This is a genomic window from Pseudomonas sp. 3JA (assembly GCF_036961705.1).
In the GTDB taxonomy this organism is placed as follows: Bacteria; Pseudomonadota; Gammaproteobacteria; order Pseudomonadales; family Pseudomonadaceae; genus Aquipseudomonas; species Aquipseudomonas fluorescens_Q.
Genome location: NZ_JBAMDJ010000043.1, coordinates 1 through 50,576, shown reverse-complemented (window position 1 = coordinate 50,576; position 50,576 = coordinate 1). Strand labels below are relative to the sequence as shown.

Below are 50,576 nucleotides of genomic sequence, written 5' to 3'. Positions count from 1 at the left end.
TACCTTGGATTTCATGATGCGGTGCCAATCCCCTGTGGGAGCGAGCTTGCTCGCGATTACGGTGTGTCAGCTCATATATCCGGCACTGACCCACCGCTATCGCGAGCAAGCTCGCTCCCACATTGGGATGTGGTTCAGTTCAGGCATTGGCGGGACTGGTTACAGCTACGCGATCAGCCGTGGCGGCCGGTCGGTACAGGATGTAGGAGTAACACCCCAGGCAGATCAGCCAACAGAACACCGCCGTCCACACGTTGTGGGAAAAGAAATGCGCCCCTTGCATCATCCGCCCCAGGGAAAACACCGTTCCCAACGTAAAGGCGAGTACCAGGGCCTGGCGGGCCAGGCGTGGACGGCGGTCGCGTAGCACAAAAAACAGCGCAAACAACGTGAACCCAGTGGCGGCGTGACCGCCGGGCCAGCATCGACCGGGTTTGTCCGTGGCCGGGCGTGGGCTGAGCAGTTCGCTATAGGTTTCCTTGCCACCGAATTCCTTCAGGCTCCAGGGGCATTGCACTGCTGTCACCGCTTTCATCGGCGTGACGAATGACGTCGCCAGTGCCAGGGACAGCACCAGGCAACCGAGCTCGCGCTTGAGCGGTTTGAGCCGGGCGATGAAGAACGAGCTGATGAATCCCAGGACCGCCAGCATGGAAAATACGATCACCACCTCTTTGGCCCGGTCGTGCAGAATGTCCTCCAGGAAAAAGCTGTGTCGACCGATAAATCCACCCGCCATCGGGTCGTAAAACAGCTTGGCCAGGTCCATGTCCAGCGTGGTCAGTTCCAGTAACACCAGAATCGCTGCGACAACGGCAGGCAGGCCGAGGGCAATCCAGAAATTCAGGGGCCTGGAAGCGGGGCGGATGGCGGTGGAAACCATGGCAGTACCTTTGGTGGTGGGGGACGTAAGCAGCGCGATGCGCAGTCTGGTCTGTGTTGCGTCGGGACGGTGTGAATGTTGGGTGAAAAACTCGTCAATGCCTTGCAGTCTGGCTGTGGGTCCAGGCTGCCACAGCCGATACAATCCTAGCCGTCAGCCAAACTTGGCCGTAAGCTGCGCGGGCCAAGATGGCCGTTAATTGCGTACGCTGAGGTGCTCATGCGAATTCTATTGGTCGAAGACAACCGCGATATCCTGGCCAATCTGGCCGATTACCTGGGGCTCAAGGGCTATACCGTCGATTGTGCCCAGGACGGTTTGTCGGGGTTGCACCTGGCCGCGACCGAACACTACGACCTGATCGTGCTCGACATCATGCTGCCGGGCATCGACGGCTACACCTTGTGCAAGCGCCTGCGCGAAGACGCCCGGCGCGATACGCCGGTGATCATGCTCACCGCCCGGGATCAGTTGGACGATCGTTTGCAGGGCTTCAAGTCCGGCGCCGATGACTACCTGATCAAGCCGTTTGCCTTGTCGGAACTGGCGGCGCGGATCGAAGCCGTCATGCGTCGATCCCAGGGCGGTGGCCGGCGGGCTTTGCAGGTCGGCGACCTGAGCTATGACCTCGATACCCTTGAAGTGACGCGCGAAGGAAAGCTGCTCAAGCTCAACCCCGTAGGCCTCAAGCTGCTGGCGGTACTGATGCAGAAAAGCCCCCACGTGCTGCGCCGCGAAATCCTCGAAGAAGCCTTGTGGGGCGATGACTGCCCGGACAGCGACAGCCTGCGCAGCCACGTTCATCAACTGCGCCAAGTGATCGACAAACCGTTCGACAAACCGTTGTTGCACACCGTACATGGCGTCGGCTATCGCTTGGCCGAGGGCCGCGATGGAGTTTAAGCAGAGCCTCGCCCAACGGATCATCATCGCCTTTGCGCTGATGAGCGCACTGGTGGCAGGCGCTTTCGCCATGGGCATCGTGGCGACGGTCCACCTGGTGGAAGAGAAGCTGATTTCCGCCGGGCTTGGCGGTGATTTGCAACGCCTGCTGTTGATGGACAGTGTCTCGGACTGGAACCATCGGCCGGAACCCGACCAGTTGTTTTATTTCAGCGGCGGCCCGGGGGACTTCGAGTTGCCCAAGGATCTGCGCCATCTGGAGCGCGGTTTCCACGAGGTGTTTCGCGAGCAGTTGTCCTATCACGCCATGGTAGAGATCGTTGATGGACGGCACTACGTGTTGCTGCAGGATCAGAGCGATTTCGAAGAGCGCGAACGGGTGCTGTTCGCCGTGGTGCTGGTGGGTTTCGTGCTCAGCCTGGCACTGGCGGTATTTCTGGGCTGGGTCCTGGCACGCCGGGTAATGGCGCCGGTGGTTCGCCTGGCCCGGCAAGTGCGTCATCGCGATCAGCTGCTGGGGCTCGCGCCGCCGCTGGCCCCGGATTATGCCGCCGATGAGGTGGGTGAACTGGCGGTGGCGTTCGACGCCACACTGGGGCGCTTGCGCCAGGCCTTGACCCGCGAGCGGTTGTTCACCAGCGACGTGAGCCACGAGTTGCGCACACCGTTGATGGTCCTGGCGACCTCTTGTGAGTTGCTGTTGGAAAACCCGGCGCTGGACCCGCGCGGTCGAACCCAGGTCGAGCGCATCAATCGGGCCAGTGAAGAGATGCGCGAGCTGGTGCAGACCTTCCTGATGCTCGCCAGGGCCGAGCGTGAAGACAACGGCATGTCGCCTCGACTGACCTTGGGGCAGGTGGCCGAGAACCTCCTTGGCGTGTGGCGTGCCCCCATCGAATCCAAAGGTCTGACGCTGATCTTCGAACCTGGGCAACCCGTCGACACCCTGTATAACGCCACGTTCCTGACGGCCGTGATGGGCAATCTATTGCGTAACGCCCTGCACTACACTGACCAGGGTTTTATCCGCCTGTCGCTGACCACCACCGGATTCGTGGTCGAGGACAGCGGCGTGGGGATTCCAGAGGAGAAGCGCGAGGCGATGTTCGAGCCGTTCGTGCGCGGAAACGAAAAACGCGGTGAGGGATTGGGATTGGGCTTGTCTCTGGTGCAGCGCATCTGCGAGAACCAGGCTTGGACAGTCAGCCTCAGTACGATGGAGCCCAATGGTTGCCACTTCGAGGTGGAATTGAATCCAGAGGGCTAAACCTCCATGCCGAAAAGTCTTGTAAACATTGGAGCGTTTACCTGACTTTATTTTCACAAAGGCATGACATTCCGATCCATAAGGTGGGGCCGATCAGTCATTGAGGCCCGCCTAATGTCCAAGCCCATCAAGCTGGAATTTTCTGAAAAATACGACGAGCAGCACGCCAGGGAATATTTTCATAAGCACCGCCGTGGCTTGAGTCGCCGTCTTTCCAATCAGCGAGATCAACAACTGGCCCGGCGTGCATTGGCCCTCGTCGGAGACCCCGGCCTGGTCCTGGACCTGCCCTGCGGTGCCGGGCGCTTCTGGTCTTTGTTAGCCGAAAAGCCGAATCGAGTCATCATCGGCGCGGACAATTCCGAGGCCATGCTCAAGACCGCAATGGAGGCTCAACCGACCGATGTGGTGAAACGGGTACAACCCTTGCACACTTCTGCGTTCGACATCGCGTTGCCTGATAACGCCGTCGATAGCATTTTTTGCATGCGTCTGTTGCACCACATCGGTGAACCCGTGCACCGACTGGCGATTCTGAAGGAATTCGAGCGTGTCAGCCGCGACAGTGTGATCGTTTCATTGTGGGTTGATGGCAATTTCAAGGCCTGGAAACGCAAGCGTCTGGAGCGCACTCGTGGGCAGAAAGACTACCAGAATCGATTTGTGTTACCGACAGATACAGTAGAAGAAGAGTTTCGGCAGTCTGGGTTTCGCATTCAGGAACGGCTGGATTTCCTACCGCTCTATGCCATGTGGCGAGTTTATGTATTGCGCAAGAGGTAAGGGCATGGGTGTACAGGCAGCAGAACCATCAATGTTTCTTCTCGACGACTTTGAACATTTCTGGAGTCAGCAGGGTGATTGGGTGGAAGAACCTAATGTACGTCGCGGTGGTGAAAGCGGCGTGCAGCGGATCAAGAGCAAGGATGGCAAGCTGCTTTATGCCAAGCGTCAGACCGGACATATTTATCGCAGCTGGCTGCACCCATTTGGTAGACCGACCGTGCTGCGCGAGCAAGACGCACTCCTGGCGTTGACCCGACTGGATGTTCGCGTCCCCCAGCTCATTTTCTGTGGCGCCCAATGGGACCCGGTTCACCAGTGGCGTGCGCTGCTGGTAACCGAGGCGCTGGAAGGTTTTGAAGAGATCGAGCACTGGTATGCCGGGGGGGGCCGCGAGCGCCATGGCGAAGCCGTGCATGATCAAATCCTCCTGGCACTGGCTGAAAACCTGGCCCGCATGCACAAGGGCCGTTGGCAACATGGCTGTATCTACATCAAGCACGTCTTTGTGCGCGTGACCGGGGAGGGCGAGGCGGCCAAGGCCGAAGTGGCTTTGCTCGATTTTGAAAAGTGTCGCCAGCGTCTGACCGCCCAACGTGCGGCATCCCATGACCTGAAGCAGCTGCGGCGCCACTCGTCGTTCAGCGAGGCTGACTGGAAAAAACTGGTCTATTTTTACGAGGCGGCGTTTGGCAGCGCTATCAAAGGTTTATAGCGATGAAACTAGAAATTGCTAGAGGTTTGTTTTTAGTCGGAGCTCTGGCAGTTGCGTCGATGGCGGTGGCTGTCTGGGAACAGCCTCGTTCGCAGATCCTCAGTGCGTCCAGTGCGGGTGCGTATTGTCCGCTGCCGCGTGTGGCAAAGACCAGTGAGGCGATCCGACCGGACGATGATCTGTTGCTGTTCATGTTCAGCCTGTCCCAAGGAATGAGGCCGCAGAGTTGAACATCACGAAGCCCAAAAGGCCTCGCTTGTGCGAGGCCTTTTTTTTTCCTGCCGCAATCTCCAGTCGAGCACTGAAACCTGTGGCGAGGGAGCTTGCTCCCGCTGGACCGCGAAGCGGTCCCAATCGATTGCTCAGGTAGCCTTGGTGCATTGACGACTGCTTTGCAGCCGAGCGGGAGCAAGCTCCCTCGCCACAAAAAACCTCCTGTTCCCTTCTGGCCGCCGTCAGGGTTTATCGGGCTTGGCCAGCAGCGTGTAGACGCAAGGCAACACGAACAGCGTGAACAAGGTGCCAATCGACATCCCGGTGGCGATCACCGTGCCAATGTCGAAGCGGCTCACCGCCCCGGCGCCTGTGGCGAAGATGAGCGGCACCATGCCGAACACCATCGCAGCGGTGGTCATCAGCACCGGCCGCAGACGAATCGACGCGGCTTGTTCCACGGCTTCCCGCGGTGTCAGGTTCTGTTCCCTGCGCAGCTGGTTGGCGAATTCGACAATCAGGATCCCATGCTTGCTGATCAGGCCAATCAACGTCACCAGCCCCACCTGGGTATAGATGTTCATGCTCGACCAGCCGAGGAACAACGGAATCAAGGCGCCGCAAATCGACAACGGCACGGTCACCAGGATCACCAGCGGGTCCCGGAAGCTTTCGAACTGCGCGGCCAGCACCAGGAAGATAATTGCCAAGGCCAGGGCAAAGGTCACCCACAACGCGCTGCCTTCCTGTACGAATTGGCGTGAAGCCCCGGCGTAATCGAAGGCGAACCCCGCTGGGGCTTCCTCCCGGGCGATCTGGCGGACGGTCTCGATCGCCTCGCCCATGCTTACGACGGGAAAGCCCGAAATGGTCACCGCATTGAGCTGCTGGAACTGGTTCAGCTGTCGCGGTCGCGCCCGGTCGCTGACCTTGATCAGGGTCGACAGCGGGAGTGATTCACCCTTGGCATTTTTCACGTAGTAGTTGTTCAACCAGTCCGGGTTGTCCCGGAAGGGGCGTTCGACCTGGGCAATGACCTTATAGCTGCGCCCCTCGAGGGTGAAGCGGTTGATCTCGGCTTCACCCAGCAGTGTCGCCAGGGTACCGCCCAGATCCTGCATCGAGACGCCCATCTGGGCGGCCTTGGCGCGATCGATATCCACCACGACTTCGGGTTTGTCGAACGCCAGGTCAATGTCCATGAAGGCGAACTTGCCGGATTCCAATGCGCGCTTTTTGACACGCTCGGCAATCTCCAGCAGCGTCGCATAATCCTTCGGCGAGTTGATGACGAACGCAAATGGCAAGCCTTCGCCAGTGCCCGGCAGTGAGGGCAGGTTGAAACCGAAGATCTGCAAACCAGGCACGCTTTCGAGCTTGGCCTGGACCTCTGGCAGGATTTCCATCTGGGTGCGGCTGCGTTCGTTCCAGGGCTTGAGCAGGAAGCCGCCGATGCCCGACTGTACGCCGTTGTAGCCGTTGATCTGGAACGAGGAGTAGTACTCCGGGAACTCCTTGAAGATGGTAATGAAGTGATCGGTGTAGGTGTTCAGGTAGTCGAGGTTGGTTGGCTGCGGGGCGTTGGCCATCATGAAGATGATGCCCTGGTCCTCGTCGGGGGCCAGTTCGGACTTGGTGAACATGATCAGCACCGGGATCAGCAGCAGTACGATCACGGCGAACACCAGTACCACCGGCCGGGTGTTGAGCGTGCCGTGAAGCATGCGCTGGTAACGGCTCTTCAAACGCTCGAAAACCATGTCCAGCCGATGGGCCAGCCCCGAGGGGTTCTCATCGTGGCGCAGGAGCATGGCGCACATCATCGGTGACAAGGTCAGGGCGACGATGCCGGAGATCACCACCGCCCCGGCCAGGGTCAATGCGAACTCCTTGAACAAAGCGCCCGTCAGGCCCTGGAGCAGGCCGATCGGCGCGTACACCGCCGCCAGGGTGATGGTCATCGAGACCACCGGCATGGCGATTTCTCGAGCACCTTCTATCGCGGCGTCGAATGGTGTCTTGCCTTCCTCGATATGCCGGTGAATGTTCTCCACCACCACGATGGCGTCGTCCACTACCAGGCCGATGGCGAGCACCATGGCCAGCAGGGTCAGGAGGTTCATCGAGTAGCCCATCAACTGCATGAAGAACATCACGCCGATCATCGACAGCGGGATGGTCACCACCGGGATGACCACCGAACGCAGGGCACCGAGGAACAGGAACACGACGACGATGACGATCAGCACCGCCTCGAACAGGGTTTTCACCACTTCGTCGATCGAGGCCTGGATGAACAGGGTGGCGTCGTAGGCAATCTCGGCCTTGAGGTTGGCCGGGAGCTGGGCCTCCATGTCCGGCATGATCTTGCGTACTTCCTTGATCACATCCAGCGGGTTCGCACCGGGTGTGGCCTTGATCCCTATGTACACCGAGGGTGTGCCACCAAAGGAACTGATGGTGTCGTAGTTCTCGGCGCCCATTTCCACGCGGGCGACGTCTCGCAGCAACACCCGGCTGTCGCCGTCGGTCTTGAGCGGGATCGCGGCGAAGGCCTCGGCGGACTTGAGTTCGGTGTTGGCGTTGATGCTGGTGACGATGTATTCGCCTTTCACTTCACCGGCGGCGGAGAGGAAGTTGTGCTGGCGCACGGCATTGGTTACGTCGGCGGCAGTCAGGCCGAAGCCGGCGAGCTTGACCGGGTCCAGCCACAGGCGCATGGCGAAGACCTGGTTGCCGAGGATCTCCGCCTCGGCCATGCCGGGCAATGTCGCCAGCTTGGGCTGGATCACCCGTGACAGGTAGTCGGTGATCTGCGGGTTGTTCAGTTCCTTGCTGAAGAAGCTGATGTACATCAGTGCCGAGGCATCGGCGGCCTCGCGGCTGAGGACCGGGTCTTCGGCATCCTGGGGCAACTGGTTCTTGACCTCGTTGGCCTTGGCCAGCAGTTCGGTAAAGAGCCGGTCGCTGTTGGAGCCGATGCGGGCATAGACCGAAATCACCGAGAAGTTCTGGCGACTGACCGAGGTCATGTAGTCGATGCCCTCGGCACTGGCCAGGCTCTGTTGCATCGGTTGGGTGATGTAGCCCTGGATGGTCTCGGCGTTGGCCCCGGGGTAGGCGGTGGTCACCGTGATCAGGGCGTTTTCCATTTGTGGATACTGACGCAGGGGCAGCTTGCTCCAGGCCTGGAAACCCAGGAGCACGATCAACAGGCTGACCACGGTGGCGAGCACCGGACGGCGGATGAACGGATCGGTAAAAGCCATGGGGGTTCCTTGATCAGTCCGCGCGCGGCGGGCTGTTCTGTTCGGTCAGGGTCTTGTCGTCGCTGACGGCGATCGGCGTACCGTTATCGAGCTTGATCTGGCCGGCGATCACGACTTGGTCGCCGCTCTGCACACCTTTGGTAACCAGCACCTGCCCGTCGCGTCGCTCGCCGGTTTCAACGAAACGCCGTTCAGCGATCAGGACCGGCTGGCCCTTGTCGTCTTTCTCGACTGTGCCGTCGGCGGCTTTCTTTTGCGCCACCACGTACATGGAGTTGCCGTAGAGGGTGTAGGTCACGGCGCTTTCCGGCACGACGATTCCGGCGGCCACGTCCGGCAGGATCACCTGCAGGTTGGTGAACATGCCGGGCAGCAGCTTGCCGTCGGGGTTGGCCAGGGTGGCACGCACCAGGACGTTGCGGGTGCTGTCCTCGACCTTGGGGTTGATCGCGCTGATGGTGCCGACGAAGGTCTGCCCGGGATAGGCCGAGACGCTGACGTTGACCGGTTGGGCGACCGCGAGCCTGGGCACGGTTTGCTCAGGTACGTAGAAGTCCACATAAAGGCTGCTGAGATCCTGCAGGGTAGCGATCACCGTGCCGCTGGCCAGGTAGTCGCCGACGTCCACCTGGCGAATGCCGATGGTGCCGCTGAATGGCGCCAGAATCTGTTTTTTGGCCAGCGAAGCCTTGAGCTGGTTGACCGTGGCCTGGTTCTTCTTCAGTTGTGCCGAGAGCCGGTCGAATTCGCCCTTGGAGATCGCCTGGCTGCCCACCAGCTGTCGGCCGCGACCGAAATCCAGTTGCGCCAGGCCAAGGTCGGCCTCGGCGGTTTCCAGCAGGGCGCTTTCGACTTCACTATCCAGTTGCAGGAGCGGCTGGCCCGCCTTGACCTTCTGCCCGGACTGGAACTGCACCTTCTGCACGGTCCCGGCGATTTCCAGGCTCAGGTCCACGCCTTGCAGGGCCTTGAGGCTACCGACGGTGGGCAGGCGTGCCTGCCAGGGCTGCTCGATGGCCTTGGCCACGGCCACGCTGACCGGTGGTTTCGGTGCAGAAAACATCTGGATCTGCTGGTAAATGGAGAAGGCCTTGTAGCCGGCGAGCAACAGCACCACCAGCAGGACAACACCCAACATGATCAGCATGCGGCGTCGCAGCATGTTCCACTTCCTTGGAAAAGAGCTGAGAGAAAATACAGATAGGCGGGCACATTACCCTGAGTGTGCGGGCTATTCCAGATGCTGGCGGGCTGGAGGTGCGTGGGATTTTTCCGAAAAATCAGGGAGCTCGGCGCCGATGGGCTTCGCTCCCTGGCTCAGGCCAGATGCAAATGGTTGTCCCAGAGCCCTGCCGGCAGATCCAGCGGCTTTGCAACCAGTTGTGTCTGCCGGCAATCGTAATAACGGCAACGCCCTTGTCCCGACGTCACGACGAAACCGTCGGCCACCGCACCCACACCGGCACAGTCCGGTAAAGGTGCATCCAGGCGCACTTCACCGCTGTCCAGGTCCCAGATGAAAAAGCGGTTGCCACGGGGAGCGGTCAGGGCCACCAGGCGCAGGTCGCTGTGCACGGCGACGCTGGCGGTGTAGTGCCCCATGGCCTGCAATTGTTCCTCAGGCAGGGGAAACGCCTGGAACGGCTGGCCCGGCCGCTTGATCGCGAGCAGTTCCGACGACTCGTGGGCTGCGCCCATGAACTGCTGGCCGGAGACGATGGTGCCGTCACTGGCGATGCCGAGGTGGCGTACGCTGTTCATCGATTGGGCGAGGGTTTCCTTGCTCAGCAGGGTGCCATCGCGTTGCATCAGCACCAGGCTCGGCTCCATGGCGTCGAGGTTCATTTCGACCCGGCTTTCGGCCTCGGTGCGAATGCCGCCATTGGCCACCACCAGGGTTTCGCCGTCAGGCATCCATGAGACCTGGTGCGGACCGATGCCATGGGTGGAGATCTCGCCGCTGTGCACTAGCCGCTCGCCTTCGAAACGGTAAACGCCCAACAGGCCGCGTCCCGGGTCGGTGGTGTCGTTCTCGGTGGCGTACAGCCATTCGCCGCTGTTATGGATGACCGCGTGGCCGTAGAAATGTCGGTTCGGCAACGAGGCGATGGTTTGCAGCAGCGCCCCGTCGCGCAGGTCGATCAAGTAGCTTTCGGTGCCTGGACGACGGGCGACGAACAGCGCAATCGGCTGTGTCGGATGATTGATGATGTCATGGCAGCGTTGGCCGACTTGGGTGGCGAACACCCGGGTGCCGTCCAGTCGATAGCCGACGGCGTAGTGTTTGCCGTCGCCATCATCCCGTGCCGAAAGCAAGAGTGGGTGCTTGTCCTTTTGCTTGAACAGCGTCCAGCCGCCCAGGGTGACGGCGCCGAGCAGCAAGCTGCCCAGTGCCAGAACCTGACGTCGAAACATGATCAGTCACCGTCGTTGGCATTGAAGCCCAGTTGAATGCCCAGCGCCTTGGCCAGTTCGCCTTCGTGCAGGCGATGGACGACGTTGAGGCTGTCATACAAATCGTTGAGTTGCTGGCGCCCGGCATCGTCGTTGAGCATTTCGGTCAACGAGCGCTGGCTGCTGGCGAACAACTTCAAGGAGGCATCGTAGGCGGCGTCGATCTTGTCCGCCAACGGTTTCTGGTCGCTGGGCAGCAGGCCGCGCAGGCCCTTGTTGTCCACGCCGGCCCAGACGGTCCTGGCCGCGCTCAGGCTGGCCTCCAGGCCTTGCAGCGACGACTGGCTGCGCCAGGCATCGGCCTGGAACGGCTGTGGCACGCCCTTGCTCTGGCGGCCCATCGGCGTGCCGAGTTTTTTCTTCAGCGTGTCCAGGGCGGTGACCTGGACCCGCAGCAGGTCAGCGATGGCTTCGTGGGAATCGGCGTAGCGCTGGTTGGGGAATTTGCTCATCTGGGCGAGCATGCCGTCGTTGGTGTTCCAGCGCGACAGGATCTCTTCGGCCAGTTGTTTCTGGCGTTCACCAATGGCGGTGAGCAGCGGGCAATACTTGGCTTTTTGCGCACTGTCGGCCATGTCGATCTTGGCGTCGAACAGCAGGTATTCATAGGCCGAGAGGCCCTGGACCACGACGCTGGACTTGGCCAGGCCGGCGGCGTCGATCTGTGGCTCGCTGTTGACCAATTGCTCGACCTGACGGCCCACCAGGTTTTTCTTGTCCGGCCAGAACTGCACCTGCCAGGCGCGGTTGCCCTCGGCCAGCGGACCGATCAACAGCGGTTGCAATTCGGCCCAGGCTTTTTGTGCCTTGAGGAAATCGGCGCGGGCGGTTTCCAGGTTTTCCTTGCCTTGGCAGAACGCCAGGGCGCTGGTCGCCAGTTGCCGGTCGGCGTCGACCCAGCGGCTATAGGTCGGCAGGATCACTTGCTTGGCGATGGCGGCCGAGGTTACGGCTTGTGGATCCTGGGGCGAGCAGGCACCGAGGGCGATGGCGGCGAGGCTGGTGAACAACAGCTTGGGACGGAACATGTCGTGCTCCCACTTCTGGAAAAGGCATTTAAAGGGAATTCAGGAAGGCCAGCAACGCAGTGCGCTGCTCGGCATTGAACGCTAAAACCTGACGCTGCGCCGCTTGTGCTTCGCCGCCATGCCACAGCACGGCTTCGAGCAGGTTGCGGGCCCGGCCGTCATGCAGGAACTGGGTGTGGCCGTTGACGGTTTCGGTCAGGCCGATGCCCCACAGCGGCGGGGTTCGCCAGTCACGGCCGCTGGCCTTGAATTCGCTGCGGTTGTCCGCCAGGCCTTCGCCCATGTCGTGCAACAGCAGGTCGGTGTAAGGGCGGATGAACTGGTTCGCCAACTCCGGTTCGGCGGCGTTGGCGGAGGTGGTGTATTTCGGGGTGTGGCAGGACTGGCAACCGGCCTGGAAGAACAGATTCTTGCCCGCCAGCACCTGGGGTGAATTCACCTCGCGCCGGGCCGGTACGGCGAGGTTGCGGCTATAGAACAGCACCAGTCGCAGGATGTTGTCGCTGACTTCCGGTTCGCCATCGGAGCCGTTGCCGCTGGGCGCACGCTTGCAGTCGGCCTGGGTCTGGGTGCAGTCGTCGAAGGGTCGCAGGCTTGTCGTCAGGCCCATGTCGCCGGAGAACGCGTGGACATTCTGCTGGTTGAGGTTGGGCTGTCCGGCCTTCCAGCCGAACCTTCCCAGGACGGTTTTTTGCTGGGCATCGTCCCAGACCTCGTTGGGACGCCCGGCGATGCCGTTTTTCTCCCGGGCCTGTGCTTCGGCGTTTGCGAGGATGGCTTCGTCGGGGATCGCCTCGAGCAGTCCCAGGCCGATCATCGGCGGGGCGACGCGGGCGGAAAAACGCGTGTCCGGGTGCATCGGCCCATAGGCCAGTTGGGTAATCTGCAGGTCTGGCTTGCGTAGTTCCACCACGGTGCCGTCCTTGAAACGCACCGGGACCGGCGTGTAATCGACCCGCACCTTGCCTTCGGGGGCGACGCCGGGCACGGACATGTCCTGTAATTGCCCGCCGTAAACCGGTTCCGGCACGACGCCCAATTGTTCGATGACCTTGGCGTAGGGCGGTGTGTCGGGGATCGACAGGCGTACCAGCATCGATACCGCGGTGGTCGCGTCCGGCGCAGGTGGGTGGCCGCGGCCGTCCTTGATGTGGCAGTTCTGGCAGGCGTTGGTGTTGAACAAGGGCCCGAGGCCGTCGCGAGCGGTGGTGGTCGAGGGGGCGATCACCCAGGGGCTGCGGAAGAAACTGTTGCCGACGCTGAAATCCACGCGCCGTGAGGGCGGCAGGTTGGCCGAGGGCAGGGAAAAGGCGTTCTGGTCCGTCTTGCGTACTGTCGCGGCGCCACCGGAACGGGCTTCACCCGGTTCGGCCTGGGTAAAGCGCGGGGCATCATCGCAGGCGCTCAGGCCCAGGGCCATGAACAGCGCACATAAACGAAGAGGCAACGACGGCATCGGGCGTCCTGGGAGATGAGTGAAAACGAGGGCGCAAAGTCTAACAGGGCGGGGCTGTTTGAATAAGAGGAATTATCGTTTGGTTGAGGGGGGCGCGCTTGCCTGGCGGCAACACTGCTCACTCAGGCTTGCTCGATTCCCTGTGGCGAGGGAGCTTGCTCCCGCTCGGTTGCGCAGCAACCGCAAAATCTTGGGGCCGCTTCGCAGCCCAGCGGGAGCAAGCTCCCTCGCCACAGGGTGCAGCGTTGCCCTGGAGTCAACAGATCAACTGTTCATTTGCAGGTTACGGCTGGACGACCGCCCCCGGCACCAACGGTAACTCCAGCGTCGCGATGAACCCGCCGCCAGGATGATTGCCCAGCACCAGCGTGCCGCCGTGGCGTTCGGCGGCACGGCGCGCGATGGCCAGGCCCAGGCCATGGCCGGCGGCGGTCTGGCCGGGCGCGCGATAGAACGGCTCGCCCAATTGTCCCAGGTGTTCGGCATCCACGCCTGGCCCGTGGTCGCGCACGCTGATCAGGATCCGTTCACCCTGGCGCATCGCGTGCATCTCGATCGATTGCCCGGCCGGATTGAAGCGCTGGGCGTTGCGCAGCAGGTTGTCCACTGCTCGCTCGATCATGGTCGGCCAGCCCTTGAGGGTCAGGTCCGCCTCAGTTTCGAGCTGCACGGTTTGTTCCGGTGAGGCCAGTTGCGCATCTTTTTGCAGGGTGACGAGCAAACCGTTGAGTTCCACCTCTTCGGCGCTGGCGTTGTCGGCATCGACTCGGGCCAACACCAGGATTTCACTGATCAGCGCTTCCAGGCGATCGCATTCGCGGGTCAGGCGTGGCCAGAGCCTTTCACGCTCCTCGGGGCTGGCTCGTTCAGCCAAGGCCAAGGCAATGCGCAGCCGGGCCAGGGGCGAGCGCAGTTCGTGGGACACGTCGCGCAGCAGTTGTCGCTGGCTGGTGATCAAGCTTTGCAGGCGCGCGCCCATGCGGTTGAAGTCAGTGGCCAGTACGCCGAACTCATCTCGCCGGTTGGCCAGCTTGGCGAGGCTGTTCTGCTGATAGGCGGCCTGGCCCAAGTCATGCACCGCGCCACGCAGGCGACTCAGCGGGCGAGTGATGGAAAGCGTCACCAACAGGCTGAACAAGGTCAGCACCACCAGCGCGATCCCCAGCGCACTGAGGGGCCAGAGCAGGCTGTCGCGGTGCCAGGCGTCCAGTTCGGGATGGGGGATGCGGTAGATGAACAGATACGTGTCGCCGGTTTTGGCGCTGGTGAATTCGTCGGTCAGTCGCCGCCAGGGCAGGCGTCGCTCGTTGTTGTTCTGCCGAGCCTCGAAGGCCGCGGCGCGATGTGGGAAGGTGCCGCGCACCACCGGGTCGCCGCTTTCATTGAACACTTGGACGTCGATGTGATACTGACGCTTGCGCTGTTGCAGGATGTCCTGCGCGGCGTCCTCGCCCTGGCTTTCGTAGGTTTGTGTCCACTCTTCGGGCAGGGTGTTGAGACCCGGATGGCGGCTGAGGATCCAGGCGTCCTGATTGAGCATGTGGCCCATCAGGAGCGAAAGTCCTGCAACCAGAGCGATGGCCAGCCAGAAACTGGCCAGGATGCGCCAGAACAATGAACGCACGGTAAATCCTCGAAAACAAAGAAAGCCCAACGGCGACTTGCCGTTGGGCTGGGGGCTTCAGTGCATTATTGCGCTTTTTGCGGCTGTTGCGCTTTCCAGGCCTTGAACTCAGCCCACTCGGCGCGACGCTCGGCCTGTTTCTTCTGGATTGCGTCGAACTCTTTCTGCTGCTCAGGCTTCAACAGCGCGCGGATCTGGGCATCGATCTTCTGATGCCGGGCGTCCATTTCGTCTTGCATGGCTTTCTGGTCGGCTGGCGACAGCTTGGCCAGGTACTTGTCTACCAGTTCGCGTTGTTCGTGGCGCTGTTCGCCCATGATCCGGCGAATCTGCTGGCGCTGTTCGCGGCTCAGGTCCAGATCGCTGAAGGGACCTTTGTCATGCATCATGCCGCCGTGGCGCGGGCCATCCATCGGACCCATCGGGCCGGCGTCTCCAGGCATGGCCATGGCGACGGTCGGCAGGGCAGCAGCGAACATCAGAGCGATAAGGGTCTTGCGCATGGTGTGTCTCCTTGTCTCATTCCCGGTCAGTTCCGGATGAGTGCAGATTACGGAGATCAAGGTCAGCGGCGGTCAGGGGTGGGTAAAGCTTGGGTAAAGAGGTTTTGGTGCGGGCCTGACAAACAGCCTGCACAAAACCCCGTGGGGCATGCAATGGGAAGGAGGGGGGCTCTTGGTTCATTGTGGCGAGGGAGCTTGCTCCCGCTGGGCTGCGAAGCGGCCCCAATATTTTGCGGTTGCTGCGCAACCGAGCGGGAGCAAGCTCCCTCGCCACAAAAGCCTCCAAGGGCCGTAATAGCAGCCACAACCTTTAAAGGCTGTAGTAATAGCCACGGCTACGCAGCGCTACGATGCGCGGGCGGCCGTCGGGGTGGGGACCGATCTTCTTGCGCAGGTTGCTCACGTGCATATCGAGGCTGCGGTCGTACAGGGTCAGCTTGCGGCCCAGGGCGATCTGCGCCAGTTCCTGCTTGTCCAGCGGCTCGCCCGGCTGCTTGAGCAGCGCTTCGAGCAGGCGGCTTTCGGAAATGGTGAGGGCCTGTTCCTGTTCATCGATGCTGACCACGCCACGCACCGGGCTGAAAGTCAGGTCACCCAGTTCGATCTGGGTGGACACGGCCGTCGGGTGGCTGCGCCGTAGCACGGCGCGCAGGCGGGCGGTCAGTTCGCGTGGGTCGCAGGGCTTGGCCAGGTAATCATCGGCGCCCAGTTCCAGGCCGAGGATACGGTCCAGCGGTTCACCCCGGGCCGACAGCATCAGCACCGGCAGCTCCGGGTGATCGCTGCGCAATTGCTTGAGCAGTTCCAGGCCACTGCCGTCGGGCAGCATCACGTCCAGTACCACGGCTGCCGGGGCGGTTTCGGCCAGGGCCTTGCGGGCACTTTGGCCATCGTGACAGGCCCGGACCTGAAATCCTTCCTGGCTCAACCAGCTTACGAGGAGCTCGCACAGCTCCTGGTCATCGTCTATCAGTAACAGCTCGCTCATGACTCACTCAATTTAGCCATTGCCGACGTTGTCTACGTCCACCGCTGGCAAAGATACCGCACAGCAGGGCCAATAGCGCTACCCCGGCACCGATGACAAACCATTGCTGTTGATCGGTCAACAGGCGTGGCAGGGGGCTGGCCTGGGCTTCCTTGAGTTGCAGCTTCAGGCGCTGGTTCTCCTGGCGCAACCGGGCCAGCAATGCGCTCTCGCGTTCGCTGTCAGCGTTTTGCAACTGCTTGCTCAGTTCTTCGCGCTGGCGTTCGCTGTCTTTCAAGCGTTGCTGCAGTTCGGCGATCTGGCTGCCGGCACTCAGGGACAAAGGCGTCGAATGACTGCCCTCGGTGTTCTCCTCGCCATGGGCGGGTGCCCCGATCGCCAACGTGACCAATAACAGGCACAACGGACCTTTGCGCATTGCAACTCCTGAATTCCAATCGAGATTAGACAGGTTGTCGGCAGGCAAACGAGAACAATGAGCAATTGAAAGCAATGAGCCGCGAAGGCTCATCGCGCCAGGGGCATTTACGGCATGACTTGCTTGAATGGCTTGACCACGACATTGGCATAGACGCCGGCCGCAACGAACGGATCGGCCTCGGCCCATTGCTGCGCAGCGGACAGCGAGTCGAATTCGACCACCATCAGGCTGCCACTGAAGCCCGCGGCGCCCGGGTCATTGCTGTCCACCGCCGGATGCGGTCCAGCCAGCACTACGCGGCCTTCGTCCTGGAGTTTTTGCAGGCGCTCCAGGTGCGCGGGACGAGCGGCCTGGCGTTTTTCCAGGGAGTTGGCGACGTCGGTAGCAATGATTGCGTAGAGCATGTCAGTCCTCGGTTTTTGGCGTAGTGGGGTCGGCATCATGCAGATGACGGGACAGGTAGATACCCTGGCCAATCAGGAACAACAGCGTCAAGCCCAGGCTACCGAAGACCTTGAAGTCGACCCAGTAGTCCTGGAACGTGAACGCAACGAACAGGTTGGCGGCGCCGCAGAACAGGAAGAACGCGATCCAGGCGATGTTCAGCCGGGTCCAGATCAGTTCTGGCAGGTTGATGGCATGGCCCATGATGCGCTTGATCAGCAAGCGGTCACCGACAAAGTGGCTGCCGATGAAGGCGAGGGCGAACAACCAGTTGACCACCGGGGCCTTCCATTTGAGAAAGGTTTCGCTGTGGAACGCCAGGGTCAGGCTGCCGAACACGAGGCAGGCGATCAGGGTCAGCCACTGGCTCTTCTCCAGCTTGCGCTGGGACACGAACAATGCGCCGTAGACCACCAGGGAACTGATGATCAGCACTGCGGTGGCGCTGTAAATACCGCCTACAGTCAAGGAATGACCGGCGAAGTCGACGGCCCGGGGATCAAGTTTGTAAACGAGGAAAAACAGCAGGAGCGGGATGAAGTCGATGAATTGTTTCACAGTGGCAGCCAGAAGCAGGATGTGGCGGCATAATAACAAACATCCTTGGCCGCGATAGGGCCAGCTGATTTGAGGTAACAAACTCTCGTGAATGTTGATTTGCACTGCCATAGCACGGCCTCCGATGGCGCCCTGGCGCCTGCGGTTCTGGTGGCGCGGGCGTTCGAGCACGGCGTGCGAGTCCTGGCCCTGACCGATCACGACACCCTCGAAGGCCTCGACGAGGCCCGCAGCGCCGCCACGGCACTGGGCATGCAACTGGTCAATGGGGTCGAGTTGTCCTGTACCTGGGGCGGGGCGACCATCCATGTGCTGGGCTATGGTTTCGATGTAAATGCGCCCGCGTTGGTCCAGGCCATCGCGCAGTTGCGCGACGGGCGCTGGCTGCGTTCCGAAGAGATCAGCCGCAAACTGGCCCTCAAGGGCATGCCCGGTGCGCTGGACGGCGCCCGGCAGATCCAGCAGGAACTGGGCGACAGCGGCAACGCACCGGCCCGGCCACACTTTGCCGACTGGATGGTGCGCGAGGGGTTCGTCAAGGACCGCGCCGAAGCGTTCCGCAAATGGCTGGGGGCCGGCAAGCTGGGGGATGTCAAGCAGCACTGGCCGACGCTGGAAGAAACCGTCCAGACCCTGCGGGCCGCTGGCGCCTGGGTCAGCCTGGCGCATCCATGGCATTATGATTTCACTCGCAGCAAGCGCCGTCGCCTGGTCGCCGACTATATTCAAGCGGGGGGCCATGCCATTGAGGTGGTCAACGGCCATCAGCCTGCCGAGCAGGTCGGCAGCCTGGCGATCCTGGCCCGTGAGTTCGGCCTGCTGGTCACCGCCGGCAGTGATTTCCATGGCCCTGGGGGCTGGTCCGAGATTGGCGAGTACCGCCCGTTGCCGGAAGATCTGCCACCACTATGGTGTAGATTCAAACATGATCCCGTTACCGCCGCCGTCTGAACAGGTAGAACACGTGAGTCAATTTTTCCAGATTCATCCGGAAAACCCGCAAGCGCGCCTGATCAAACAGGCCGTGGAGATTATTCGTAGCGGTGGCGTGGTGGTCTATCCCACCGACTCGTCCTATGCCATCGGTTGCCAGATCGGCGACAAGAATGCCGTGGAGCGTGTCAGACGCCTGCGTCAACTGGACGACAAGCACAACTTCGCGCTCATCTGCAGTGACCTGTCGCAGTTGGGCCTGTTCGCCAAGATCGACACCGGCACCTTCCGCCTGCTCAAGGCGCATTTGCCGGGGCCATACACCTTTATTCTCAATGCCACGCGGGAAGTCCCGCGGCTGTTGCTGCACCCGAAAAAGCGCACCATCGGCCTGCGGGTGCCAAGCCATCCCATTGCCCTGGCGCTGCTGGCGGAACTGGGTGAGCCGCTGATGAGCGTGACGCTGATCATGCCCGGCGAGACCGATCCATTGACCGATCCCTATGAGATGCGCCAGATCCTCGAGCATCAGGTGGACCTGATCATCGACGGCGGTTTCGGCGGCATGTCGGCGTCCACGGTGATCAACCTGGCCGATGGCGAGCCCCAGGTGGTGCGTGTCGGTTGTGGCGATCCGACGCCGTTCATGGTCGAGGCCTGAATGTCCGCCGTGGAAACCGCCGTGGAGCGTACAGACAGCCAGGCCGGCGCGCAGCAGGAGCTGCCGTTCGCCATGGTCTATGGCCAGGCGGTCATGGAAATGCCCCTGGACCTGTACATTCCGCCGGATGCGCTGGAAGTATTCCTCGAAGCCTTCGAGGGCCCGCTTGACCTGCTGCTGTACCTGATTCGCAAACAGAACATCAACATCCTCGACATCCCCGTGGCGGAAATCACCCGCCAGTACATGGGCTACGTCGAGTTGATGCAGTCGGTGCGCCTGGAACTGGCGGCCGAGTACCTGGTGATGGCGGCCATGCTGGCCGAGATCAAGTCGCGGATGCTGCTGCCGCGCTCGGCTGAGGTCGAAGCGGAAGAAGACGACCCGCGGGCCGAACTGATCCGTCGTTTGCAGGAGTACGAACGCTTCAAGGTCGCAGCCGAAGGCCTCGATGGTTTGAACCGGGTCGGGCGCGATGTAGTGGTGCCCAAGCTCGATGCCCCCGAGGCGCGGGCGCGCAAGTTGCTCCCGGATGTGAGCCTGGAAGAGTTGCTGATGTCCATGGCTGAGGTCCTGCGCCGGGGCGATATGTTTGAAAGTCATCAGGTCAGCCGCGAAGCGCTGTCCACCCGCGAACGCATGAGCGATGTGCTGGAGCGGCTCAAGGGCGGCGGTTTCGTGCCGTTCGTCGAGCTGTTCACCTCCGAGGAAGGGCGCCTGGGGGTCGTTGTGACGTTTATGGCGGTCTTGGAATTGGTCAAGGAATCCTTGGTCGAGCTGGTACAGAATGAGCCGTTCGCAGCGATCCATGTGCGGGCACGAGCCGAATAACGAGCAAATCAATGAATCTGACTGAACCCCGCGAGCTGGCCCCCTTGCTTGAAGCTTTCCTGTTGGCCTCGGGAAAGCCGCAATCGATGGAGCGCCTGTTCGAACTCTTCGAAGAAGGCGAGCGACCTGAGCCGGCCGTGTTCAAGAAAGCCCTGACGCTGTTGGGCAAATCCTGCGAGGGGCGGGCCTTCGAGCTCAAGGAAGTGGCGTCCGGTTATCGCCTGCAGATCCGCGAGAAGTTCGCGCCATGGGTCGGGCGCCTGTGGGAGGAGCGGCCGCAGCGCTACTCCCGCGCCATGCTCGAAACCATGGCATTGATTGCCTATCGCCAACCGATCACCCGGGGCGAGATCGAAGATGTGCGCGGCGTGGCGGTCAACAGCCATATCGTCAAGACGCTGTTGGAGCGCGAGTGGATCCGCGTCGTCGGCTATCGCGATGTGCCCGGCAAACCGGCGATGTTCGCCACCACCAAGGCCTTTCTCGATCACTTCAACCTGAAGAACCTGGATGACCTGCCGCCGCTGGCCGAACTGCGGGAGCTGGAACCCGAACCGATGCTGGAGTTCGACGACGCCCCGGTGCCCCAAGGCCTGCAGGAATTGGCCGACGCCAGTGCCGAGCCTGAGGAGCCGAAGGAAGAGACCAGTTTCCACTCGTTGTTGCTGGAGCTGGACACCATGGAGGAGGGCTTGAAGACCGATTTCGACGACCTGCTGCGTGAGGGGCCGGGGCCTGAAGGCGAGACGGATGAGTTGCCGGAGCCTGACAGCGAGTCGGAGCCTGAACCTGAACCTGAACCTGAGCCGGAAGAAGACATCCTCGGCGTTGCCGAAGCCCGGGAAAAACTGCTGGCCGCCGTCGCCGCCCTCCAACCGCCGGAACCCGAACTGAGCGACGAGGAAGCCGAAGCCCGCGCCCTGGCCGAAGCGATCGAAAACGAACGGCGCCAGTTCGACGATTGATTCAACTGGTTTGGAACGCGGTCGCCTGTGGGAGCCGAGCTTGCTCGCGATGACAGAGGAACATTCAGCATCAATGCAAGCTGACCCACCGCTATCGCGAGCAAGCTCGGCTCCCACAGGGGGCCTTCAGCCACCGGTCGGCGGAAAAAGCGCTGAGCCTGGGTTGATCAGCTAGTCTCTGATGCGCAATCGCCTCAACGAGCGTATGATTCGCGACCCTTTGGCGATCCCTTCGTCGAAGACCCGTTTTCAAAGCGTCAGGCCAAGCCTGGCTCGACCACACCGGGAGGTGCCCAGAATGAAAGACCAAGACCAGAACGACAGCCAGGAAATCGGCCCAGCAGGCGAGAAGCTGCAAAAAGTCCTCGCCCGTATCGGCGTCGGTTCGCGCCGTGACGTGGAAGCCTGGATCACCCAGGGCCGGATCAAGGTCAATGGCAAAGATGCCACCTTGGGCCTGCGTGTAGACATGCATGACGCCATCACCATCGATGGCAAGGTGATCAAGCGCGAAGAGGCCGCCGAAACGGTGCGTCGCGTGATCATGTACAACAAACCCGACGGCGAGATCTGCACCCGTGACGACCCGGAAGGCCGTCCGACCGTGTTCGACAAGATGCCGCGTCCGAAAGAAGGCCGCTGGATCAACATCGGTCGCCTGGACATCAACACCACCGGTTTACTGATGTTCACCACCGACGGTGAGTTGGCCAACCGCTTGATGCACCCGTCCTACGAGATGGACCGCGAATACGCCGTGCGCGTACGTGGTGAAGTCGACGACGAGATGATCGAGCGCCTGAAGGCCGGCGTCGTGCTGGAAGACGGCCCGGCGCGTTTCACCGACATCAAGCAGGCGCCCGGCGGTGAAGGCTTCAACCACTGGTACCACTGCGTGGTGATGGAAGGCCGCAACCGTGAAGTGCGGCGTCTGTGGGAATCCCAGGGGTTGGTGGTCAGCCGCCTCAAGCGTGTGCGCTTCGGTCCGGTGTTCCTCAATTCCGACCTGCCGATGGGCCGCTGGCGCGAAATGAGCCAGTACGAAGTCGACATCCTGGCGGCCGAAGTAGGCCTCAAGCCGGTGGCGATGCCGCAGATGACCGCCAAGAGCAAGGACAAGCTGGAGCGGATGCAGCGCAAGTCCTCGCGTCCGATGGGCAAGACCGAGCGCGTGCGTACCCTGCGTCCGGCTGCTGAAGGTGTGGCGACCGGCCCGCGTCCTTCCCGCGAGCCGCAGATCGAAGGTGAGCGCCCGGCCCGCAAGCCTGCACCTCGCCAGGACGGCGAGCGTGGTCCACGCACGCCGCGTCCGGCCAATGGTCGGACTGAACGTGGTGAGGGGCGCGGTGCTCCGGCTGGCCGCGGTACGCCAGTCGCCGATCGCCCGGCCGACACCAAGCGTCCGGCCAAGCCCGCGCCGAAAAAGCGCCCGGGTATCGTCCTGGCCGATCGCGATGCGCCATCGGGCAAGCGCCGTGGTGCACCGGCAGGTTCGGGACAGCGTCCGGGGTTCGGGCGTCGTAAGCCGGAGTGAGGCAGCCATGAGCTTCTAGCTGCAAGCTGCAAGAAAAAACGGCAACCACTAGGTTGCCGTTTTTGTGTCTGGCGTTATTGATACGCTGCCGGTGCGGCCGTCTTCGCGAGCAGCTCCACACCACGATCCAGAGGCTGCTCGCTCTTTCTTGCCGCTTGAAGCTCGCCGCTTGCAACTGCCCCTAAAGCACAAACCGCCCATCAAACATCGGCTCGTTATCCAGCGCCAATACGCCGCTCTCGAAAATCAGGTCCAGGTGATGGCTGCCCTTGGCCCCGCCACCGAGTCCCAGGTGCAGGCCGCAATGGCGCTCCTCGAAACCCGCGTTGCGTGCATAAAGACTCTTGACCCCTTCATTGGTGCCGATTCCCAGTTCCTCGATGCGGCGATTGGACGGGTTGGCGTCCAGGTACTTGTTGAAGTCGTGCTCCAGGCCCGGTACGTCGGTGGCGATTTTCTGGATGGTGGAGTCTTCGATCCACAGCTCCAGCGGCGATTGCAGCACGCCGTATTTACGTGCGAACGGGATGGTGCTCAGGAAGGTGCCGACGAAATTCACCCGACCATTGATGGTGTCGCTGTGAGTGGCGATTTCGCCGGGCGCCAGGTCGTAGTTGCCGAGGCCGTTGATATCGGTCCACTTCTTCACGCCGCCCAGGACTGTGTCGAAATATGAACCGTGGTCATCCTGGAAACTCAGGGTCGCCGCCTGGGACATGCGTCGGATCAGGTGACTGTTGAGCCCGGCGATACGCTGGGGAATCACGCTGAAGGTGTCGTAGAAGTAGTCGCCGTAGTCCTTGAACAGCAGCGATTTCTTCCAGTTGTCGGCCATCACGCCTTGCAGTGCGCGGACAAAGTCCGGGCCGTCGGGACGAGGGTTGGGCAGGGTCGAGGAGTCGTAGAAGAAAATATACAGATCGCAGTCGGCAATGGCCTTGGACAGGCGCTCCGTGGGTTCGAGGTCCAGGCGCATGGCACTGAACCGGAAGGGCGAGCCGCTGCCCGCCTGTTCGGCGATGGCGCCGGTCAGCGCTTCGTAGTCAGCGGTATGGCCGAGCAACACCTTGGCGGGCTGGATGCCGGCCAGGGCGGGATGGTGTTCGAGGTAGTAAAGGAAATGTGAGATGGCTCGTTGCGTGTCCATGCTTATTCTTCCCTGACAAGTTCATTAAACGTCCCTGACAACCGGCAAAAGTGGCGGAGTCGACCGGCCGGATCGCCTCCGCCGGGCGGTGCCTACAGAGGCCACATCGCCGTGCCGAATGGAACGACGGCATCGGCCTGCATCATTTCAACGGCGGCTTCATGGGTTGGGGCTTCAAACCATTCGTCCAGTTGCAGTTCGGTTTCCAAGTCTTTGTCCAGTGCTTGCATAGTGAATCTCCTAGATGACTTTTACGCAAATCAGCGGACCGATTCGGCGAGTGGAAACAGGCCGGCGACGGCACCGCAGAACTTGTCGGCACGATGCCTTGGCAAGTCGCTGAAAACCTAGTCGAGGGTTTTTTGTATTGCAAAAAAATAATTTATTTTTTTTCGTTTGAACTTTTTGTTCCATTTTTAACGACAACATTACTCATTCAAAAACAGCCGCCTGGGTGTTTTTTTAAATAGGTAGCTACCTACCGTCAATTTGCAGTCAGCCTACGGAAATTTCCTACTTGGAAAGTTTGCGTGACGGGTTGTAAAGAAATGTTGACGAAAACGGCCTGCCGAGAGGGGCTGAAACGTCGTTTTCCCAAAGCGTAAGAAAAAACTTCCGTAAGCCCCGCCCTGCAGGGGTTTGCGAGGCTCTGGCCCGCTTGTTTCGAATCGATGGGCAGGGTGAGATGCGCCCCATGCCTGTCGTGCAGGTGAATAACAAGAAGGAGGCGCAATGAACGCCACAGCTCAAGTGCATTTCTCCCGTCGTGGCGTTTTTAGCGCTACACCCTTCAGGGGCTCGCAAGGGCCTGGACACTTTTTTGCAGCCGCCCGGCCTGTTCGGGGCGGCCCCATGCAATCCCGGCAAACGACACGCTGATCCGGTGGTGTCTGGCAGCAGGGGGTCAGCGGTGTACAATGCGCCGCGTTTTACTGTGACCCTTCGCGTACCCACGCACTTTCAAGGTTATCCACCTTGTTCACTCCGCCACGCCACAAGCGTGTCGGGTTCGATTTCGTCACAGATAAAAACAAACAGGTGACGCATGACCGTTGTAAAAACGCTGAATTCCTGGTGCCTGCGCTGGGGTTTGATCGGCGCTGCTTGAGATCCGATTCGAGCGGCAACGTCTAACGAACATCATCAAACCTTGCGTGAGACCCTTTTCATGAGTGGACAAAACTCGCATTCGGGCGAGCTGAAACGCGGCCTGAAAAATCGCCACATTCAACTGATCGCCCTCGGTGGCGCGATCGGCACTGGCCTGTTCCTCGGCTCGGCGGGGGTGCTGAAATCAGCCGGCCCGTCGATGATCCTTGGCTACGCCATCTGCGGCTTCATCGCCTTCATGATCATGCGCCAGTTGGGCGAAATGATCGTCGAAGAGCCAGTCGCCGGGTCCTTCAGCCACTTCGCCCACAAGTATTGGGGCGGTTTCGCCGGGTTCCTGTCGGGTTGGAACTGCTGGATTCTCTACATCCTGGTGGGCATGTCCGAACTGACTGCTGTCGGCAAGTACATCCATTACTGGGCGCCGGATATCCCAACCTGGGTGTCGGCGGCGGCGTTTTTCATCCTGATCAACGTCATCAACCTGGCTAACGTCAAAGTCTTCGGCGAGGCCGAGTTCTGGTTCGCGATCATCAAGGTCGTGGCGATTGTCGGCATGATTGCCCTGGGCAGCTATTTGCTGGTCAGTGGCCACGGCGGCCCGCAAGCGTCGGTGACCAACCTGTGGTCCCATGGTGGGTTTTTCCCCAACGGCGTCAGCGGCCTGGTGATGGCCATGGCGATCATCATGTTCTCTTTTGGTGGCCTGGAAATGCTCGGTTTCACCGCAGCTGAGGCGGACAAACCGAAAACCGTGATTCCCAAGGCCATTAACCAGGTGATCTACCGGATCCTGATTTTCTACATCGGCGCCCTCGTGGTGCTGCTGTCCCTGACGCCTTGGGACAGCCTGCTGAGCACGCTCAACGCTTCCGGCGATGCCTACAGCGGCAGCCCGTTCGTGCAGGTGTTCTCGATGCTGGGCAGCAACACCGCGGCGCATATCCTCAACTTCGTGGTGCTGACCGCCGCGCTGTCGGTGTACAACAGCGGCACCTATTGCAACAGCCGTATGTTGCTGGGCATGGCCGAGCAGGGCGATGCGCCCAAGGTCTTGTCCAAGATCGACAAGCGCGGCGTGCCGGTGCGTTCGATCCTCGCGTCGGCGGCGGTCACGCTGGTGGCGGTGCTGTTGAATTACCTGATCCCGCAACATGCGCTGGAGTTGCTGATGTCGCTGGTGGTCGCGACCCTGGTGATCAACTGGGCGATGATCAGCTACTCGCACTTCAAGTTCCGCCAGCACATGAACCAGACCCATCAGACGCCGCTGTTCAAGGCGCTGTGGTACCCGTACGGCAACTACATCTGCCTGGCGTTCGTGGTGTTCATCCTGGGCGTGATGTTGTTGATCCCGGGCATCCAGGTATCGGTCTATGCGATTCCGGTGTGGGTGGTGTTCATGGCCGTGTGCTATTGGATCAAGAACAAGCGCAGTGCGCGGCAGGAACTGGCTGTGGCGGCAGCAGCCAAGTAACCCATCCTGAAAAAACAACAAACCGGCGAAGTGCCGTAATGCTGTTCACTCAAGGCAATCGACAAACCCGTGGCGAGGGAGCTTGCTCCCGCTGGGCCGCGAAGCGGCCCCAAAACCTGCCAGATGCGGAACATCAGACGCACCGCACCCGCCGGTTTACGACTGCTTTGCAGCCGAACGGGAGCAAGCTCCCTCGCCACAGGTCCATCTTTTTTCTTGAATGAACCGCATTAGGCCAAGTGCCGGGTTTGTCGTTTCCGGCTCACACCTCCCACAGGGTTAGGCGTTGTCGGGGGGATTCGCGGTATCCTGTGGGGCCTGATACCGGACACTTTCCATGCTGGCGATTTCCAACACCGTGCACATCCCGGATGCCGAGATCGAGCTGACGGCCATCCGCGCCCAGGGGGCAGGAGGGCAGAACGTCAACAAGGTCTCCAGTGCCGTGCATTTACGCTTCGACATTCCGGCCTCGTCGCTGCCCGAGTTCTACAAGGAGCGGCTGCTGGCCCTGCGTGACAGTCGCATTACCAGCGACGGTGTGTTGATCATCAAGGCCCAGCAGTACCGCACCCAGGAACAGAACCGGGCCGATGCCCTGGAGCGCCTGCTCGAGCTGATCCTCAGCGCCACCAAGGTCGAGAAGAAGCGCCGTCCGACCAAACCGACCCTGGGTTCGAAAAAGCGTCGCCTGGAATCCAAGACCAAGCGCGGCTCGATCAAGGCCGGCCGCGGCAAGGTGGACTTCTAGCTTTTCTCCCGTTCCTGGCGATGCCTCGGCGCCTGTCGGTACAGATAGACGCTCAATGCCAACCCGCCCAGGGCCGCGAATGCGGCGAACAGAAAGATCGAGGCAAAGCCGAAGCCCGCAGCAATCGCACCGGCCAGCGGTCCGGTGATCCCCAGCGACAAATCAATGAACAGTGAATAAGCCCCCACCGCCGCCCCACGGCTGGAGGCCGGCACCAGGTTGACCGCTTCCACTCCCAGCGCCGGAAACACCAGGGAGAAGCCGAAACCGCTCAACGCCGCGCCCGCCAGGGCCCAGTGGGCATCCGGTGCGAGCCACAACAGCAACAGGCCCAGGGTTTCCACCGACAGGCAGGCAATGGCGACGCGGAAGCCGCCCATTCGGTTGATCAGGTTGCCAAAGAGCAAGCGCGCGCCGATGAAGCTGGCGCCGAACAGGCTCAGGCACAACACCGCGTTGTCCCAATGCTGGGTGGCGTAATACAGGGTGATGAACGTGGCGATGGTGCCAAACCCGATGGAACCCAGGGCCAGGCCGCAGCCGTGCGGCAGGACGCGCCCCAGCACGTGCATGAACGGCAGGCGTTCGCCAGTGACGATGGGCGCGGCGGTTTTGCGCCAGGCCAATGCCAACCCCAGCAAACCGAGCAAGATAATGCTCACGCCCATGCTCCACAGCCCCAGTGCATTGACCAGCCACACCCCCAGAGGTGCGCCGATCGCCAGCGCGCCGTAACTGGCGATACCGTTCCAGGAAATCACCTTGGCGGTATTCGCCGCGCCGACCCGGCCGATGCCCCAGCCAATCGAACCGGAGCCCACCAGGCTTTCCGCGCTGCCGAGCACCAGACGACCGATCAGCAGGCTGATCAGGCTGAACGTGGGCAGGTGGGGCGTCCAGGCAGAGACCAGCATGAACACGCCGCTCAGCCCGCAGCCGGCGAGGCCGAACATCACCGCGCGCTTGCTCCCCAGGTTATCGATGATTCGCCCGGCGTAAGGACGACTGAGCAGGGTGGCCAGGTATTGCACGCTGATCACCAACCCGGCGATCACTGCGCCGAAGCCCAGTTCGCCGTGGACGAACCCGGGCAGCACGGCCAGGGGAATGCCGATATTCAGGTAGCCGATGAAGGTGAACAGGACGATGGAGACGACTTGCAGCGTGACCGCCAGGGGGCGCTGGGAATCTGACATGGGGTAAAGGTCCACGGAGCAGCAGGATAGATAGGCTGCTTATGATAACGGCGACCGTGGGGTCAGGGCGCAGAAAAGTAAAACTATTTGCCGAGTGGTGGTTCAGTTGCCGTTCTCACCGCTGAGCAGGCGTGTGGTGACCAGTGCGGCGATGGCGTTTTCTTCGCTGCCAAAGCGCGCCAGCAGGGCCGCTTGTTTCTCGGCAGGAAGGCGGGTCCAGATCTCGACCATTTTTTCGGCAGTGCCGATCAGCACGCTGGCCTGGGCTTCGCTGAATGGAGGGGTGTCATCGGTCATGGAGGGCTCGGGGTTCAGGCGGTGTGGAAAGCGCATCTTAGCGCTTTCCACACGGTCTGGTGGTGCGGGTCAATCAGTCTTCGCTGTCGGCCTGGCGGCGTTCAGTGGCTTCTTTTGGCTCGGGTTGCTGGGCATCTGCTTGCCCCCCGGCTTGTAGCGTGGTCGTCTGCTCAGTGTCGTGCAGGCTTGGGAAGGGGAGATTAGGGATCTCGTGCATATCGCGCTCCTCGCAAGGTCTGTGGATAGATCTGGTAGATCCGCGCTTTTACAAAGCCTGGGCAGGATACAGCAGGAGAAATGACAAAAAGACTTTTAAATCCCGTCGGGCCGACAAAAGGGATTGTCTAGACACGTCATGTTCAATAGTCACCTCGCTTGCGAAATGCCCAGCGGCCGGCAATCAGCGTGAAGGTTGCCACCAGTGCCACCAGGATCCAGAAGCCTTCGGGATCGCTGGCAAGCGGCACGCCACCGACGTTCATGCCAAAGAAGCCGGCAATGATGTTGATGGGCAACGCCAATACCGTGACCACCGTCAGGGTGAACAGGGTGCGGTTGCTTTGTTCGTTGAGATTGGCGGCGATTTCTTCCTGGAGCAGCTTGATCCGTTCACTCAACGCGGTGAGGTCGTTGATGATCAGGGCGAACTCCTCGGTGGATTTGCGCAGCTCCTTGACGTCTTCTTTCTGCAACCATTGCGGCGGGCGGTTGAGCAGACGTAGCAATGAACCCGGCTCCAGGGCCAGCAAGCGCTGCAAGCGCACCAGCACCCGGCGGTTGCTGCCCAGCTCGGCGCGGTTAGTGGACAGCCGCGAGGACAGCAATTGATCTTCGACCTGGTCGACGCTCAGGCTGGTCTTGCGCACGATCTGGGTCAGCACTTCGCCCTGGTCGCGCAGCAAGTGCACGAGTAATTCCACTGGCGAGCGAAAGCACTCGCCGGCCTTCACCGACGAGCGCAGCTTGTCGACCGAGTGCAAGGGTTGCAGGCGCGCGCTGACGATCAATCGGCTGTGCACGCAAACCCACAATGTGGAGACATCCGAGGACACCATATTGCTGAGGTTGAACACGACATCGTTCACCACGGCCAGCAACGCCGAGTCGACATGCTCGATGCGGGTCGAGCGCGAGCCTTCGTGCAAGGCTTCGAAAAATTCCTGGGGCAGGGCCAGGTGACCTTTCATCCAGCGCTCGCACGCAGCGTGGGCCAGGTTCAGGTGCAGCCAGAGGAACTCATCCGAGTCTTGCGGGTGTTGCAGGCTCCGTAAGGCCTGGGCCGAATCGATTTCCTGCCCGCGTTCGCCGGGGCGGAAACGGAACCCGTAAAGCAGGCCGAACAGGTCCGGATCACGGTGGCTTTGATCAAGGCTGTGGTTCATGAGGTCTCGCTGGCGGGAAGTGCCTGTCGCGGCTACAGGTTCACTTGAACGCCATCTTCGCAAGCTTTCTTGATGGTTCTGTGACAGTTCCATCCGCACCGCCAAGCTGGCGCTACCGGCAGTCGCCAAGTTTCAAGAATGCCCCGGGCAGGCCGATGTCGTGTACATATCCCCCGTATTCGCTGTGTTGCGGACATGGGGGCGGGACATCGTTCCTGTTCCTCTTGCCTAGAGATTGCGCCCCATGATTCTACAAAAATCCCTTCGAGCCCAGATTCTCGCCCTGTTGAGCGGCAGCCTGCTGGCGATGTTGCTGATCGCCCTGGCGTCCTTTCATTTCCTTTCCAATGGTGTCCAGAACTATCGCAACCTGATCGATGGACCGTTGCGTGCCTCGCAATTGATCGACGAGGCCAACCTGCAGTTCAAGGTGCAGGTGCAGGAATGGAAAAACGTCCTGCTGCGCGGCAAGCAGCCGGCGGACCTGGATAAATACTGGAAGCAGTTCGAGGAACGTCAGCGTGAGGTCCAAGACATCCTGGGCCAATTGAGCGGGCATGAAGGTGTGCCGGCGCCAATCAAGACCCGCATCGTGGCCCTGCGCGATGAACATCGTCAGTTGGGTGCTGCCTACCAAAAGGGCCGTGACGCATTTGTCGCCTCCGGTGGCGATTCGGCGGCGGGCGATGCGGCGGTCAAGGGCGTGGACCGTGCGGCCAGTGAGCAAATGAGTGCGCTGGTGGTGGAGCTGCGCAAGCTGGGCACCGAGCAATCGACGCTGATCAGTGCCGGCGCCGATCGCACGATTATGCTGGGCACCGTGATCATGCTGGTGTCGGGTGTGCTGATTGGGCTGTTCAGCCTGTGGCTGGTCAATCGCAACCTGGTTCAACCGATCCGTAACCTGATCGACTACGTGACCCGACTCAGCCATGGGCGTTTCGCCGAGCGTGTGACGAGCAACCGTCAGGACGAGTTGGGCAATCTGGCGGTAGCGGCCAACACATTGCGCGATTTCCTTGCCGAAACCTTTACCCGCCTGCAACGCAGTGCCACGGAACTGGACAGTGCCAGCGGTGAGCTCAATGCCATCGCCAGCCTGATGAGCCAGGGCACCAGCGAGCAATTCGAACGCACCGATCAGGTGGCGACGGCGATGAACGAAATGTCCGCCACGGCCCAGGAAGTGGCCCGCCATGCGGCTGACGCTGCAAGGGCGGCCGATGATGCCGATCAATCGGCGCAGCAGGGCGAGAAGGTCATGCAAGGGACCATTCACACCATCACCCGGATGCGCGGCGAGATCGCCAACACGGCCACGGTCATCCGTCAGTTGGAAACCGACAGCGGGCGCATCGGCAAGGTGCTGGAGGTGATCCGCGGGATCGCCGAACAGACCAACCTGCTGGCCCTCAATGCTGCCATCGAAGCCGCGCGAGCCGGGGAGGCGGGGCGCGGTTTCGCGGTGGTCGCCGATGAGGTCCGCAGCCTGGCCCAGCGTACGGCTTCGTCAATCATCGAGATCAACCAGATTATCCAGACTGTACAAACGGGAGCGGTGGACGCGGCCCACGCCATTGAGAGTGGGCAATCGCGCAGCGAAGAAAGTGTGGAGCAAGTGACCCAGGCCGGTGTGATGCTCGAACGCATCACCCAGGCTGTCGAAGCGATTCGCGACATGAACCGCCAGATCGCCACCGCAGCCGAAGAGCAGACTTCCGTGGCCGAAGACATTTCCCGCAACCTGACGGAAATCACCTGCATTGCCAGCACTAACCTGGACAATGTGCAGCGCACCGAAGCCGCCAGTCGGGATTTGCACGGTTTGTCAGGACAGTTGAATGAAGTGACGGCGCGGTTGAGTGCCTGACGGTCGTTCGCCACAGGTATTGATAAACGCAAAAGAGCCGCGCAACCCCAAGGTTGCGCGGCTCTTTTTTTGCAGATGGATCAAGTGTCTTGCTTGTTGCTCAAGACTTTGCCGGTCGTGGCATCGAAATCAACATCAAACTCTTTGCCGTCGGCTGTTTTCAATTCGACTTCATATTCATAACCGTTGAAGTGGTTATCCAGGTCGGTGTCGGTGATGGTCGCGCCCGGGTGCAACTTCAGGGCTTCGTCGTTCATCGACTCAAGGGACTTGATCTTGCCTTCCTTGACCAGTTGAGGAATCTGATCGACGCGAACATCTGCCTGGGCCAGGCCAGCAGTCAGGGTCAGGGCAGCGGCGGTAAACAGGGCAGTCAATGTTTTCATGAGTTCTTTCCTTGGTGTCGTTAAGGGTGAGTCGTTTAAGTGGGCTCAGATTAACTGTGGCAACTTAATTCACCCTTAATTCGAAAAAACCTGAAGCAAGTTGCCTGGCAACCGTCTTGCGACTCAGTAGCCATTCTTTTCCAATAGTTGCACCACGCTGCCTGTCTCGGGACGCTGGAAGTACTTGAGCAACTCATTGGCACGGTTGGTGAATATGCCATCGACACCGGCATCCATCACTTTCTTGAAGTCCACCGCTTCATCCACGGTGTAGACATGCACCAGCAGACCCTGGTCATGGGTGTACTGGTTCATCCACGGTTGCACCAGGTCCGCGTAACTCTGGCTGCCGCCATGGGTCAACGCCGCGGATGGCCCGGTACCAACGGCGCCCTGGGCCTTGGCGTACTGAATCCATTTTTCGAATTCAGCCTTGTCCTTGGGTTCCTGTTTGGCGTAATAGGCGGCCTTGTCCGTTTCGCCGGACTCGGCAAAAGGCACCTTGGATTTGGGCTCGATGTTGCCTTCGCCCACCCACAACAGCAGGATCTTCGGCACCTTCGGCATTTCTTTGTGCAGCAGTTCGAGACTGCTCTTTTCAAAGGTCTGCAAGACGACCTTGCCCTTGCCCTGGCCGACCCCCGTGGCCCGCTTGGCCAGTTTCGACCCGGCCGGGCTCAGCCAACCGCGGTCCTGCAATTTGTCCTTCAGGTCGCGCTCAATGCCGGGGAACAGTTTCGGCTCCTTGGTTTCGATGTACAGCCCGGGTTTTTGCTGCGGATTGCCCTCGGCGATATTGATCACTTCATCGAGGGTCAGGATCTTCAGGCCGGCGAACGAAGTGCGCGCGCGGTCCGGGTAAGCGGTGTTGAACCAACTGCCGGCATCGAGCGTCTTGAGCTCCGCCATGGTGAATTCGTTGGCGGTGCTGTCCTTACGCTCGGGGAATTTGACCGCGACATCCGTGGTGCGCAGCAGGCTGTCGTCATGCAGGACGAACAACACGCCGTCCTTGCTGCGTTGCAGGTCCAGTTCCAGGTAATCGGCGCCCAGGTCGCGGGCCAGCTTGTAGGCGGCAGCGGTAGATTCCGGCGCGTCGAACGAGGCCCCGCGGTGGGCGATCACGGCGGGGTGCGGAATGCCCTGGAGGGTTGCCAGGGCCTTGGGGCTCGGGGCCTCGGACGCTTGGGGCTGGCCGAAGCCGAGCAACAGGCTCAGCATCAAGGCGGTGCGGGTGAAGGTGACAGGCATGCTCGAAATCCTTTCGTCGGTGTGCAAAAAACTATCTTTTAACAACTGAACGCGGTCGGCGCTATCGCCATACCGACATAAAACAGTGCAAAGAAGATTTTTCCCACGCATTTCCAGGCCGCTTTGCAGTACCCTTGCCGCATCAGTTTCCCCGGCAGAGGGAAACCTTAAATCCTGTGTCCGCTTGCCCTGCGTGTAAACCATTGATCAGACGTCCCGAGGGACGCATCCATGAGGTTTACCATGCGCACCACTTCGACATTCATCTGCCAGGCCGCCGACCAGCTCAAGGGTTTTGTCGGCTTGAACCGCAAGACTGGCCAGTACATCGTGCGTTTCAGCGAAGACGCTTTCGGCATGGACGTGGCCGACGACGGCATCATCCCCACCTGCGAATTTGTCTGGGCCCCCGTGGCGGACGGCACCATGGCCCTCAAGCGCGAGCGGATCCAGTTGCTGCTGGACCAGCACATCGACGACCGGATCAACCTCACCGAACCCTTGCGGGTGTACATGGCCCGCAGTGATTTGCCAGAGATCGTGGCGGTGCGGCAGTTGGTGGAGGGCTGAGCCCCGATCCTGAGTTGAATAAAAATCCTGTGGGAGCCCACAAGGATTTTTGGAATGGCACGGTCCTGTGGCGAGGGAGCTTGCTCCCGCTGGGTCGCGCAGCGGCCCCCCAAAAAGCGATGAGCGCTGCGCACTCAAGCGGGAGCAAGCTCCCTCGCCACAAAAGCTTCCCAGCTATCACGCTACAGATTGATCAACGGTAAACACTGTGGCGTTAGATTGGGCGTTGGAAGGCATAGTCGCGTTCGACCTTGCACACCCTCGTATGGCAATGGCTATACCAGGTGGAGCGGCCGCGCTCACGGATCGCGCGGTGTTCGGGATGCTGCTTCCAGGCCAGGATCGCGGCTTCATCGCTCCAATAGGACACGGTAATCCCCAGGCCATCTTCGCCACGCGCCGATTCGACACCGAGAAACCCCGGCTGCTCTCGAGCCAAGGCCAGCATGCGCTCGGCGGCTTCGGCGTATCCTTGGTTCCCCTCGGTGCGCAGGGAGGTGAAAATCACTGCGTAGTAGTGGGCGTTCATGGCGTTGTCCTGGCGCAGGCTTGGACAAACGCGCTGACCAGCGGCGGCACGCGCCCTTCCAATGCGGCACGTTCAGGCTGGAATAGCGTGGCGACGAAGAACGGATGGTCCTGCAGCTCCACCGCTCGCAGGCCGCCGGCCGAGTCTCGGGCCACGGGATGCAGGCGCTGATTGAGCAAGTCTTCTTCAAAGTTCGGGTTGACCCCGAAGCGGCAATGGTAGCCCTCGAATACCATCTGGCGACCATAAGCCTTGGCAATCAACGAGTCCGCATCGAGCTGAAGGCTATCGATGGTTTCGATCAAGGCACAGCTCAGCGGCGTCAGCAGCGCCCGTTCGGCCTCGGGAGCGGTTTCGCCATGGGCGGCATCGGCCCAACCCATCACATTGCGCGCGTATTCCAGCACGGCATGCTGAAAACCACCGCAGGTGCCGAGGAAAGGGCGACGCTGTTCGCGGGCAAAACGAATCGCCTGCACGGCGCCGTCTTCACTTCGGTAAGGACTGCCGGGCACGCACCAGACGCCGTTGAAGTCATTTAGAACGCGGTTGTCAGCGATGGAGTCGGTTGCCAACCATTGGAAGTGAATGTCTTGGCCGGTTTGTCTGGTGATGAGCTCAAGGGCGATGGGGATTGCCCGATGAGCCGTTATCTGGGGGTCATGGTCGCCGACCAGGGCGATGTGTAAAGGACGCTGTTTTTCCATGGGAGAGTCGCCGCTTGTTGATTCCTGGTCGCCACTATAGATTGGCGTTCACGCAATCAATATTGGCGTTTATACAAGTGATCAATGCAGCAGCGCACTATCGTCTGGACTATCCCGACCTGTCCCTGATCCTCGCACTGGTCCGTGGCGGCTCACTGGCCCGGGCCGCTCGATTGCTGCAGGTGGATGTGTCCACGGTGTTTCGTTCGGTACGTCGGCTGGAGGCGGCCCTGGGCCAGCCCTTGTTCGAAAAAAGCCGTTCCGGGTACTTGCCCACGAGCCTGGCCCAGACGCTGGCTCAGCAAGCCGAGCGCGCCGAACAGGCCTTGGAGGCGGCGCGGTTGGGGGTGGAGCAGGGCGGCGAGGTCATCAGCGGGACGGTACGCTTGACGTGCAGCGACTCGGTCCTGCAAGCGTTGCTGCTGCCTGCGCTGGCGCGTTTCATGCCCGCGTATCCGGCGTTGACCCTTGAGCTGAGCACCTCGAACGACTTCGCCAACCTGAGCCGCCGCGATGCCGACATTGCGTTACGCCTGACCCGTACGCCGCCGGAACACCTGGTCGGTCGAAATCTGGGCGATGTGGCATACCGGGTATGCGCCAGCGCCACCTACCTGCGCTTGGCGAATACGGATGACCTGGCTTCCATGACCTGGATCGCGTCGGACGATTTTCTCCCGGATCACCCCACCGTAGCCTGGCGCCGCCAACATCTACCCGCCGTGGTGCCCGCCTATCGCTGCAACAGCATGCTCTCGGTCACCGAACTGGTGCGAGCCGGCTTGGGGGTGGCGGCGCTGCCAGACTTTCTGATCGATGAACACCAGGGCCTGATGCCCCTTGGCGAACCGCTGGAGGGGTATGACACCGCCCTGTGGCTCCTGACTCGCCCCGACTGCCGGGCCTTGCGCTCGGTGGTGAGCTTGTTCGATGAGCTGGGGCGCAATCTGCGCTGGCGCTGACTTCTAACGAGTAGGGTGTGCATGACTCAATGGACGATGGTCCCCAACGGTTATAGTGCCTCAAGCACCCGCCCTTGGCAGAGAACATCACGATGACGAAGTCTTCCCAACCCACTCCCGCCGCACCCGTTGACCACTTGCGTTTTCATCGCCCCCACGCGCATCTGGCGCCGACCTTCGGCAATGACCGCTTTGCGCTGAGAGCGGAGGCGTTCGCGCGTTTTTTCGGGACGCCGATGTTCCTCGGCGCGCAAACCTTGATCGTGCTGGTATGGGTCAGCCTGAACCTAGTGGGGGTCTTTCATTTCGATGCTTACCCATTCATTTTGCTGAACCTGGCGTTCAGCCTGCAGTCAGCCTATGCCGCGCCGCTGATCTTGCTGGCACAAACCCGTCAGGCTGCTCGGGACAAAGCCCAGGCGGAAGCCGATGCCCAGCATCGTGAAGCCTTGGCCATCGCCAATAGCGAGCGCCAGGCCCAGGCCGCGCAGAATACGGCGCAGTTACTTGAGTTGTTGGAACAGAACACCCGCCTGACGGAAATGACCAAGGCATTGACCGAGCGCATCGACAACTTGACCACTGAAATGCACCAGAAGGTCGTGCACAACCCATCGGTGCAATAGCCCTTCACGCCAGGATTTCTTGATCAAGCCTGGTAACGGCTCAGGAACATGTCGAGGGCCGATTCGATCACCTGGGCCTGCTCATCCTGGGTCAGGCTGGGTTGCCCCATCGAGACCTGCGGCCAGAAGGCGAACGTCTTGAGCAGCCCATGCATTTGCTGGGCGGCAAATGCAGGTTCCACGGGTTTCAACCGGCCATCGGCCTGGGCTTGGCGAATCCAGGCCGTCAGGCCTTCTTCCCGCTGGCCCATGCGCGACACCATGTCCCGGGCCCGCTCCGGGGAATGAATGGTTGCGGCGATGGCGATGCGCGCCAGGTCAAGGAAGTTCTCGTCCGCCAGCATGTGCAGTTTGGCTTGCAGCAACGTTTGCAGCTGCTCCCGTAGCGGCTTTCGCGGGCTGTAGGGCATGTCCTGTTCCGCGGTAATGCTGTTCCATAACCGATTCAGAATTTCGGCAAACAACTCTTCCTTGCTCGGAAAATGGTTATACACCGTGCGCTTCGATACGCCGGCAGTCGCCGCAATCTTGTCCATGCTGGTGATCTCGAAACCGCTGCTACGGAATTCAGCAATCGCGGCCTGGAGGATGGCTTCGCGTTTTCGCTCGGTAAGGCGCTGCGGTACGGTCATGGGCAATTCGTCGGTGAGATGAGAGAACTTACACTCGGCAGTTTACTTGCTGCCGGGATTCATGCAATCTAGAAAGTACACCGAGTGGTGTAGTTTTTTGAGTCAAGCGGCTGAGCGTGCATGCAACGGCCATCCAGCGTCCCACAACGGCGAAGCGCAATTGCGCCGACGCCCTTGGAGTTATCGCACCATGACCATTCCCTCTCTTTCGACCGACAATCCGTCCGCCCAAGACGCATCCCGGCGTGAACAGGGCAAGTATCGCAATCATGCCTTCACGCCTCGGGAAGGCTTTGGTACCACCCTGCGTATCATCTGGAACATGATCTTCCACAAGCCGCGCACCACTCGGCCTTCGGGCGCCATCGAGGTTCAACCGCTGTCGCGCGACACCCTGCTGGCCGCGCCGAACAACAGTGTCTGGCGCCTCGGCCATTCCACCGTGCTGCTCAAGCTGCGGGACAAGTTCTGGCTGACCGACCCGGTTTTCTCCGAACGTGCCTCACCCGTGCAATGGGTCGGTCCCAAGCGTTTTCATCAGCCACCCATCAGCCTGGAAGAACTGCCGCCGATCGAAGCAGTGATCCTTTCCCATGATCATTACGATCACCTCGACCATCAGGCCATTCTCAAACTGGCTGCCAAGACTCGCCACTTCCTGGCTCCCTTGGGCGTGGGCGACACCCTGATCAAATGGGGCATCGACGCCAGCAAGGTCCGTCAGTTGGATTGGTGGCAAGGCACCGAAGTGGACGGTATCGAGTTCATTGCTACGCCATCCCAGCATTTTTCCGGTCGCGGCCTGTTCGACAGCAACGGCACGTTATGGGCCTCGTGGGTGATGATCGACGCCGGTACCCGGATTTTCTTCAGCGGTGACACTGGTTATTTCAATGGTTTCAAACGCATCGGTGAGCAATACGGCCCCTTTGACCTGACGCTGATGGAAACTGGCGCCTATAACGTCGACTGGCCGCATGTCCACATGCAGCCGGAGCAAACCCTGCAAGCTCATATCGACCTCAGGGGCCGCTGGTTGCTGCCGATCCACAACGGCACATTCGACCTGGCGATGCATGCCTGGTATGAACCCTTCGATCGCATCCTGGCCCTGGCCTGGGAGCGCAACGTCAGCATCGCTACGCCGCAAATGGGCGAAGCATTCACCCTGACGCAGCCGAAACGTGGCCGCGCCTGGTGGCTGGATGTGGAGCCCTCGGCTTATCAGGACCAGCCCGACATGGCCTGACTCCCGACGCATCGATCATTCGATCATTGCGTAGTCTGGGCGCTCCATCGGATCCGGCGTGGCGCCCTTGATGTTCATGCCGCGCCCCGGTGCGAAGCCGGGGAAGAACACCAGGCCCTCGGCCTCCAGCCGAAAGGCCAGGGCCAGGCGGGTCACATCGAGCAACTCGCCCCCAGCCTCGAAGCGGCGGATGGCCTGGACCGAGACGCCGGATTGGCGGGACAGCTCCTCGACACTCCAGCCCAGCATGGCTCGCGCCTGTGCACTGTGAGCAGGGGTGAATTGATAGACAGCGATGCGTTGCAGGGTGGTTTTGATTGCGAGAGAGGCCATGGGGGGCTCCAAAGCTATGGGATAAAAAAGTACTGTGTTTTTGTACAGTTGTTTTGAATCCCGATCAATCTCATTTTTTTGATCAATGACCAGCGGTCTTTTCCAGCCAGGCACTCGGTGCGTGTCCCAGTACCCGGCGGAACATGGTGGAGAACGCGGCGGGGCTGTCGTAGCCCAGATCAAGGGCAATGCGGGTTACCGAATCGCCTACGGCCAATCGGGACAATGCCGACATCACACACGCCTGTTGCCGCCATTGGCTGAAACTTGCCCCGGTTTGCTGGCTGAACAGGCGATTGAACGAGCGCAAGCTGATATGTAACTGCGCCGCCCATTGCACGGGCGAGACGTGGGCGTTGGGGTGTTTCAGAAATCCCTGGCATAGGCCTAGCAGACGCGGGTCCTTGGGCAGTGGAAGGTGCAGCGGCAAATGCGCGCAGCGGGCCAGTTCGTGCAGCAACAGATCGATTAATGCACCGTCGCGTCCAGCCTCGTCATAGTCCGGCGCAAGTTCCACGGCTTCCATCAGCAACTGGCGCATCAGGGGCGACACGCTGATGACCTGGCAACGGGCGTCCATGGCCGTTACCGCAGCCGGTTCGATATACAAGCTTCGCGTGCTGACGCCCAGCATCAGCACCTCATGGGCAACCCCGGGCGGGATCCACACCGCCCGTTGCGGCGGCACCACCCAATTGCCGTCCGCGGTGCTGACCTGCATGACTCCGGTGGCGCCGTAGAGCAACTGCGCCCGACGGTGGCGGTGCAATGGCAACAAATGTCCGTGGGGGTAATCGGTGCCAATGGCGACGACTGCCCTGGGGGTCGCATCCAATAAATCGATCGAAGTGTTGCGCATCAACGGGCCACTCGTGATTGGCGTAAACGCGAACATTATTGGCTTGTTTGCTACAGCAGGCCAAGCGTCGCTTACCTATCGTGGGCGCCCACATTTCACGGAATCACCTCGAATGTTCTATGTATTGCTCGCATGCTTCGGCTGCCTGAGTGGCGTGACAGCCGTGCTGTTCGGGTTCGGCGGCGGCTTTGTCGTGGTGCCCTTGATGTATCGCATGCTGACGGTTCATCACACCGGTGACGTCATCGGTGAGTCGGCGATGCACATCGCCGTCGCTACCTCCACCTGCGTCATGATCGTCAACGCCCTGGTTGCCACTCGAAAACAACGCCGCGCCGGTCAGTTGATTCGTCGTTATTTGTGGCCGTTCGGCGGCTTCATTGCCCTGGGCGCGGCCCTCGGCGCAGCTACTGCCACCTGGATGAGCGGCGAGATTATCCGCTACGCTTTCATTGCCTACCTGGGCCTGACCATTTTGGATTGCCTGCTGCGGCGAGGTTTTCTGACACACACCAGCGATGCCGTCCCACGATCTTTGGCGACAATGGAGACCGCGTTGGGCGGCACCACCATCGGAGTCATCGCCACGGTCCTGGGGGTTGGCGGCAGCGTCATGACCGTGCCGCTGCTGCGCCGTTGTGGCCTGAGCATGTCCCAGGCCACATCCATGGCTAACCCGCTGAGCTTGCCCGTTGCCCTGGCCGGTACTGTTACCTACATGGCCATGGCCGGTTTCACCGATACAGACTTCGGCCCGTGGTTTATCGGTTATATCGATCTACTGGCCTTTGTTGCGCTCACACTTGGCGCGTTACTGGGCATTCGCCTGGCAACGCCATGGATCGGGCGGATACCGGATCGGCTGCACGCGTGGGTCTATATTGGATTGTTAGTCATTGTGATGCTGGGCATATCGATACAATAAATCGCTGCACGGCGTTGCTCGAAATCCAGTGAAGGAGGGTGCCATGTCAATATCCGACAGTGACTGGAAGAGTTACAACGAACTCTACGATCTGGCGCTAGAGCGCTTCTGCCAAGGCGTTCTTGCTGATGCCCAGACCATCGCTCAGAGCGAAGCTTTATCAGCTCACGCGCGATATCGTACGCTCTATCGCCTCATGCGAAATCGGGACAAGGACTTGGCGATGGCATTCAATGTATCTCGACGCCGAGACGTCTCTTTATCTTTGAGATTGATGATTGCATATGACCTGCTGAGCGATCAGGAATTGGCGGTCCTGAGCGAGGAACTGCGTGAAAGGGTTTCTGACGCCGTTCGCCAACCCTTTGAGATTGAATGGGCTGAAGACACATAAGTATTTTTCAAGCATTTTCCAGAGAGTCTGAATGTTAATCTTCAACTGCACCGAAGCGGCCAGCAACTTCTTCAGCCGCATGAGCAAAGGTAAGAAAATTACCCCAGTGGAGAAACCACCATCACCCGTTATCGAGGACGATGAGGTGGTGGTTGAGTTCGCCGAACAGTGGCTGGTCCATGCTATCACCGTGCAGCGCAAACACGTGTTGTTCGTCATCCATGTGCAAACCCGTTACTGCATGATTTTCGCCGATGCTAAAAAAGCTGATATTGAAGGTTTTGTTCAGCGGTTTTCCGAGCGATGGATCAATGGCCTGATGCGTCACGCGGGACAGCACGACCTCCTTCGCTGGGTCGATGACGAACCGATGATGGAACGCTTCCGGGAAAGTTGCCGTGAGTACGTTTTTTACAAACGTGGTCATCGTGGTGCGCAAAAGCACATCAACGAAATTTCCTGGATTTTCGAGGACTGTGCCGCCGAATGGGGAACGTTACCCACAGATGAATACGCTGCGGGCCGCTTCGATGGCAATAGGAATAACACCCCGAGAAGCAGTAAGGGGCATAAGGACTATTACTACCCGGATGAGGAAATGATCATTCACTGGTTGCGGGTGTACGGTGGCGTGGATGATTCCGCCGCCGAGGCTGCTCGTGAACGACGTATGGAAGTGAGACGGGAAATCTGGGCACTCGAACGGCAACTTGCGCAAGAAGCGCAATGAATAGGAAAAGCGACGACGCTCTGCAGCTCGTCGTCTGAGTCACAACAGTCCCTCAGGCGAAATTACTTTTCATCCAACCCCGGCGCTTCCCGAATAATGAAGTGATCCAGGTTCTCGATATTGGCACTGAACACCCCGAACGTCTGGTCGGGGTTTTTCTTGCTCGGTACCTGCTTGAGCTCCGGCGTCACGCCATAAAAGAAGCAATACAACGGCGCATCACTGTCGGCGGCGTGCTTGATCTCTTCCAGGAACGCTTTGCGCTTGCGGTAGTTATCGATCAGCTTCTTGCTCAGGTAAACGTTGACCGAGTAAGGCTTTTTCTTCGTCTCGTCCGGTTGTTTGAACCAGACCTTGGGTTCGAAATCGATGCGAAAGCTTTGCGTGTAATCCTTGATCTCCTTGATCTTGCCCCAGTAAATGAGCCCCTTGTTATCCAGCAGGTACTCGATCTTCTTGAAGAACGACCCATAGGGCGCCGTGTGCTCGCCAATCTTCAGCATCATGCGCTTGAGCAGGTCCTTGTCCGCGAAGTTCGACACGAAGCACTCCACCGGATGGGCGAAGACATGGGTCTTGTCCGGTGCCGAGTCACGGCCCGGGTGCTCGTCATGCCTGGCGGCTGAAGGCATGCGCTCATCGCGTATCACGTCTGCCGTCGCCGTCGGGTTGGACGGCTTGCGCACATACTCACGCCGAGTCAGCAACAACTCCGAAGGGAAATGCTCCTCCCGCCCGTCATCCGATTCCGCCCCATCCACTTCCAGGCCCGAGGCTGGCGCCTTCAGGCTGACATAAGGGCAACCCTCGATATGCCGCGTGCTGGGGATGTTCTTGAAGTGCGGCGTGCGCACGTAATTCACATTCTTGGCGTTGAACGTCCCCAACACATTCGCCGCATCAAACGCCATTCGACAGGCATCGTTGGGGCACTGGAACTGTTCCTTCGCGGAATCGAACGCCACCGTCTCGTCGAAATTCAGATCGCGCACGTCATAAATCGACAGCTTGTCGTCGAGGCTGCGGCAGTAGGCGAGGTCGAATTTCATGGTGGGCTCGGGTCCTTGAGGGGGAAGGGTATTAATAGCGGGAGGCGGGGTGGGTTGCACTGACTGTTTTCAGATCAGAGCAAATTTGTAGCAATGCCCCGCCCATGGACAGCGCCCGAGACGTTATTGATATTCTTCCAGCTCAACACCGACCCTGTGGCGAGGGAGCTTGCTCCCGCTGGGCTGCGCAGCAGCCCCAATTCAATATCACCAACAAAAAACCGTCGCCCGAACACGGACGACGGCTTCAGATTGGGCCTCAAAACCTTCGCAAAACCCGAGACGCTTTCCGCCACCAGGATTCGTGCTGGCTAAACGGATCATCCATCAGTGCCGCCGGCATATCTCGCAACGTGGCCTTGTTAGGCCAGTATTTCGAGGCCATGTTTTTCCACGATACTGAGCAGCTTAAGGGCCATTCCTCCTGGACGTTTGTCACCGGCTTCCCACTGCTTAACTGTCGATGCGCTTGTGTTCAGGTAGCGGGCAAAAACCGGCTGACTGACGTGGTTGCGCAGACGAATCTTCTTGATCTGAGCAGGCGGGATTTCAACAGGCACCTCAGCAATGCAGGTCTCATCGAATTCCCGCATGGTGGCCTTGTCGATAGCGCCGATTTTCAGCAGTGCCTCAGCCGAGCTGTGAATCGACTCGAAAGCCTCACTTTTGAATTTTTTCGCCATTGCATATCTCCACAAATTCTTTTCCGTCCAGCAGAAGCTGGACTTGCTCCTTGCTCAAACCTTTATAGGCATCAGCAAGCTTCTTAAACGCGGCCAGTTCATTTTTAGTGATGTTGTCCTGGTCTTTCTTAGCAAACAGGAACTGATACACCCAATAGCTACGACCTTTGGCAAGAATGATCGAGCGGTGACGATTCTCATTGAGGCGCTTTTTCCAAACACCTCCGCCCAAATCATCGGCTTGTCCGTTGACGACTTCCTGCACCGCCTTGCAGAGATCAGCATCTGTGATCTTTGCTTTCTTTGCTGCGGTAGCAAAGGTCTTCGTTTTGAATACCCTCATTGGCATAAGCTTTCCCTTTGGAGTACAAAGCTACCACTCAGTGGTATAGGTGTCAAAAGCGTGAGTTTTGCAGATAGCGCCGTCTAGTATGGTCCGAGGGGTACGACTGTAAGGGGGGACGGGACACTGATATTGTTTCAACACATCGCAAAACCTGTGAGAGTGGGCAACAACCCCAGCCTCAACGCCAAACACCCGTGGCGTGGAAGCTTGCCTCGCTGGGCTGAAGCAGCCCCACCCCAACGGAGTGTTTTTCACTCAACGACCAGTCGACCAACTTTCTGATACAGCGACAAAGTGAAAGCCTCTCTGTCACTGGCAAGATGACAGCGTCGATGGCAATTCGGGCAAAGCGCCACCGCGTTGGTAATGCTGTCCGAGCCATTCAGAGCCAGATGCTTCACATGATGCACTTCAAGAAACGGCAACCCGTCCACCTCGAACGGTGCGTTCTGACCGCAACCTTCGCAGACCCCTTTAGCTAGCGCAGCAACCCAAGCTCGGACTTTAGGATCTCGAACGTAGGACATCGTAGTCGTGCTGACCTGCTGGGGATTTGGGGTCCCTGATGGTTCGATCTTGAGCCCTTTCTTTTGCAGCTTGGAAGCTCGGCTGATCAACGTCTGCTGATCAGCGGTCGGAGCAAATTCGCCCGCGTCAGGTATCGCTTTATTAGCAAGCACCTTACGGATTCGTTGAGCCACACCTGCGCCAATGTTCTTGGCGGGCATATAGCCGCTGATCCGCCGCAGCCCCATTTGCTCCAACACCGCCGAGATATTCTGCATGCGGTACTCAACCGATGAGGCACTGCGCTTGCCCAACGGTCCGTCACGCAGGCGCTGGTTTTCAATCGACTTCTTGAAGGTCTGGCCGTTTAATTCTCGGTCGAGCATTTTCAGATAAGCATCAACCGAGGCCTCAAGCTCTTCATCGCTCCAGCCGCTTTTTTCCTTTCGAGTATCCATACAGTCGCCGAGGGTTAAAAACCCTCGGACGATACTGACTGGCTATTACGGCTGTCTACGAAATTTCCTACAGAAAAGGTACTGACCTCGTTTGGGACACTCTTAAGAAACGGAATGCCCAGGAACGTGAAACGCCTCACGCAACCTACGCCACCAAGGCTTAGCCGCCTTCGTTCGGCCTCGAGTCCGATTGAGCAGTAGATACGGCATATCCCGAAGCCGAATCCAGCCGTCGTTTTGCCAATGCAGCAGACTCAGGGACATCTCTGGCCAATCCAAAACACTCAGCATCGGCTGATCGGTATCGCTTGACTGCGCGTCCCGTAATGCCGGCACCACTTGATGTGTTAGCCACTCACGCAACAAACGATTCTCTGGCACATAGTGGTAAACCAGTAGGGCATATACACCAGACTCACTGAGCATCAGCCGCTTCTCAGGCTGGCCGTGGTAACGAATCAAAAAAACGTGTCGCTGGTCCTCATCAAGTTTGCTGTTCATACGGTCGTTCAGATGCACGCCCATCAACCGTCCGAGATCGCGGGCACAGAACCAGGGTTGGTTTTCCAGGAGAAGGGCGTGCAGGTGGAGGTTGTGACGGGTGAATACTGCGGGAACGTAAGCATCGGAAATGATGGGTCTCCGAGGTGAGCGGAGAGCAGCGTGGAGTGATTTGGGCATACCGTACCTCTACGTTTGAAGTTAGCGGCGCGAGCCCGACGTAGAGGATGTAAGAAAAATCCCAACAAGCTATTTCGCAATACAGAGTTGCATACGTCTTCTAAGACGGTACGCGCTTCTATGTTTGGCGATTAGCTACTACGTTGGGCGTTTCTTAGGCACCTGCGACTAAGATAGGTAACGAGGCGATACGGCGTCAATGCGGAAGGATTCTGAGTTTTTCGTAGGGCAGAGGTGGCGTGCCGGTCCTGAAGTTAAACGCGGCTTTGCTTCCGTTGAATACAAAAAACCCCGTTTTCACGGGGTTTTCAGTTACGCGTGCAACATAGGATTCTTCTTTCGAATCAATCCCAGCTCAAAGCCCCACCCGTCTGATACTCAATCACTCGCGTCTCAAAGAAGTTCTTCTCTTTCTTCAAGTCCATGATCTCGCTCATCCAAGGGAACGGGTTAGTCGTGCCTGGATATTCTTCCTTCAGACCAATCTGCGACAAACGACGGTTAGCGATGAACTTCAGATAGTCTTCCATCATCGCCGCATTCATCCCCAACACGCCGCGAGGCATGGTGTCGCGGGCGTATTCGATCTCCAGCTGCGTACCCTGCAGGATCATCTGGGTCGCTTCTTCCTTCATCTCGGCATCCCACAGGTGTGGGTTTTCGATCTTGATCTGGTTGATCACGTCGATGCCAAAGTTCAGGTGCATGGATTCGTCGCGCAGGATGTACTGGAACTGCTCGGCGACGCCGGTCATTTTGTTGCGGCGGCCCATGGAGAGGATCTGGGTGAAGCCGCAGTAGAAGAAGATGCCTTCCAGGACGCAGTAGTAGGCGATCAGGTTGCGCAGCAGCTCTTTGTCGGTGTCCGGGGTGCCGGTTTCGAACTTCGGATCGGAGATCGAACGGGTGTATTTCAGGCCCCAGGCGGCTTTTTTCGCGACCGATGGGATCTCGTGGTACATGTTGAAGATCTCGCCTTCATCCATGGCCAGCGATTCGATGCAGTACTGGTAGGCGTGGGTGTGGATCGCCTCTTCGAAGGCCTGGCGCAGGATGTACTGGCGGCATTCCGGGTTGGTGATCAGGCGGTACACGGCCAGGACCAGGTTGTTGGCAACCAGGGAGTCGGCGGTGGAGAAGAAGCCCAGGTTGCGCATCACGATGCGGCGCTCGTCGTCGGTCAGGCCTTCCGGGTTTTTCCAGAGGGCGATGTCGGCGGTCATGTTGACTTCTTGCGGCATCCAGTGGTTTGCGCAGCCGTCCAGGTACTTCTGCCAGGCCCAATCGTATTTGAATGGCACGAGCTGGTTGAGGTCGGCGCGGCAGTTGATCATGCGCTTTTCGTCGACGGCGACACGGGCGGAGGCGCCTTCGAGTTCGGCGAGGCCTTCGGCGATGTCGAGTTTGTCGAGGGCGGCCTTGGCGCGAATGATCGCGGCCGAGTCGTTGGCCGTCACGGCCCGGGCTTCGAGGGCGGCGGCACCGCCGGCGCTGTCGAGGCGGTCCATGTTGGCTTCAGAAGCGTGGCCGGCGTTGGCGCCTTTTACAGCGACTTCGCCGTCTTCTTTGTCGAATTCGTCCCAGCTCAGCATGACGTGTCGTCTCCTGCGTGAGGGCCAGATGCCCAATGAAGGCCTACTGGCCGCGGTGGATCTTGGAAAAATCGTTTGTTGCAGCAGCTGACGCAGGCAATAAACAGAAAAATGTACGGGTCATTCTGAAGCGGCTGTGTACGCGAGGAGGCGATGAGCCTCTGCGGGGGCTTCAGGCTGGCTTGATCCCCTGTAAGGGAATATTGCAGGCCCGTTTAAGGCGGCATTATAAGGACTTTTTTGCCTACGTGCTGCGGCGAAATCGCCCACGAAGGAGGTGGCGGGGGGCATATCCGCGTGGGAGCGAGGGTTTACAAGGCTTTGGCCGCTGAAGATTTTTTTTGCATGGGTCGCGGGGCAGGTTTTTTTGATCAAAAAATGAGCGTTTTTTACGGTTTTGCACTACATGTTGTGTTTATGGAGGGTTTTCGGCGCTTTCAGACACAACCAGGCCCGATCGAAATCGGGCCGTGGAAAATGCCAGTAATGATCAGCCGATACGGGCCGAACCGGTTTGATCGTAGCCATCTTCCGCGACGGTAGCGGAGCCGGTACGGTCGTAGCCGTCTTGCGCGACGGTAGCAGAACCGGTGCGGTCGTAGCCGTCTTCAGCGACCGCGGAACCGGTGCGATCAAATCCGTCGGCGGCGAAGGTGTTGCCGGCCAGTACGGACAGGGTCAGGACGAGGATCAGTGGGGTTTTCATGGTGGTTGCTCCCGATTGGTTTAAAGGTTGATCAGCCGTTGGAGCAGCCGTTGCCCATGACGCTGTAGCGCAGGATGTGGCGCTGGCCCTTGGAATCGTCGTATTCCATCTTCGCTGGGACCACTTCGCAGACGTTCGGGATTTCGCTCATGGAAATGACTTTGGCGATGTCCAGGTGGGTGGAGTAGGTGTACTCCTCAATGGCCGGTTTTTGCTGTGCAGCGTCGGTCGGGAGCTCGTCTGCCATCGCGGTGGCGCAAAGGCTGCCGAGGGCCAGAACCCATAAAGCTTTCATCTGATTCACCTTTCTTGAGGTCGAGTGGGGTCACGCAACCTTTTTGGGGTTGCGTGTGGAGCAAGTATTGGAAGTTGGATTAACGGCCTTCGTGGGGGCTGCGTTGCGTTAATCGTGTTTGCCGGTTGGCGAGATGAATTTTAGGGAGTGGGGCGGGGCACAAAAAGACTCGGTTTTGATAAACACTGTTGGTTGATCTGGTAATAATCGCTGCAGGTGGGGGGATTGTCTGCTGTATCTATGTTGGATGGGCTGCCGCCATCGCGAGCAAGCTCGGCTCCCACAGGCTCGGCTGCTGCACAGGGAAAAGCCTGGCGGGAGGGAGTTGCACGTTAGTACCGACATTTTGTAGGGACTTGTTACTACCATCGTCGAATGGTTCTATAGGCCCGCCCCGGGCTACAACGGGATCATACAAAAACAACTATTCACCGAGGTAAGAAAGATGAGTGCGGCTTCTGTGTATCCCGTTCGTCCCGAGGTTGCGGCCAATACGCTGACTGACGAGGCGACCTACAAGGCCATGTACCAGCAGTCGGTGGTCAACCCGGACGGCTTCTGGCGCGAGCAGGCCAAGCGCCTCGATTGGATCAAGCCTTTCACCACGGTGAAGCAGACGTCCTTCGACGATCACCATGTCGACATCAAGTGGTTCGCCGACGGCACCCTGAACGTTTCCTACAACTGCCTCGACCGTCACCTGGCCGAGCGCGGCGATCAGGTGGCGATTATCTGGGAGGGCGATGACCCTGCCGAGAGCCGCAACATCACCTATCGCGAGCTGCATGAAGAAGTCTGCAAGTTCGCCAACGCCCTGCGCGGCCAGGACGTGCATCGCGGCGACGTGGTGACGATCTACATGCCGATGATCCCCGAGGCCGTGGTCGCCATGCTGGCTTGTGCCCGGATCGGAGCGATCCATTCGGTCGTTTTCGGCGGCTTCTCGCCGGAAGCACTGGCCGGTCGGATCATCGACTGCAAGTCCAAAGTGGTGATCACCGCCGACGAGGGCGTTCGCGCCGGCAAGAAGATCCCGCTCAAGGCCAACGTCGATGACGCGTTGACCAACCCGGAAACCAGCAGCATCCAGAAGGTCATCGTGTGCAAGCGCACCGCGGGCAATATTAAATGGAACCAGCACCGCGACATCTGGTACGAAGACCTGATGAAAGTGGCCGGCACCGTTTGCGCGCCGAAGGAAATGGGCGCCGAGGAAGCGCTGTTCATCCTCTACACCTCCGGTTCCACCGGCAAGCCCAAGGGCGTGCAGCACACCACGGCCGGCTACTTGCTGTACGCGGCGCTGACCCATGAGCGGGTGTTCGACTACAAGCCCGGTGACGTCTATTGGTGCACCGCCGACGTCGGCTGGGTCACTGGCCACAGCTATATCGTCTACGGCCCGCTGGCCAACGGCGCGACCACGCTGCTGTTCGAAGGCGTGCCGAACTACCCGGACATCACCCGAGTGGCCAAGGTTGTCGACAAGCACAAGGTCAACATCCTCTACACCGCGCCGACCGCCATCCGCGCGATGATGGCTTCGGGCACTGCCGCCGTCGAAGGTGCCGACGGCAGCAGCCTGCGTCTGTTGGGTTCGGTCGGCGAGCCGATCAACCCGGAAGCCTGGGACTGGTACTACAAGAATGTCGGCAAGGAGCGTTGCCCGATCGTCGACACCTGGTGGCAGACCGAAACCGGTGGCGTGCTGATCAGCCCACTGCCAGGCGCCACGGCATTGAAGCCAGGTTCGGCCACGCGTCCGTTCTTTGGTGTGGTGCCGGCGTTGGTGGACAACCTTGGTAACCTGATCGAAGGCGCGGCCGAAGGCAACCTGGTGATCCTCGATTCGTGGCCAGGCCAGGCGCGTACGCTGTACGGCGACCATGATCGTTTTGTCGACACCTACTTCAAGACTTTCAGTGGGATGTATTTCACCGGCGACGGTGCGCGTCGCGACGAGGATGGCTATTACTGGATCACCGGTCGGGTGGATGACGTGCTCAACGTGTCCGGCCACCGCATGGGCACGGCCGAGATCGAGAGCGCCATGGTCGCCCACCCGAAAGTCGCCGAAGCGGCGGTGGTCGGTGTGCCGCACGACATCAAGGGGCAGGGCATCTACGTCTATGTCACCCTCAATGCCGGCGAAGAAACCAGCGAGGCCCTGCGCCTGGAACTGAAGAACTGGGTGCGCAAGGAGATCGGTCCGATTGCTTCGCCGGATGTGATCCAGTGGGCGCCGGGGCTGCCAAAAACCCGCTCTGGCAAGATCATGCGCCGCATCCTGCGCAAGATCGCCACGGCGGAGTACGACGGGTTGGGTGATATCTCCACCCTGGCCGACCCGAGCGTGGTGGCGCATCTGATCGAGACGCACAAGACCATGAACGTCGCCTGACGGCGGTTTGTGACCTCAAGCAGCCCCGCCTGGCATTTGTCT

General features: G+C 60.0%; 54 protein-coding genes. 21 read left to right on the top strand and 33 right to left on the bottom strand.

What is annotated here, in order from left to right; genetic code table 11:
* Positions 1-139: 139 nt before the first annotated feature.
* The gene (locus V7773_RS25625) at positions 140-883 is read right to left on the bottom strand and encodes a phosphatase PAP2 family protein (RefSeq protein WP_336075947.1); all 744 of its coding nucleotides are present in this window, start codon (positions 881-883) and stop codon (positions 140-142) included.
* A gap of 219 nt (positions 884-1,102) precedes the next feature.
* On the opposite strand from V7773_RS25625, the gene colR reads away from it, so the two are divergent.
* The 5 genes from colR to V7773_RS25600 all read left to right on the top strand — a co-directional run bounded on the left by colR (position 1,103) and on the right by V7773_RS25600 (position 4,781).
* The gene (gene colR, locus V7773_RS25620; protein ID WP_058544498.1) at positions 1,103-1,786 is read left to right on the top strand and encodes a two-component system response regulator ColR; all 684 of its coding nucleotides are present in this window, start codon (positions 1,103-1,105) and stop codon (positions 1,784-1,786) included.
* A complete protein-coding gene (locus tag V7773_RS25615; protein WP_063324665.1) occupies positions 1,776-3,053 on the top strand; it encodes a sensor histidine kinase in 1,278 nt (425 codons plus the stop codon). The genes colR and V7773_RS25615 overlap by 11 nt, the downstream gene beginning before the upstream one ends.
* A 114-nt stretch (positions 3,054-3,167) precedes the next feature.
* Positions 3,168-3,836 (top strand): class I SAM-dependent methyltransferase, encoded by a 669-nt coding sequence (locus V7773_RS25610; protein WP_336075945.1) that lies wholly within the window; start codon positions 3,168-3,170, stop codon positions 3,834-3,836.
* Between the two features lie 4 nt (positions 3,837-3,840).
* Positions 3,841-4,551: a lipopolysaccharide kinase InaA family protein gene (locus V7773_RS25605; RefSeq protein ID WP_336075944.1), complete on the top strand. Its 711-nt coding sequence runs from the start codon at positions 3,841-3,843 to the stop codon at positions 4,549-4,551.
* A gap of 2 nt (positions 4,552-4,553) precedes the next feature.
* Positions 4,554-4,781 carry a hypothetical protein gene (locus V7773_RS25600; RefSeq protein ID WP_336075943.1) on the top strand — a complete coding sequence of 76 codons (228 nt, stop codon included), beginning with the start codon at positions 4,554-4,556 and terminating at the stop codon, positions 4,779-4,781.
* A gap of 225 nt (positions 4,782-5,006) precedes the next feature.
* On the opposite strand, the gene V7773_RS25595 is transcribed toward V7773_RS25600, so the two are convergent.
* From V7773_RS25595 to V7773_RS25545, 11 genes are all read right to left on the bottom strand, one after another.
* Positions 5,007-8,033, bottom strand: coding sequence for a multidrug efflux RND transporter permease subunit (locus tag V7773_RS25595; protein ID WP_063324669.1), 3,027 nt, complete (start codon positions 8,031-8,033; stop codon positions 5,007-5,009).
* Positions 8,034-8,046: 13 nt separating this feature from the next.
* Positions 8,047-9,195, bottom strand: a complete 1,149-nt coding sequence (locus tag V7773_RS25590) for an efflux RND transporter periplasmic adaptor subunit (protein WP_336075942.1) — start codon at positions 9,193-9,195, stop codon at positions 8,047-8,049.
* Positions 9,196-9,350: 155 nt separating this feature from the next.
* Positions 9,351-10,448 (bottom strand): DUF1513 domain-containing protein, encoded by a 1,098-nt coding sequence (locus tag V7773_RS25585; protein WP_063324671.1) that lies wholly within the window; start codon positions 10,446-10,448, stop codon positions 9,351-9,353.
* Positions 10,449-10,450: 2 nt separating this feature from the next.
* Positions 10,451-11,515 carry an imelysin family protein gene (locus tag V7773_RS25580; protein WP_003204891.1) on the bottom strand — a complete coding sequence of 355 codons (1,065 nt, stop codon included), beginning with the start codon at positions 11,513-11,515 and terminating at the stop codon, positions 10,451-10,453.
* Between the two features lie 28 nt (positions 11,516-11,543).
* The gene (locus V7773_RS25575) at positions 11,544-12,971 is read right to left on the bottom strand and encodes a di-heme oxidoreductase family protein (RefSeq protein ID WP_336075939.1); all 1,428 of its coding nucleotides are present in this window, start codon (positions 12,969-12,971) and stop codon (positions 11,544-11,546) included.
* A 283-nt stretch (positions 12,972-13,254) separates the two neighbouring features.
* Positions 13,255-14,595 carry a sensor histidine kinase gene (locus V7773_RS25570; protein WP_063324673.1) on the bottom strand — a complete coding sequence of 447 codons (1,341 nt, stop codon included), beginning with the start codon at positions 14,593-14,595 and terminating at the stop codon, positions 13,255-13,257.
* A 65-nt stretch (positions 14,596-14,660) separates the two neighbouring features.
* Positions 14,661-15,098, bottom strand: coding sequence for a Spy/CpxP family protein refolding chaperone (locus V7773_RS25565; protein ID WP_092145190.1), 438 nt, complete (start codon positions 15,096-15,098; stop codon positions 14,661-14,663).
* Positions 15,099-15,408: 310 nt separating this feature from the next.
* Positions 15,409-16,086, bottom strand: a complete 678-nt coding sequence (locus tag V7773_RS25560; protein ID WP_063324675.1) for a response regulator transcription factor — start codon at positions 16,084-16,086, stop codon at positions 15,409-15,411.
* Between the two features lie 7 nt (positions 16,087-16,093).
* The gene (locus V7773_RS25555; RefSeq protein WP_063324676.1) at positions 16,094-16,504 is read right to left on the bottom strand and encodes a hypothetical protein; all 411 of its coding nucleotides are present in this window, start codon (positions 16,502-16,504) and stop codon (positions 16,094-16,096) included.
* Between the two features lie 107 nt (positions 16,505-16,611).
* Complete coding sequence (locus tag V7773_RS25550) at positions 16,612-16,911, bottom strand: YciI family protein (protein WP_057452480.1); 300 nt, start codon at positions 16,909-16,911, stop codon at positions 16,612-16,614.
* Between the two features lies 1 nt (position 16,912).
* Complete coding sequence (locus tag V7773_RS25545; RefSeq protein WP_336075936.1) at positions 16,913-17,509, bottom strand: septation protein A; 597 nt, start codon at positions 17,507-17,509, stop codon at positions 16,913-16,915.
* An 87-nt stretch (positions 17,510-17,596) separates the two neighbouring features.
* Here V7773_RS25545 and V7773_RS25540 point away from each other — a divergent pair, with 87 nt between their 5' ends.
* From V7773_RS25540 to rluB, 5 genes are all read left to right on the top strand, one after another.
* Positions 17,597-18,460, top strand: a complete 864-nt coding sequence (locus tag V7773_RS25540; RefSeq protein WP_060740970.1) for a PHP domain-containing protein — start codon at positions 17,597-17,599, stop codon at positions 18,458-18,460.
* Positions 18,461-18,473: 13 nt separating this feature from the next.
* Positions 18,474-19,103 carry an L-threonylcarbamoyladenylate synthase gene (locus V7773_RS25535; protein ID WP_063325238.1) on the top strand — a complete coding sequence of 210 codons (630 nt, stop codon included), beginning with the start codon at positions 18,474-18,476 and terminating at the stop codon, positions 19,101-19,103.
* A gap of 132 nt (positions 19,104-19,235) precedes the next feature.
* A complete protein-coding gene (locus tag V7773_RS25530) occupies positions 19,236-19,934 on the top strand; it encodes a segregation and condensation protein A (RefSeq protein ID WP_336075950.1) in 699 nt (232 codons plus the stop codon).
* 11 nt (positions 19,935-19,945) lie between these two features.
* Entirely contained in the window at positions 19,946-20,899 is a 954-nt protein-coding gene (gene scpB, locus V7773_RS25525; protein ID WP_092345621.1) for an SMC-Scp complex subunit ScpB, read from the top strand.
* 298 nt (positions 20,900-21,197) lie between these two features.
* Positions 21,198-22,433 (top strand): 23S rRNA pseudouridine(2605) synthase RluB, encoded by a 1,236-nt coding sequence (gene rluB, locus V7773_RS25520; protein WP_060740973.1) that lies wholly within the window; start codon positions 21,198-21,200, stop codon positions 22,431-22,433.
* 181 nt (positions 22,434-22,614) lie between these two features.
* Here the strand turns inward: rluB and V7773_RS25515 are convergent, their stop codons facing one another.
* Together V7773_RS25515 and V7773_RS25510 are read right to left on the bottom strand one after the other, a co-directional pair.
* Positions 22,615-23,580: a leucyl aminopeptidase gene (locus V7773_RS25515; RefSeq protein ID WP_092145194.1), complete on the bottom strand. Its 966-nt coding sequence runs from the start codon at positions 23,578-23,580 to the stop codon at positions 22,615-22,617.
* 92 nt (positions 23,581-23,672) lie between these two features.
* Positions 23,673-23,810 carry a hypothetical protein gene (locus V7773_RS25510; RefSeq protein WP_003178782.1) on the bottom strand — a complete coding sequence of 46 codons (138 nt, stop codon included), beginning with the start codon at positions 23,808-23,810 and terminating at the stop codon, positions 23,673-23,675.
* A 938-nt stretch (positions 23,811-24,748) separates the two neighbouring features.
* On the opposite strand from V7773_RS25510, the gene V7773_RS25505 reads away from it, so the two are divergent.
* Together V7773_RS25505 and arfB are read left to right on the top strand one after the other, a co-directional pair.
* Positions 24,749-26,167 (top strand): amino acid permease, encoded by a 1,419-nt coding sequence (locus V7773_RS25505; protein ID WP_063324682.1) that lies wholly within the window; start codon positions 24,749-24,751, stop codon positions 26,165-26,167.
* Positions 26,168-26,504: 337 nt separating this feature from the next.
* Positions 26,505-26,918, top strand: coding sequence for an alternative ribosome rescue aminoacyl-tRNA hydrolase ArfB (gene arfB / locus V7773_RS25500; RefSeq protein ID WP_063324683.1), 414 nt, complete (start codon positions 26,505-26,507; stop codon positions 26,916-26,918).
* Here arfB and V7773_RS25495 read toward each other — a convergent pair.
* The 4 genes from V7773_RS25495 to V7773_RS25480 all read right to left on the bottom strand — a co-directional run bounded on the left by V7773_RS25495 (position 26,915) and on the right by V7773_RS25480 (position 29,793).
* Entirely contained in the window at positions 26,915-28,114 is a 1,200-nt protein-coding gene (locus V7773_RS25495; RefSeq protein ID WP_063324684.1) for an MFS transporter, read from the bottom strand. The two genes, arfB and V7773_RS25495, sit on opposite strands and share 4 nt — an antisense overlap.
* Before the next feature lie 102 nt (positions 28,115-28,216).
* The gene (locus V7773_RS25490) at positions 28,217-28,447 is read right to left on the bottom strand and encodes a hypothetical protein (protein ID WP_336075932.1); all 231 of its coding nucleotides are present in this window, start codon (positions 28,445-28,447) and stop codon (positions 28,217-28,219) included.
* A gap of 37 nt (positions 28,448-28,484) precedes the next feature.
* Positions 28,485-28,628, bottom strand: a complete 144-nt coding sequence (locus tag V7773_RS25485; protein WP_003204853.1) for a hypothetical protein — start codon at positions 28,626-28,628, stop codon at positions 28,485-28,487.
* Between the two features lie 142 nt (positions 28,629-28,770).
* Positions 28,771-29,793 carry a transporter gene (locus V7773_RS25480; RefSeq protein ID WP_063324685.1) on the bottom strand — a complete coding sequence of 341 codons (1,023 nt, stop codon included), beginning with the start codon at positions 29,791-29,793 and terminating at the stop codon, positions 28,771-28,773.
* 244 nt (positions 29,794-30,037) lie between these two features.
* Here V7773_RS25480 and V7773_RS25475 point away from each other — a divergent pair, with 244 nt between their 5' ends.
* A complete protein-coding gene (locus V7773_RS25475) occupies positions 30,038-31,663 on the top strand; it encodes a methyl-accepting chemotaxis protein (protein WP_063324686.1) in 1,626 nt (541 codons plus the stop codon).
* An 80-nt stretch (positions 31,664-31,743) separates the two neighbouring features.
* On the opposite strand, the gene V7773_RS25470 is transcribed toward V7773_RS25475, so the two are convergent.
* Together V7773_RS25470 and V7773_RS25465 are read right to left on the bottom strand one after the other, a co-directional pair.
* Positions 31,744-32,049: a PepSY domain-containing protein gene (locus V7773_RS25470; protein WP_063324687.1), complete on the bottom strand. Its 306-nt coding sequence runs from the start codon at positions 32,047-32,049 to the stop codon at positions 31,744-31,746.
* 123 nt (positions 32,050-32,172) lie between these two features.
* Entirely contained in the window at positions 32,173-33,300 is a 1,128-nt protein-coding gene (locus V7773_RS25465) for a glycerophosphodiester phosphodiesterase (RefSeq protein ID WP_336075929.1), read from the bottom strand.
* A 243-nt stretch (positions 33,301-33,543) separates the two neighbouring features.
* Between V7773_RS25465 and V7773_RS25460 the strand changes: the two genes are divergently transcribed.
* Positions 33,544-33,870: a DUF2025 family protein gene (locus tag V7773_RS25460; RefSeq protein WP_063324689.1), complete on the top strand. Its 327-nt coding sequence runs from the start codon at positions 33,544-33,546 to the stop codon at positions 33,868-33,870.
* 214 nt (positions 33,871-34,084) lie between these two features.
* Here V7773_RS25460 and V7773_RS25455 read toward each other — a convergent pair whose 3' ends face one another.
* Positions 34,085-34,399: an antibiotic biosynthesis monooxygenase family protein gene (locus V7773_RS25455; RefSeq protein ID WP_336075927.1), complete on the bottom strand. Its 315-nt coding sequence runs from the start codon at positions 34,397-34,399 to the stop codon at positions 34,085-34,087.
* Positions 34,396-35,106: a CTP synthase C-terminal region-related (seleno)protein gene (locus V7773_RS25450; protein ID WP_336075926.1), complete on the bottom strand. Its 711-nt coding sequence runs from the start codon at positions 35,104-35,106 to the stop codon at positions 34,396-34,398. The genes V7773_RS25455 and V7773_RS25450 overlap by 4 nt, the downstream gene beginning before the upstream one ends.
* A gap of 14 nt (positions 35,107-35,120) precedes the next feature.
* Between V7773_RS25450 and V7773_RS25445 the strand changes: the two genes are divergently transcribed.
* Entirely contained in the window at positions 35,121-36,068 is a 948-nt protein-coding gene (locus V7773_RS25445) for a LysR family transcriptional regulator (protein ID WP_336075923.1), read from the top strand.
* Between the two features lie 92 nt (positions 36,069-36,160).
* Entirely contained in the window at positions 36,161-36,694 is a 534-nt protein-coding gene (locus V7773_RS25440; RefSeq protein ID WP_336075921.1) for a DUF1003 domain-containing protein, read from the top strand.
* Between the two features lie 23 nt (positions 36,695-36,717).
* On the opposite strand, the gene V7773_RS25435 is transcribed toward V7773_RS25440, so the two are convergent.
* Positions 36,718-37,326: a TetR/AcrR family transcriptional regulator gene (locus V7773_RS25435; RefSeq protein ID WP_072348224.1), complete on the bottom strand. Its 609-nt coding sequence runs from the start codon at positions 37,324-37,326 to the stop codon at positions 36,718-36,720.
* A 190-nt stretch (positions 37,327-37,516) separates the two neighbouring features.
* On the opposite strand from V7773_RS25435, the gene V7773_RS25430 reads away from it, so the two are divergent.
* Entirely contained in the window at positions 37,517-38,575 is a 1,059-nt protein-coding gene (locus V7773_RS25430; protein ID WP_336075917.1) for an MBL fold metallo-hydrolase, read from the top strand.
* 15 nt (positions 38,576-38,590) lie between these two features.
* Here the strand turns inward: V7773_RS25430 and V7773_RS25425 are convergent, their stop codons facing one another.
* Positions 38,591-38,908: a helix-turn-helix domain-containing protein gene (locus tag V7773_RS25425; RefSeq protein WP_063324696.1), complete on the bottom strand. Its 318-nt coding sequence runs from the start codon at positions 38,906-38,908 to the stop codon at positions 38,591-38,593.
* 82 nt (positions 38,909-38,990) lie between these two features.
* Positions 38,991-39,767, bottom strand: coding sequence for an AraC family transcriptional regulator (locus V7773_RS25420; RefSeq protein WP_072348220.1), 777 nt, complete (start codon positions 39,765-39,767; stop codon positions 38,991-38,993).
* Positions 39,768-39,879: 112 nt separating this feature from the next.
* On the opposite strand from V7773_RS25420, the gene V7773_RS25415 reads away from it, so the two are divergent.
* From V7773_RS25415 to V7773_RS25405, 3 genes are read left to right on the top strand one after another with little or no spacing between them, the layout of a single operon-like run.
* Complete coding sequence (locus V7773_RS25415; RefSeq protein ID WP_336075912.1) at positions 39,880-40,692, top strand: sulfite exporter TauE/SafE family protein; 813 nt, start codon at positions 39,880-39,882, stop codon at positions 40,690-40,692.
* 43 nt (positions 40,693-40,735) lie between these two features.
* Entirely contained in the window at positions 40,736-41,086 is a 351-nt protein-coding gene (locus V7773_RS25410) for a hypothetical protein (RefSeq protein ID WP_063324699.1), read from the top strand.
* A 31-nt stretch (positions 41,087-41,117) separates the two neighbouring features.
* Positions 41,118-41,816, top strand: a complete 699-nt coding sequence (locus V7773_RS25405) for a DUF6933 domain-containing protein (RefSeq protein WP_336075909.1) — start codon at positions 41,118-41,120, stop codon at positions 41,814-41,816.
* A 62-nt stretch (positions 41,817-41,878) separates the two neighbouring features.
* Here the strand turns inward: V7773_RS25405 and V7773_RS25400 are convergent, their stop codons facing one another.
* The 8 genes from V7773_RS25400 to V7773_RS25365 all read right to left on the bottom strand — a co-directional run bounded on the left by V7773_RS25400 (position 41,879) and on the right by V7773_RS25365 (position 48,133).
* Entirely contained in the window at positions 41,879-42,865 is a 987-nt protein-coding gene (locus V7773_RS25400) for a hypothetical protein (RefSeq protein ID WP_063324701.1), read from the bottom strand.
* Between the two features lie 362 nt (positions 42,866-43,227).
* Positions 43,228-43,548, bottom strand: coding sequence for a helix-turn-helix domain-containing protein (locus V7773_RS25395; protein WP_336075905.1), 321 nt, complete (start codon positions 43,546-43,548; stop codon positions 43,228-43,230).
* Positions 43,526-43,897 carry a type II toxin-antitoxin system RelE/ParE family toxin gene (locus V7773_RS25390; RefSeq protein ID WP_092345609.1) on the bottom strand — a complete coding sequence of 124 codons (372 nt, stop codon included), beginning with the start codon at positions 43,895-43,897 and terminating at the stop codon, positions 43,526-43,528. Before V7773_RS25390 ends, V7773_RS25395 begins: the two co-directional genes overlap by 23 nt.
* Positions 43,898-44,145: 248 nt before the next feature.
* On the bottom strand, positions 44,146-44,859 hold the full coding sequence (locus tag V7773_RS25385) for an HNH endonuclease (RefSeq protein ID WP_336075900.1): 714 nt from the start codon (positions 44,857-44,859) through the stop codon (positions 44,146-44,148).
* A 102-nt stretch (positions 44,860-44,961) separates the two neighbouring features.
* A complete protein-coding gene (locus tag V7773_RS25380) occupies positions 44,962-45,492 on the bottom strand; it encodes a BRO-N domain-containing protein (protein ID WP_336075948.1) in 531 nt (176 codons plus the stop codon).
* Positions 45,493-45,884: 392 nt separating this feature from the next.
* On the bottom strand, positions 45,885-47,132 hold the full coding sequence (locus tag V7773_RS25375) for a ribonucleotide-diphosphate reductase subunit beta (protein WP_063324703.1): 1,248 nt from the start codon (positions 47,130-47,132) through the stop codon (positions 45,885-45,887).
* A gap of 490 nt (positions 47,133-47,622) precedes the next feature.
* Positions 47,623-47,838, bottom strand: coding sequence for a hypothetical protein (locus V7773_RS25370; protein WP_063324704.1), 216 nt, complete (start codon positions 47,836-47,838; stop codon positions 47,623-47,625).
* 31 nt (positions 47,839-47,869) lie between these two features.
* Positions 47,870-48,133, bottom strand: a complete 264-nt coding sequence (locus tag V7773_RS25365; RefSeq protein ID WP_336075897.1) for a DUF2790 domain-containing protein — start codon at positions 48,131-48,133, stop codon at positions 47,870-47,872.
* 445 nt (positions 48,134-48,578) lie between these two features.
* Between V7773_RS25365 and acs the strand changes: the two genes are divergently transcribed.
* Positions 48,579-50,534 (top strand): acetate--CoA ligase, encoded by a 1,956-nt coding sequence (gene acs, locus V7773_RS25360; protein WP_063324705.1) that lies wholly within the window; start codon positions 48,579-48,581, stop codon positions 50,532-50,534.
* Positions 50,535-50,576: the final 42 nt, after the last annotated feature.

Bases quoted from the DNA above. Each gene is read 5' to 3' on its own strand.
- V7773_RS25625 (WP_336075947.1), bottom strand. From the start codon at position 883: ATGGTTTCCACCGCCATCCGCCCCGCTTCCAGGCCCCTGAATTTCTGG.
- colR (WP_058544498.1), top strand. From the start codon at position 1,103: ATGCGAATTCTATTGGTCGAAGACAACCGCGATATCCTGGCCAATCTG.
- V7773_RS25615 (WP_063324665.1), top strand. From the start codon at position 1,776: ATGGAGTTTAAGCAGAGCCTCGCCCAACGGATCATCATCGCCTTTGCG.
- V7773_RS25610 (WP_336075945.1), top strand. From the start codon at position 3,168: ATGTCCAAGCCCATCAAGCTGGAATTTTCTGAAAAATACGACGAGCAG.
- V7773_RS25605 (WP_336075944.1), top strand. From the start codon at position 3,841: ATGGGTGTACAGGCAGCAGAACCATCAATGTTTCTTCTCGACGACTTT.
- V7773_RS25600 (WP_336075943.1), top strand. From the start codon at position 4,554: ATGAAACTAGAAATTGCTAGAGGTTTGTTTTTAGTCGGAGCTCTGGCA.
- V7773_RS25595 (WP_063324669.1), bottom strand. From the start codon at position 8,033: ATGGCTTTTACCGATCCGTTCATCCGCCGTCCGGTGCTCGCCACCGTG.
- V7773_RS25590 (WP_336075942.1), bottom strand. From the start codon at position 9,195: ATGCTGCGACGCCGCATGCTGATCATGTTGGGTGTTGTCCTGCTGGTG.
- V7773_RS25585 (WP_063324671.1), bottom strand. From the start codon at position 10,448: ATGTTTCGACGTCAGGTTCTGGCACTGGGCAGCTTGCTGCTCGGCGCC.
- V7773_RS25580 (WP_003204891.1), bottom strand. From the start codon at position 11,515: ATGTTCCGTCCCAAGCTGTTGTTCACCAGCCTCGCCGCCATCGCCCTC.
- V7773_RS25575 (WP_336075939.1), bottom strand. From the start codon at position 12,971: ATGCCGTCGTTGCCTCTTCGTTTATGTGCGCTGTTCATGGCCCTGGGC.
- V7773_RS25565 (WP_092145190.1), bottom strand. From the start codon at position 15,098: ATGCGCAAGACCCTTATCGCTCTGATGTTCGCTGCTGCCCTGCCGACC.
- V7773_RS25560 (WP_063324675.1), bottom strand. From the start codon at position 16,086: ATGAGCGAGCTGTTACTGATAGACGATGACCAGGAGCTGTGCGAGCTC.
- V7773_RS25555 (WP_063324676.1), bottom strand. From the start codon at position 16,504: ATGCGCAAAGGTCCGTTGTGCCTGTTATTGGTCACGTTGGCGATCGGG.
- V7773_RS25550 (WP_057452480.1), bottom strand. From the start codon at position 16,911: ATGCTCTACGCAATCATTGCTACCGACGTCGCCAACTCCCTGGAAAAA.
- scpB (WP_092345621.1), top strand. From the start codon at position 19,946: ATGAATCTGACTGAACCCCGCGAGCTGGCCCCCTTGCTTGAAGCTTTC.
- rluB (WP_060740973.1), top strand. From the start codon at position 21,198: ATGAAAGACCAAGACCAGAACGACAGCCAGGAAATCGGCCCAGCAGGC.
- V7773_RS25515 (WP_092145194.1), bottom strand. From the start codon at position 23,580: ATGGACACGCAACGAGCCATCTCACATTTCCTTTACTACCTCGAACAC.
- V7773_RS25510 (WP_003178782.1), bottom strand. From the start codon at position 23,810: ATGCAAGCACTGGACAAAGACTTGGAAACCGAACTGCAACTGGACGAA.
- V7773_RS25505 (WP_063324682.1), top strand. From the start codon at position 24,749: ATGAGTGGACAAAACTCGCATTCGGGCGAGCTGAAACGCGGCCTGAAA.
- arfB (WP_063324683.1), top strand. From the start codon at position 26,505: ATGCTGGCGATTTCCAACACCGTGCACATCCCGGATGCCGAGATCGAG.
- V7773_RS25495 (WP_063324684.1), bottom strand. From the start codon at position 28,114: ATGTCAGATTCCCAGCGCCCCCTGGCGGTCACGCTGCAAGTCGTCTCC.
- V7773_RS25490 (WP_336075932.1), bottom strand. From the start codon at position 28,447: ATGCGCTTTCCACACCGCCTGAACCCCGAGCCCTCCATGACCGATGAC.
- V7773_RS25485 (WP_003204853.1), bottom strand. From the start codon at position 28,628: ATGCACGAGATCCCTAATCTCCCCTTCCCAAGCCTGCACGACACTGAG.
- V7773_RS25480 (WP_063324685.1), bottom strand. From the start codon at position 29,793: ATGAACCACAGCCTTGATCAAAGCCACCGTGATCCGGACCTGTTCGGC.
- V7773_RS25475 (WP_063324686.1), top strand. From the start codon at position 30,038: ATGATTCTACAAAAATCCCTTCGAGCCCAGATTCTCGCCCTGTTGAGC.
- V7773_RS25470 (WP_063324687.1), bottom strand. From the start codon at position 32,049: ATGAAAACATTGACTGCCCTGTTTACCGCCGCTGCCCTGACCCTGACT.
- V7773_RS25465 (WP_336075929.1), bottom strand. From the start codon at position 33,300: ATGCCTGTCACCTTCACCCGCACCGCCTTGATGCTGAGCCTGTTGCTC.
- V7773_RS25460 (WP_063324689.1), top strand. From the start codon at position 33,544: ATGCGCACCACTTCGACATTCATCTGCCAGGCCGCCGACCAGCTCAAG.
- V7773_RS25455 (WP_336075927.1), bottom strand. From the start codon at position 34,399: ATGAACGCCCACTACTACGCAGTGATTTTCACCTCCCTGCGCACCGAG.
- V7773_RS25450 (WP_336075926.1), bottom strand. From the start codon at position 35,106: ATGGAAAAACAGCGTCCTTTACACATCGCCCTGGTCGGCGACCATGAC.
- V7773_RS25440 (WP_336075921.1), top strand. From the start codon at position 36,161: ATGACGAAGTCTTCCCAACCCACTCCCGCCGCACCCGTTGACCACTTG.
- V7773_RS25435 (WP_072348224.1), bottom strand. From the start codon at position 37,326: ATGACCGTACCGCAGCGCCTTACCGAGCGAAAACGCGAAGCCATCCTC.
- V7773_RS25430 (WP_336075917.1), top strand. From the start codon at position 37,517: ATGACCATTCCCTCTCTTTCGACCGACAATCCGTCCGCCCAAGACGCA.
- V7773_RS25425 (WP_063324696.1), bottom strand. From the start codon at position 38,908: ATGGCCTCTCTCGCAATCAAAACCACCCTGCAACGCATCGCTGTCTAT.
- V7773_RS25420 (WP_072348220.1), bottom strand. From the start codon at position 39,767: ATGCGCAACACTTCGATCGATTTATTGGATGCGACCCCCAGGGCAGTC.
- V7773_RS25415 (WP_336075912.1), top strand. From the start codon at position 39,880: ATGTTCTATGTATTGCTCGCATGCTTCGGCTGCCTGAGTGGCGTGACA.
- V7773_RS25410 (WP_063324699.1), top strand. From the start codon at position 40,736: ATGTCAATATCCGACAGTGACTGGAAGAGTTACAACGAACTCTACGAT.
- V7773_RS25405 (WP_336075909.1), top strand. From the start codon at position 41,118: ATGTTAATCTTCAACTGCACCGAAGCGGCCAGCAACTTCTTCAGCCGC.
- V7773_RS25400 (WP_063324701.1), bottom strand. From the start codon at position 42,865: ATGAAATTCGACCTCGCCTACTGCCGCAGCCTCGACGACAAGCTGTCG.
- V7773_RS25395 (WP_336075905.1), bottom strand. From the start codon at position 43,548: ATGGCGAAAAAATTCAAAAGTGAGGCTTTCGAGTCGATTCACAGCTCG.
- V7773_RS25390 (WP_092345609.1), bottom strand. From the start codon at position 43,897: ATGCCAATGAGGGTATTCAAAACGAAGACCTTTGCTACCGCAGCAAAG.
- V7773_RS25385 (WP_336075900.1), bottom strand. From the start codon at position 44,859: ATGGATACTCGAAAGGAAAAAAGCGGCTGGAGCGATGAAGAGCTTGAG.
- V7773_RS25375 (WP_063324703.1), bottom strand. From the start codon at position 47,132: ATGCTGAGCTGGGACGAATTCGACAAAGAAGACGGCGAAGTCGCTGTA.
- V7773_RS25370 (WP_063324704.1), bottom strand. From the start codon at position 47,838: ATGAAAACCCCACTGATCCTCGTCCTGACCCTGTCCGTACTGGCCGGC.
- V7773_RS25365 (WP_336075897.1), bottom strand. From the start codon at position 48,133: ATGAAAGCTTTATGGGTTCTGGCCCTCGGCAGCCTTTGCGCCACCGCG.
- acs (WP_063324705.1), top strand. From the start codon at position 48,579: ATGAGTGCGGCTTCTGTGTATCCCGTTCGTCCCGAGGTTGCGGCCAAT.